General features: G+C 42.9%; 52 protein-coding genes (2 of these 52 running past the window's edge). 27 read left to right on the top strand and 25 right to left on the bottom strand.

What is annotated here, in order from left to right:
• From GPM24_RS04965 to GPM24_RS04955, 3 genes are all read left to right on the top strand, one after another.
• Positions 1-200: the final stretch of a DUF4270 family protein gene (locus tag GPM24_RS04965; RefSeq protein WP_158825618.1), read on the top strand. The gene continues 1,243 nt to the left of window position 1, outside the view; 200 of the gene's 1,443 nt are visible here — the last part of the coding sequence; its start codon lies beyond the left edge, outside the window; the stop codon is at positions 198-200.
• A gap of 125 nt (positions 201-325) precedes the next feature.
• Complete coding sequence (gene glmS / locus GPM24_RS04960) at positions 326-2,161, top strand: glutamine--fructose-6-phosphate transaminase (isomerizing) (RefSeq protein WP_158825617.1); 1,836 nt, start codon at positions 326-328, stop codon at positions 2,159-2,161.
• A 115-nt stretch (positions 2,162-2,276) separates the two neighbouring features.
• Positions 2,277-3,212 carry a hydrogen peroxide-inducible genes activator gene (locus GPM24_RS04955; RefSeq protein ID WP_158825616.1) on the top strand — a complete coding sequence of 312 codons (936 nt, stop codon included), beginning with the start codon at positions 2,277-2,279 and terminating at the stop codon, positions 3,210-3,212.
• A 140-nt stretch (positions 3,213-3,352) separates the two neighbouring features.
• Here the strand turns inward: GPM24_RS04955 and GPM24_RS04950 are convergent, their stop codons facing one another.
• Complete coding sequence (locus tag GPM24_RS04950; RefSeq protein ID WP_158825615.1) at positions 3,353-5,842, bottom strand: PIG-L family deacetylase; 2,490 nt, start codon at positions 5,840-5,842, stop codon at positions 3,353-3,355.
• Between the two features lie 189 nt (positions 5,843-6,031).
• Here GPM24_RS04950 and GPM24_RS04945 point away from each other — a divergent pair, with 189 nt between their 5' ends.
• From GPM24_RS04945 to GPM24_RS04930, 4 genes are read left to right on the top strand one after another with little or no spacing between them, the layout of a single operon-like run.
• Entirely contained in the window at positions 6,032-6,679 is a 648-nt protein-coding gene (locus GPM24_RS04945) for a TetR/AcrR family transcriptional regulator (RefSeq protein ID WP_158825614.1), read from the top strand.
• Positions 6,680-6,710: 31 nt separating this feature from the next.
• On the top strand, positions 6,711-8,045 hold the full coding sequence (locus GPM24_RS04940; RefSeq protein ID WP_158825613.1) for a TolC family protein: 1,335 nt from the start codon (positions 6,711-6,713) through the stop codon (positions 8,043-8,045).
• Positions 8,046-8,067: 22 nt separating this feature from the next.
• The gene (locus GPM24_RS04935; protein ID WP_158825612.1) at positions 8,068-9,132 is read left to right on the top strand and encodes an HlyD family secretion protein; all 1,065 of its coding nucleotides are present in this window, start codon (positions 8,068-8,070) and stop codon (positions 9,130-9,132) included.
• Positions 9,133-9,137: 5 nt separating this feature from the next.
• Complete coding sequence (locus GPM24_RS04930; RefSeq protein ID WP_158825611.1) at positions 9,138-10,685, top strand: DHA2 family efflux MFS transporter permease subunit; 1,548 nt, start codon at positions 9,138-9,140, stop codon at positions 10,683-10,685.
• Positions 10,686-10,929: 244 nt separating this feature from the next.
• Here the strand turns inward: GPM24_RS04930 and GPM24_RS04925 are convergent, their stop codons facing one another.
• Together GPM24_RS04925 and GPM24_RS04920 are read right to left on the bottom strand one after the other, a co-directional pair.
• A complete protein-coding gene (locus tag GPM24_RS04925) occupies positions 10,930-11,514 on the bottom strand; it encodes a carboxymuconolactone decarboxylase family protein (protein ID WP_158825610.1) in 585 nt (194 codons plus the stop codon).
• A gap of 73 nt (positions 11,515-11,587) precedes the next feature.
• A complete protein-coding gene (locus GPM24_RS04920; RefSeq protein ID WP_158825609.1) occupies positions 11,588-12,133 on the bottom strand; it encodes a peroxiredoxin in 546 nt (181 codons plus the stop codon).
• A 169-nt stretch (positions 12,134-12,302) separates the two neighbouring features.
• Between GPM24_RS04920 and GPM24_RS04915 the strand changes: the two genes are divergently transcribed.
• A complete protein-coding gene (locus tag GPM24_RS04915) occupies positions 12,303-12,812 on the top strand; it encodes a hypothetical protein (protein WP_158825608.1) in 510 nt (169 codons plus the stop codon).
• 98 nt (positions 12,813-12,910) lie between these two features.
• On the opposite strand, the gene GPM24_RS04910 is transcribed toward GPM24_RS04915, so the two are convergent.
• Together GPM24_RS04910 and GPM24_RS04905 are read right to left on the bottom strand one after the other, a co-directional pair.
• On the bottom strand, positions 12,911-13,363 hold the full coding sequence (locus GPM24_RS04910; RefSeq protein ID WP_158825607.1) for a MarR family winged helix-turn-helix transcriptional regulator: 453 nt from the start codon (positions 13,361-13,363) through the stop codon (positions 12,911-12,913).
• A gap of 27 nt (positions 13,364-13,390) precedes the next feature.
• On the bottom strand, positions 13,391-14,971 hold the full coding sequence (locus GPM24_RS04905) for a DHA2 family efflux MFS transporter permease subunit (RefSeq protein ID WP_158825606.1): 1,581 nt from the start codon (positions 14,969-14,971) through the stop codon (positions 13,391-13,393).
• A 145-nt stretch (positions 14,972-15,116) separates the two neighbouring features.
• Between GPM24_RS04905 and GPM24_RS04900 the strand changes: the two genes are divergently transcribed.
• The gene (locus GPM24_RS04900; RefSeq protein ID WP_158825605.1) at positions 15,117-15,596 is read left to right on the top strand and encodes a DUF4112 domain-containing protein; all 480 of its coding nucleotides are present in this window, start codon (positions 15,117-15,119) and stop codon (positions 15,594-15,596) included.
• Positions 15,597-15,795: 199 nt separating this feature from the next.
• Here GPM24_RS04900 and gltX read toward each other — a convergent pair whose 3' ends face one another.
• Positions 15,796-17,316, bottom strand: a complete 1,521-nt coding sequence (gene gltX / locus GPM24_RS04895; RefSeq protein WP_158825604.1) for a glutamate--tRNA ligase — start codon at positions 17,314-17,316, stop codon at positions 15,796-15,798.
• A 673-nt stretch (positions 17,317-17,989) separates the two neighbouring features.
• Here gltX and GPM24_RS04890 point away from each other — a divergent pair.
• The 3 genes from GPM24_RS04890 (at position 17,990) to GPM24_RS04880 (ending at position 21,027) form a co-directional block, all read left to right on the top strand.
• Entirely contained in the window at positions 17,990-18,853 is an 864-nt protein-coding gene (locus GPM24_RS04890) for a dienelactone hydrolase family protein (RefSeq protein ID WP_158825603.1), read from the top strand.
• Between the two features lie 61 nt (positions 18,854-18,914).
• Positions 18,915-19,913 (top strand): lysylphosphatidylglycerol synthase domain-containing protein, encoded by a 999-nt coding sequence (locus GPM24_RS04885; RefSeq protein ID WP_233268737.1) that lies wholly within the window; start codon positions 18,915-18,917, stop codon positions 19,911-19,913.
• Positions 19,897-21,027 (top strand): glycosyltransferase family 2 protein, encoded by a 1,131-nt coding sequence (locus GPM24_RS04880; RefSeq protein ID WP_158825602.1) that lies wholly within the window; start codon positions 19,897-19,899, stop codon positions 21,025-21,027. The genes GPM24_RS04885 and GPM24_RS04880 overlap by 17 nt, the downstream gene beginning before the upstream one ends.
• Before the next feature lie 80 nt (positions 21,028-21,107).
• Here GPM24_RS04880 and GPM24_RS04875 read toward each other — a convergent pair whose 3' ends face one another.
• Complete coding sequence (locus tag GPM24_RS04875; protein WP_158825601.1) at positions 21,108-23,525, bottom strand: prolyl oligopeptidase family serine peptidase; 2,418 nt, start codon at positions 23,523-23,525, stop codon at positions 21,108-21,110.
• An 88-nt stretch (positions 23,526-23,613) separates the two neighbouring features.
• On the opposite strand from GPM24_RS04875, the gene GPM24_RS04870 reads away from it, so the two are divergent.
• The 3 genes from GPM24_RS04870 (at position 23,614) to GPM24_RS04860 (ending at position 25,642) form a co-directional block, all read left to right on the top strand.
• Positions 23,614-24,135, top strand: a complete 522-nt coding sequence (locus tag GPM24_RS04870) for a GNAT family N-acetyltransferase (protein WP_158825600.1) — start codon at positions 23,614-23,616, stop codon at positions 24,133-24,135.
• A 41-nt stretch (positions 24,136-24,176) separates the two neighbouring features.
• The gene (locus GPM24_RS04865) at positions 24,177-24,797 is read left to right on the top strand and encodes an HAD family hydrolase (RefSeq protein WP_233268736.1); all 621 of its coding nucleotides are present in this window, start codon (positions 24,177-24,179) and stop codon (positions 24,795-24,797) included.
• Positions 24,798-24,949: 152 nt separating this feature from the next.
• On the top strand, positions 24,950-25,642 hold the full coding sequence (locus GPM24_RS04860; RefSeq protein WP_158825599.1) for an SIMPL domain-containing protein: 693 nt from the start codon (positions 24,950-24,952) through the stop codon (positions 25,640-25,642).
• 31 nt (positions 25,643-25,673) lie between these two features.
• Here GPM24_RS04860 and GPM24_RS04855 read toward each other — a convergent pair whose 3' ends face one another.
• Positions 25,674-26,132, bottom strand: a complete 459-nt coding sequence (locus tag GPM24_RS04855) for a DUF4920 domain-containing protein (protein ID WP_158825598.1) — start codon at positions 26,130-26,132, stop codon at positions 25,674-25,676.
• A 323-nt stretch (positions 26,133-26,455) separates the two neighbouring features.
• Here GPM24_RS04855 and GPM24_RS04850 point away from each other — a divergent pair, with 323 nt between their 5' ends.
• Positions 26,456-27,817, top strand: a complete 1,362-nt coding sequence (locus tag GPM24_RS04850; protein WP_158825597.1) for an NHL repeat-containing protein — start codon at positions 26,456-26,458, stop codon at positions 27,815-27,817.
• Between the two features lie 92 nt (positions 27,818-27,909).
• On the opposite strand, the gene radA is transcribed toward GPM24_RS04850, so the two are convergent.
• The 4 genes from radA to GPM24_RS04830 all read right to left on the bottom strand — a co-directional run bounded on the left by radA (position 27,910) and on the right by GPM24_RS04830 (position 32,505).
• Positions 27,910-29,355 carry a DNA repair protein RadA gene (gene radA / locus GPM24_RS04845; RefSeq protein WP_158825596.1) on the bottom strand — a complete coding sequence of 482 codons (1,446 nt, stop codon included), beginning with the start codon at positions 29,353-29,355 and terminating at the stop codon, positions 27,910-27,912.
• 157 nt (positions 29,356-29,512) lie between these two features.
• A complete protein-coding gene (locus GPM24_RS04840) occupies positions 29,513-31,063 on the bottom strand; it encodes an Rne/Rng family ribonuclease (protein WP_158825595.1) in 1,551 nt (516 codons plus the stop codon).
• A gap of 225 nt (positions 31,064-31,288) precedes the next feature.
• Positions 31,289-32,188, bottom strand: coding sequence for a tetratricopeptide repeat protein (locus tag GPM24_RS04835; protein WP_158825594.1), 900 nt, complete (start codon positions 32,186-32,188; stop codon positions 31,289-31,291).
• Positions 32,189-32,199: 11 nt separating this feature from the next.
• A complete protein-coding gene (locus GPM24_RS04830; protein WP_158825593.1) occupies positions 32,200-32,505 on the bottom strand; it encodes an HU family DNA-binding protein in 306 nt (101 codons plus the stop codon).
• 178 nt (positions 32,506-32,683) lie between these two features.
• Here GPM24_RS04830 and mutY point away from each other — a divergent pair, with 178 nt between their 5' ends.
• The gene (gene mutY, locus GPM24_RS04825) at positions 32,684-33,754 is read left to right on the top strand and encodes an A/G-specific adenine glycosylase (protein WP_158825592.1); all 1,071 of its coding nucleotides are present in this window, start codon (positions 32,684-32,686) and stop codon (positions 33,752-33,754) included.
• A gap of 3 nt (positions 33,755-33,757) precedes the next feature.
• Positions 33,758-34,189 (top strand): single-stranded DNA-binding protein, encoded by a 432-nt coding sequence (locus GPM24_RS04820; protein ID WP_233268735.1) that lies wholly within the window; start codon positions 33,758-33,760, stop codon positions 34,187-34,189.
• Between the two features lie 70 nt (positions 34,190-34,259).
• Here GPM24_RS04820 and GPM24_RS04815 read toward each other — a convergent pair whose 3' ends face one another.
• A complete protein-coding gene (locus GPM24_RS04815) occupies positions 34,260-36,449 on the bottom strand; it encodes a S9 family peptidase (RefSeq protein ID WP_158825591.1) in 2,190 nt (729 codons plus the stop codon).
• Between the two features lie 103 nt (positions 36,450-36,552).
• Here GPM24_RS04815 and GPM24_RS04810 point away from each other — a divergent pair, with 103 nt between their 5' ends.
• Positions 36,553-38,067: a serine hydrolase gene (locus GPM24_RS04810; protein ID WP_158825590.1), complete on the top strand. Its 1,515-nt coding sequence runs from the start codon at positions 36,553-36,555 to the stop codon at positions 38,065-38,067.
• A 194-nt stretch (positions 38,068-38,261) separates the two neighbouring features.
• Here GPM24_RS04810 and GPM24_RS04805 read toward each other — a convergent pair whose 3' ends face one another.
• From GPM24_RS04805 to GPM24_RS04775, 7 genes are all read right to left on the bottom strand, one after another.
• Positions 38,262-38,507, bottom strand: a complete 246-nt coding sequence (locus GPM24_RS04805) for a hypothetical protein (RefSeq protein WP_158825589.1) — start codon at positions 38,505-38,507, stop codon at positions 38,262-38,264.
• A 155-nt stretch (positions 38,508-38,662) separates the two neighbouring features.
• On the bottom strand, positions 38,663-39,037 hold the full coding sequence (locus GPM24_RS04800; RefSeq protein WP_158825588.1) for a hypothetical protein: 375 nt from the start codon (positions 39,035-39,037) through the stop codon (positions 38,663-38,665).
• A gap of 67 nt (positions 39,038-39,104) precedes the next feature.
• Entirely contained in the window at positions 39,105-39,500 is a 396-nt protein-coding gene (locus GPM24_RS04795) for an Imm44 family immunity protein (protein WP_158825587.1), read from the bottom strand.
• Positions 39,501-39,741: 241 nt separating this feature from the next.
• Positions 39,742-41,049 carry an amidohydrolase gene (locus GPM24_RS04790; RefSeq protein WP_158825586.1) on the bottom strand — a complete coding sequence of 436 codons (1,308 nt, stop codon included), beginning with the start codon at positions 41,047-41,049 and terminating at the stop codon, positions 39,742-39,744.
• 97 nt (positions 41,050-41,146) lie between these two features.
• The gene (locus GPM24_RS04785; protein ID WP_158825585.1) at positions 41,147-41,629 is read right to left on the bottom strand and encodes an FKBP-type peptidyl-prolyl cis-trans isomerase; all 483 of its coding nucleotides are present in this window, start codon (positions 41,627-41,629) and stop codon (positions 41,147-41,149) included.
• Positions 41,630-41,656: 27 nt separating this feature from the next.
• Entirely contained in the window at positions 41,657-43,402 is a 1,746-nt protein-coding gene (aspS, locus tag GPM24_RS04780) for an aspartate--tRNA ligase (RefSeq protein ID WP_158825584.1), read from the bottom strand.
• Between the two features lie 193 nt (positions 43,403-43,595).
• Positions 43,596-44,825, bottom strand: a complete 1,230-nt coding sequence (locus GPM24_RS04775; RefSeq protein ID WP_199269702.1) for a M16 family metallopeptidase — start codon at positions 44,823-44,825, stop codon at positions 43,596-43,598.
• A gap of 75 nt (positions 44,826-44,900) precedes the next feature.
• On the opposite strand from GPM24_RS04775, the gene hpt reads away from it, so the two are divergent.
• The gene (hpt, locus tag GPM24_RS04770; protein WP_158825582.1) at positions 44,901-45,449 is read left to right on the top strand and encodes a hypoxanthine phosphoribosyltransferase; all 549 of its coding nucleotides are present in this window, start codon (positions 44,901-44,903) and stop codon (positions 45,447-45,449) included.
• A 41-nt stretch (positions 45,450-45,490) separates the two neighbouring features.
• Positions 45,491-45,937, top strand: a complete 447-nt coding sequence (locus tag GPM24_RS04765; protein ID WP_158825581.1) for a hypothetical protein — start codon at positions 45,491-45,493, stop codon at positions 45,935-45,937.
• Between the two features lie 110 nt (positions 45,938-46,047).
• Here the strand turns inward: GPM24_RS04765 and mfd are convergent, their stop codons facing one another.
• Positions 46,048-49,401 (bottom strand): transcription-repair coupling factor, encoded by a 3,354-nt coding sequence (gene mfd, locus GPM24_RS04760; protein WP_158825580.1) that lies wholly within the window; start codon positions 49,399-49,401, stop codon positions 46,048-46,050.
• 227 nt (positions 49,402-49,628) lie between these two features.
• On the opposite strand from mfd, the gene GPM24_RS04755 reads away from it, so the two are divergent.
• The 6 genes from GPM24_RS04755 to GPM24_RS04730 all read left to right on the top strand — a co-directional run bounded on the left by GPM24_RS04755 (position 49,629) and on the right by GPM24_RS04730 (position 53,736).
• Positions 49,629-50,459: an SH3 domain-containing protein gene (locus GPM24_RS04755; RefSeq protein ID WP_158825579.1), complete on the top strand. Its 831-nt coding sequence runs from the start codon at positions 49,629-49,631 to the stop codon at positions 50,457-50,459.
• Between the two features lie 227 nt (positions 50,460-50,686).
• Positions 50,687-51,094 (top strand): DUF4199 domain-containing protein, encoded by a 408-nt coding sequence (locus GPM24_RS04750; protein ID WP_158825578.1) that lies wholly within the window; start codon positions 50,687-50,689, stop codon positions 51,092-51,094.
• Positions 51,095-51,273: 179 nt separating this feature from the next.
• A complete protein-coding gene (locus tag GPM24_RS04745) occupies positions 51,274-51,633 on the top strand; it encodes a TM2 domain-containing protein (RefSeq protein WP_158825577.1) in 360 nt (119 codons plus the stop codon).
• A gap of 96 nt (positions 51,634-51,729) precedes the next feature.
• A complete protein-coding gene (locus GPM24_RS22365; RefSeq protein WP_199269701.1) occupies positions 51,730-51,870 on the top strand; it encodes a DUF2905 domain-containing protein in 141 nt (46 codons plus the stop codon).
• 16 nt (positions 51,871-51,886) lie between these two features.
• A complete protein-coding gene (locus tag GPM24_RS04735) occupies positions 51,887-52,984 on the top strand; it encodes a Nif3-like dinuclear metal center hexameric protein (protein ID WP_158825576.1) in 1,098 nt (365 codons plus the stop codon).
• The gene (locus GPM24_RS04730; protein ID WP_158825575.1) at positions 52,984-53,736 is read left to right on the top strand and encodes a zinc ribbon domain-containing protein; all 753 of its coding nucleotides are present in this window, start codon (positions 52,984-52,986) and stop codon (positions 53,734-53,736) included. The genes GPM24_RS04735 and GPM24_RS04730 overlap by 1 nt, the downstream gene beginning before the upstream one ends.
• 176 nt (positions 53,737-53,912) lie before the next feature.
• Here the strand turns inward: GPM24_RS04730 and ruvC are convergent, their stop codons facing one another.
• The 4 genes in view from ruvC to GPM24_RS04710 are tightly spaced (at most 25 nt apart) and all read right to left on the bottom strand, a layout consistent with a single transcriptional unit that may run on beyond the window.
• Positions 53,913-54,509, bottom strand: a complete 597-nt coding sequence (ruvC, locus tag GPM24_RS04725) for a crossover junction endodeoxyribonuclease RuvC (protein WP_158825574.1) — start codon at positions 54,507-54,509, stop codon at positions 53,913-53,915.
• A 25-nt stretch (positions 54,510-54,534) separates the two neighbouring features.
• Positions 54,535-55,170: a leucyl/phenylalanyl-tRNA--protein transferase gene (gene aat, locus GPM24_RS04720; RefSeq protein WP_158825573.1), complete on the bottom strand. Its 636-nt coding sequence runs from the start codon at positions 55,168-55,170 to the stop codon at positions 54,535-54,537.
• Positions 55,171-55,186: 16 nt separating this feature from the next.
• A complete protein-coding gene (locus tag GPM24_RS04715; RefSeq protein WP_158825572.1) occupies positions 55,187-57,112 on the bottom strand; it encodes a DUF3857 domain-containing protein in 1,926 nt (641 codons plus the stop codon).
• Positions 57,113-57,131: 19 nt separating this feature from the next.
• A protein-coding gene (locus GPM24_RS04710) for a DUF3857 domain-containing protein (protein WP_158825571.1) crosses the window boundary here: on the bottom strand, positions 57,132-57,671 show its 3' portion. 1,434 nt of this gene lie beyond the right edge of the window; the window shows 540 of its 1,974 coding nt (coding positions 1,435-1,974); its start codon lies beyond the right edge, outside the window; the stop codon is at positions 57,132-57,134.

The following is a 57,671-nucleotide window of genomic DNA, read 5'->3' as shown; positions in this document are numbered from 1 at the left end:
GCTATATCCAGAGGTTGTTAGATAAAAAACTAACAGATTATGGTACCTACATAGCCCCGATAGATACAGCGTTTCTTGTGACCAGTCCTATACCAATAACGTCAACCATTGCTACAGCGGCGCGAACAATAGCTACAGGAAGCAAAGCTTCGTCAGCTAACCGCATTAAGCTCAACATTATTTATAATACCACTAAATAAAGTAAGAAAATCCCCGATAAGGGGATTTTTTTTGCACCATAATATTTGAATATATTAGCAGCCGTTTTGGAGTTTAAACCCGTTTTGCTCCATAACGTTATTGTTATTTCTTAAAAGATTATTATATGTGCGGAATTGTTGGCTATGTTGGGTACAGAGATGCTTATCCTATTGTGATAAAAGGATTGCATCGGTTAGAGTACCGGGGCTACGATAGTGCCGGTATTGCTTTACTGGATGAAGAGTTAAAAATATATAAAAAGGCAGGCAAGGTTAGCGATCTTGAAAGCCATGTTAAAGATATAGACATGGTGGGAAGCCTGGGTATGGGTCACACCCGGTGGGCTACCCATGGTGCACCAAGTGATCGCAATTCGCACCCGCACCAGTCGGGCAACCGTAAATTGAGTATCATTCACAACGGTATCATTGAAAATTATGCTGTATTAAAAGAAACGTTGCTGGCAAAAGGACACGTTTTTATGAGTGATACGGATACAGAAGTGTTAATTCACTTTGTGGAAGATATTCAGCAAGAAACTGGTCTGGACTTGCAAGATGCGGTACGTATTGCGCTGAATAAAGTAGTAGGTGCTTATGCCATCGTAATTATGAGTGCCGATGAGCCCGATTTGCTGATTGCTGCCCGTAAAGGTAGCCCCATGGTAATCGGCGTAGGGGAGGGTGAATACTTTGTGGCGTCGGATGCTACACCAATTGTGGAGTATACCAAAAACGTAATTTATCTTAACGATAACGAGATTGCTTACATCCGTCGTAATGATTTGCTCATCAAAAATATCGACAACACGGTACAAGCGCCATACATACAACGGTTAGAGTTGCAGCTTGAAATGCTGGAAAAAGGCGGCTTTGAACACTTTATGCTCAAAGAAATATATGAGCAGCCCCGATCTATTCATGATTGTATGCGCGGACGCATATACCCGCAAGAAGGTAAAGTGCAGTTAGGTGGTATTAAAGAATATACTGAAAAGCTTAAAAATATCGACCGTATTATTATTGTAGCTTGTGGTACATCATGGCATGCCGGATTGGTTGGCGAATACTTGATTGAAGAATATGCTCGCGTACCAGTAGAGGTAGAATATGCATCAGAATTTAGGTACCGTAATCCCATTATCAGCGAAAAAGATTTGGTGATAGCTATTTCCCAATCGGGCGAAACGGCCGATACGATGGCTGCGCTGGAATTGGCTAAAGAAAAAGGAGCTACCATATTTGGTGTATGTAATGTAGTAGGTGCTTCTATTCCGCGTTTAACACATGCCGGGGTTTATACGCATGCCGGTCCCGAAATTGGTGTAGCTTCAACCAAAGCTTTTACTGCTCAGGTAACCGTTTTAACATTAATTGCGTTTTATACTGCCCAGCAGCGCGGCACCATTACCCAAAGTAAGCTGGTCGAGTATTTAACCCAGTTGAACGATATACCGCAACTGGTAGAAAAAGCTTTAAAAGCAAATGATAGGATTGTTGAAATTGCAAGTGAGTTTAAAAATAGCAGTAACTGTTTGTTTTTAGGTCGTGGCAGTTCTTTCCCGGTAGCGTTAGAAGGTGCTTTAAAGCTTAAGGAAATATCATACATTCATGCTGAAGGTTACCCGGCGGCTGAAATGAAACATGGGCCTATTGCCTTAATTGACGAGAATATGCCGGTAGTAGTTATTGCTACCAAACATTCATCGTACGAGAAAGTAATCAGTAACATTCAGGAAGTAAAAGCCCGTGGCGGACACATTATTGCTATTGTAACCGAAGGTGATAATGATGTACGGGCCATGGCCGATTATGTTATAGAAATTCCCGAAACGGCTGAACCGTTTGTGCCTTTAGTGGCTACTATACCCTTGCAACTGTTGGCCTACCATACAGCCGTAATGCGCGGTTGTAACGTTGACCAGCCCCGTAATTTGGCCAAATCTGTTACGGTAGAATAAATAGATATCGACTAACAAAAAAGGAGCTTAATAAGCTCCTTTTTTGTTAGTTAAGATTTGATAGTGTATATAGTTTTTGCATATAGATTTTTATATTTGAATAAATCATTTCTATATGACCATTACACAACTGGAATATATTGTAGCTGTCGACACGTATAAAAGCTTTGTATTGGCTGCCGAAAAATGTTTTGTAACGCAGCCTACCTTAAGCATGCAAGTGCAAAAGCTGGAAGATATGCTGGGCGTTAAAATATTTGATCGCACCCGCCAGCCCATTGCTACTACCGAGGTTGGTACCGAAATTATAGCCCAGGCCCGCGTAATGCTTGCTGAGAGTTATAAGATTAAGGAGATTGTGACAGACCGGCAAAAAGAATTATCCGGCGAGTTGAAAATTGGAATTATCCCTACTATATCGCCTTATATATTGCCTAAAATAATTTCCCGCTTTGTGGAGAAGTACCCACTGGTAAAGCTATTGGTGTGGGAGCAAAACACAGAGCAAATTATCCAGCAGCTTAAAATAGGTACTATTGATTGCGGCATACTGTCTACCCCGTTGCATGAAAGTACCCTTACCGAGATACCTGTATTTTATGAAAACTTTGTGGCCTATGTATCTAAAACCAGTAAGCTATTTAAAAAGAAACAGATAGTTCCGGATGAAATAGATATTGAAGAGCTTTGGGTGCTTAACGAGGGGCACTGCATGCGCGAACAAGTATTGAATATTTGCCAGCGTCGCAAATCAACCAAGGGCTTTAAGCACTTTGAATACTATACAGGCAGTGTAGATACCCTTAAGCGTATGGTAGAACAAAATAACGGTGCTACTATATTACCTGAGCTAGCCCTGGCCGATTTAAGCGACAAACAGTTGGATAAAATACGTTACTTCAAATCGCCCGAACCTGCGCGCGAGGTGAGTATTGTGATACAGCGCAATTTTTTAAAACGCCGCATGATTGAGGCGCTCAAAAATGAAATTTTAGAATTTGTGCCCAAAAAGCTGAAAACTAAAAAGAAGAAAGAAGTGATTGATATATAAGGACTCCTTACACGCAAAAGGACTTCAAGAAAAAACAATGTCATCTCGAACGATAGTGAGAGATCTTTTGAAACTGATAAGTTAACCAATCGCTTTTAAAAGATTTCTCGTTGTCACTCGAAATGACATTGTTTTTTATACTAATCAGAAGCCTTTCCACCTGCAGAAGGTTGAATAGGGGTACTCAGTAAATTCACAAACAATCTAAAAGCTCCCGGCACGCCCGCAGGCAACTGCCTGAAAAATGCCAGTGAGGTATAGGTAAATCGGCCTTTACCATAATTTACCGTAATGAGTGAGCCTTTGTTTGATGATTCGTTTACATCATTCATCTCAAACAGAGTTTGATATTCGGGCGCAATATTACTTACAAAGTACAGGCCCCGCTCTTGTACCCAGCCTTCAAAATCGGCTTGGGTAATTTTGTTGGGATAATTTAAAAGCGGACTTTGCGGGTTGGTAACGGTTATTTTGGCGTGTTCATCAGTTACGCGCTCGTTTACTACGCGAAAAGGATAAGGCCCAATGTTAGGCACAACCAGTCCTGCAAAGTTGTTGTATTGTACTAATAAGTTACCCCCGTTTTTCACATAAGCCATCAACTTGGGCTGTTCATATGCCAGACGCTGATCCACATTATAAGCTCGTACGCCGGTAATGATAGCGTTGTAGGAAGATAAATCTGCATTCATGATTTCGTTCTCGGTTAGCATGTGCACTTCATAGCCTACCTGGCGTAAGGCTTCCGGCACTAAATCGCCGGCACCGGCAATGTAGCCTATCTTTTTACCGGTAGTTTTTAAGTCGATGTTTACCAGCTTGGTTTGCGCCGGTGGGAACAGTGTAATAGTAGGGATATGCTCGTACTTGATGTGATGAACGCCCAATGAGAAAGTTTGTTCGTTAGCCGTAACAACGGCCTCGGCAGTATTAACAGAGGAGCTGTTTCCTGCTGCGGGACTCGCTGTAAAGTCAGCCGTCCATTCGTCTCCCTTCTTTTTATCCGAAAAGGCTATGGCACTAGGGCTAATTTGCCAGCCAGCAACAGGCTTTAAGCTAATGCTGCCACTTGCGTTGGTAAAGCTTTTAAGTTTAATTTGGATAGTTTGCGGCTGCTTGGTGTTAAATACATATACCTTGTTATCAATATTGGCAGTAACTGGTGGCGCTATTTCAATAGGTTGATATACCTCGCCCCGAACAGGATCTACATACTTATATACCAAGCGGCGTTCAAAATGGAACGGCTTGCCCTCTATCGTAAACTCATAGGTTACTTTTAAAATATCCGGATTTTCGGGATTACCGGCTAGCTGGTCATTAGCCAATGTATAGGTGCCTATGCCGTGTGGAGCTGCCAACCAGTAAGGTTGTGTAATTTTATTGGCAAAAGCCTTATGGTCAAAACTTTGTACCTGATTAGCTGGAATTGTTTGTCCACCCAGGTTTTTGGTAACGTTTTGTATGCTGATGTTATTGATCTTCACCCTGTCATTGTAACGATTAATTACTTGTGAGCGAATGGTGATACTATCGCCCAGAGCATACGTAGGTTCTGACGCATAACTTTCAAACCACAGGCCCGCGCAGGCAGCAATCAAATCATCAATATCTTTAAGTTTTTGGTTGCGCCAGTAAACGTCTGTTACCTTTTCTATACGTCCGCGCAATTGTACCAAGGCAGGTACCGAACTTTCGGGATGCTCCTCATTAAAATTTTTGTTGATGATAGCTAGCGTATTCGCAATTTCTTCGCCGCCTTTTACACGTTTCCATGTAGTAGCAACGCCGTCCAGTAAATCGTTTTGCGGTGCCTCGCCCAAAATGGTTTTAAAATATTCCAACGCCTGCCCACGTTGCCTGGCCGAACCAAAGCCCTGCGATTTGTGGTTAGATCTGCTTTCGGCTGCCAGTTCGCCGTAACCTTTGCCCAGTGTTGGGTTGTAGCCGCCTACGTCAATTTTGAACTGATCGGGCGCTGTGGTATTGGCACTACCAAAGTTAAAGGTGTTCCATAGTAACCGTTTAGCTTGCCAGGGTTGGACATATTGTAATTGCTCAGGATAACGTTTAGGATCGGCCGCTGCAGTAAAGGCCTCTTGTGCTAAGATGGCCGATGAGGTATGATGTCCATGTCCTCCCTCGCCAGTGGTAGGGAAACGGCAAATCATCACATCGGGCTTAAACTGGCGGATTACCCAAACCATATCACCCAGAATTTTATCACGATCCCATATTTTCAGCGTTTCCTCCGGCCCTTTGGAAAAGCCAAAATCATTAGCCCTGCTAAAAAACTGTTCGGCACCATCTACTCGGCGTGCGGCAAGCAACTCTTGTGTGCGTACTAAGCCAAGCAGCTCGGCCTGCTCGCTACCAATCAGGTTTTGACCGCCATCACCACGGGTTAAGGCTAGGTAGCCAGTACGATAATGCTTTTCTTGTGCCAGATAAGCCAGTAAGCGGGTATTTTCATCATCAGGATGTGCGGCTACATAAAGCACACTGCCCAACGTGTTCAGTTTTTTGAAGCTTTGCTTGATGGTAGCAATGTCTGTAGCAGGGGCTGTTTGCGCCTGTGCATAAATTGAAAAAAGTTGTAAAACAACCAGTAATTTAAACAGCTTATTCATATTATAAATAGCGATACGCTAAAATTTTTGTTTAATGTACAAATATCAAAACAAAAGTATCATTCAAGTATTTATAAAATAGTTAATCATCCGATTAATAATTTAGTCTCTTCCGCTGCATATTACATAAATATTACAAAAACTTTATTTTTCAATCAATCGTTTGATTAACTTTGTGCACTGAAAGATATGGAGAAGGAAAAGACAGATAAAAAAGATCATATTCTGGATGTAGCCGAAAGAGTTTTTGCCGAACATGGCTTTGACGGCGCATCTACCCGCCTCATATCCAGCGAGGCAGGTGTGAATATGGCAATGCTGAACTATTATTTTGGCTCCAAAGAAGGTTTGCTAATAGCCATTTTCGAAAAAAGGACTACAGTTTTTCATGACCTGATTCAAAACATCGGTAGTGATGAAAATATGACCTCATGGGAAAAGGTAGAAAAATATGTGGACGCCTATGTTAACCGCATTTTCACGAACAACTGTTTCCAAAAAATGCTATATCAGGAATTGGCCATCAACCGTAAAGGCGAAGTAACTGACAAAATTACGCAGTTGATTATGCGTAACGTATCGGAGTTCAGAAAAATTTTACATGAAGGTATCGAGAAAGGCGACTTTAGGAATGATTTGGATACCGATTTGGCAATAGCTACCCTGTTTGGTACCAAAAACTTTTTGATGAATACGCCACACATATCATCGCTAATGCTGGGATATGATGTTTCAGAACAGACCAATATTGAAGAAAAGCTGAAACCAAGAATAAAGAATTATACCAAAAAATTATTTAAAGCCTATTTGGTAAATGACAATGACAACTCGAAGTAATAAAATCATCAACCTCTATCTATTAAAAAAGATGCTATTTAAACCGCTATGCGGAGCAGCCGCTATCATTCTGCTGCTTAACACTAGTGTAAAAGCACAAGACAAAACCTTAACTTTAAACGAGGCCATCACCCTAGGTTTGCAAAACAGCAAAACCTTAAAGCTATCGCAGTCGCGCATAGACAGGGCGGTGTCTGAGTATAATCAGGCTAAAGATCGTGCCTTGCCTACCGGCTCGGCCAGCTTTATGTACAGCCGGGCGCAAATACCTGCCAACCGGTTAGATTTAGGCCCCGAACAGTCATTCAGCTTACCTAAAAGTGCCAATGCCAACTTAGGTATTGTAAGCGCCGAGGAAGTACTTTATGGCGGCGGACGCTACCGCTATGCTAAGCAAACAACCGATTTGCTGGTCCAGGTAGCCCGCTTGGATGCTGATAAAGACAAAGACCAGATTGCGATTAACGTAGCCAACGCTTACTACAACTTATATAAGGTACTGCAAAGCAAAAAAGTGGTAGAGCAAAACTTAAAAGCTATCGATCAGCAGATACACCAGTCGCAACGCTTTTTTGAACAAGGCCTGGTTACCCGGAATGACGTGTTGCGTTTTCAATTACAACGCTCAAATGTAGAACTGAACGGCATTGATTTGGAGAGCAATAGAAAAGTAATTAACTACGATTTAATTGTACTGCTAGGTTTACCGGAAAGCACTCAAATTAATATTGACCAGGTAGATGAGGCGGAACGTCCTATCGCTCCATTGAGCACTTATATTGATTCTGCACTGATGACCCGTCAGGAAGTAAGACAACAGGACTTGCGCACTAAAGTGGCCGAAACTAACATCAAAAACATTCAGGCCGAAAGATTGCCTACTATTGCGGCTACTACTGGTTTATACTACGTGAATGCATCAGCCAACCCATTCCCTAATAGTGGCAAATACATTACGCCTATCACTTTCGGTGTATCAGCCGGATGGAATTTTGGTACTTTATGGACAAACAAAAATCGTGTAGCAGAAGCCCGTATCGAGCGTGAAGAAACCATCATCAATAAAGGTGTAATTACCGATAACATCAGAACCGAGGTTAACCAAAATTATCAGAGTTATGTAACCGCGCTAAACAAAATTAAGTTATTGCAAACCGCTATTGCGCAAGCTACTGAAAACAACAGGTTACAAGCCTCTCGTTATGCTAATGCCACAGCTACGGCTACCGAACGTGCTGATGCCGAAACATTGCTTTACCAAGCACAAACCAATCTGGAACTGGCCCGTGCTGATGCCGGATTAGCATACTACAACTTATTAAAAGCAACCGGAAAATTAACTGCAACCACTACCACCACTAAGTAATAACACACAACTCTATAACAAAATGGCACAGGAACAAGAAATACAACAACCTACAGAAAAGAAAAAACCGAACCGGGTGATTCCTATTATTTTAGGAATAATAGTTTTAGCCGGCGCTATTTTCGGTATTAAAGAATATATATACTCCAGCAAGCATGAGGATACTGATGATGCGCAAATTGATGCCGACATTAGTCCGGTAGTGGCCCGTGTAGGCGGTTATGTAGACAGCATTTTCTTTGAAGATAATCAGCACGTTAACAAAGGCCAGGTACTGGTTAAAATTGATGACCGCGATTATCAGGTAAGAGTAGAGCAGGCAAAAGCTGCACAACAAGGTGCTGGTGCCAGCATTGGCGTAGGCGAATCGCAAATTTATAGCACCGCCGCTAATGCAGCCAGCAGCCGCGCGCAGGTAACTGCAACTGGTGCACGTTTAGAAAAAGCACAACGCGATTATCAGCGTTATGCTAACCTGATTAAAGACGGTTCTATCACCCAGCAACAATTTGATCAGGCTAAATCTGATTTAGAAGTAGCTCAGGCTAATTACCGTGCCGCTCAGGATCAATACAAAGCTGCACAGCAACAAGTAGGTACTACCCGTAATCAGTTAAAAGTAACTAACACAGGTGTTAGCCAGCGCCAGGCTGATGTTGATTTTGCCAATCTGCAATTATCATACACTACCATTACTGCACCAGCAAGCGGTACTACTTCTAAAAAGAATGTGCAGTTAGGCCAGTTGGTACAAGCTGGTCAAACTTTGTTCTCTATCGTTAACGATAACAGTATCTACATTACCGCTAACTTTAAAGAAACGCAGTTGGATAATATCCGCAACGGACAAAAAGTAGATATCGAAGTAGATGCTTATCCAGACATGAAACTGGAAGGTACTGTTTACAACTTCTCTCCGGCTACCGGTGCTAAATTCTCATTGTTACCTCCGGATAATGCTACCGGTAACTTTGTGAAAGTAGTACAACGTGTACCTGTTAAAATTAAAATTAACGCCGGTAAAGAAACTTTAGCCAGACTGCGTGCAGGTATGAGCGTAAACGTTTCTGTTACCACTAAAGACTAATTTAAATGGCCGAAGTAGGATTTAAAAAGTGGATTATTACCATTACGGTAATTACAGCTTCGTTACTGGAGCTGATTGATACCACCATTGTTAACGTATCCTTGCCAACCATACAAGGTAACCTGGGTGCCACGTTAGAAGACGTGGCCTGGATTACCACCGGCTACGCTGTAGCTAACGTAATTATTCTGCCTATGTCGGGTTGGCTGGGTAGCTTTTTTGGGCGTAAAAATTACTTTTTAGCCTCTATTATTATTTTTACCATTGCCTCATTTTTATGTGGTAACGCGCATACCTTGACCGAGCTGGTATTGTTCCGTATTGTACAGGGTATGGCTGGTGGTGGTTTGATATCTACCTCACAAGCCATTTTGCTAGAAACCTGGCCGCGTGAGCAGGTGGGTACTGCAACGGCATTGTTTGGTTTGGGTGCGGTAGTGGGGCCAACTGTGGGCCCAACTATTGGCGGTTACCTTACCGACCACGCCTCATGGCCTTGGATTTTTTATGTAAACATTCCAGTGGGTATTCTGGCAGCCATATTTACTTATATGTTTGTGCGCGAAACGCCTAAAACCGGTCAAGGCCGGCCTATCGACTGGTGGGGTATTGCCCTGCTGGCTATAGCGGTAGGTAGCTTGCAAACTATTCTGGAAAAAGGTGAGTCGGAAGACTGGTTTGCTACACCTTACATTACCGTATTAACGATTACAGCTGTAATTGGTGTACTATTGTTTATCTGGCGTGAACTAAGTATTGATTTCCCGATTGTGAATTTCAGTATTATGCGGCACCGAAGCTTTTCAATAGGTATGTTTACCTCTTTTATATTAGGCTTTGGTTTGTATGGTTCGGTATTCGTATTCCCGATATTTTGCCAAAGCTTGCTGGGCTTTTCGGCACAGCAAACAGGAGAGCTATTGTTTCCCGGCGGTTTGTTTACCATTGCCATGATGCCGTTTATTGGTAAGATGCTTAATAAAGGTATACCAGCCCAGTTTATGGCTACCATTGGTATGTTTTTATTCTTTGTGTTTACCCACATGCTGTCTAACTCTACATTAGCAACCGGCCGCGAAGATTTCTTTTGGCCGCTGGCTATTCGTGGTATAGGTATGGCACTGTTATTCGTACCGTTAACTACATTGGCTATTGCTGATTTAAAAGGAGCGGAAGTTGGTCAGGGTACAGGTTTAAACAACATGATGCGCCAATTGGGCGGTTCATTCGGTATTGCGGCGCTTACTACAATCATCCACATCCGTCAAGGTGTACACCGTAACAACCTGCTGATAAATGTTAACCAGTACAACTCATATTTCAACCAGCGTTTACAGGGTATGATTGCCAATTTTATGGCACATGGCCGTACTATGCTTGATGCTACCAAGATGGCCTATGGTGCTATTGAAGGTACTATTACCAAGCAATCGTTACTGTTAACGTACGATGATGCTTATTGGTTAACCGGCTTGGTTATGCTGTTTTCGATACCGTTGCTGTATTTGCAACCGTTCCGTAAAAACTTGAAACCGGCTGCTGATGCACACTAAAATATAAAAGCCGTTCTAGAGTCAGCAGAACGGCTTCAAGTAAAATTAACAATTAAAATACATTGATACTTCCGGCTTTATTTTAATTTATCAGATGAAAAGTAACGGCCAAAAGCGTGTTTAATCTTAGCTATAAAGCTAATGTTGTTTAATTTAAAAAACAAATATTTTAGTGTATATCAATAAAAAAGGCGAATATCTGTTAAGGATATCCGCCTTTTTTTGTTACAATCTATGGTCTTAATTAAAAAATTACCTTACCAGTAGCAGTAACCAATGATGCAATACGTACTGCGTCAAAAATACGCTCTTCGGTAGTGCCTAATTTAATTAATGAATCTTCGTGAGCATTTACACACATTTCGCAACCATTAACGGCCGACACGGCTAAACTCATCAATTCAAAAAACTCCTTGCCGGTAACCGGTTTCATCATCAGTTGCATGCGGATACGAGCCGGAATTTGCGTATACTTTTCTTTTTGCGTAAAGTGACGGAAACGATAAAATATATTGTTAGATGCCAGTAATGAAGCACAACCAGCAGCTTCGCCTATTTCGGCTGCTGTAGCGCCTTGCTGTTCGGCGTACTGCGTAAAGTATTTAGTTAAGGGTGTGTTATTGTTGTTGATAGCTGTAGTTAAACCCAATAAAGCGCACTCCTTAGTGCTTAAATGCTCTGAAGTAAGGGTGCTGCTCAGGTTCAATTTCAAATCGCGCAGATAGCGCGATTCACCTTTTTCCAGCAGCGTTAAACTTTCGGTACGGTAAGCGGTATCAACAGATACGCTTTGTAACAACTCTTGTATAATTTCGGTGCTTTCGCTCATGATTTGTTAAATTAAAAGTAAAATAAAAGTCCCTGCAGGTTTTTCTACAGGGACTTGTTTATATGTTAGATAATTAAACAGTTAAAGTTTCCTGACCTTTTTCCCAGTTGCAAGGGCAAAGCTCGTCAGTTTGTAAACCGTCCAGTACACGTAAAACTTCTTTAACGTTACGGCCTACGTTCAGGTCGTTAACACATACCCAACGTACAACGCCTTGTGGGTCGATGATGAAAGTAGCACGGTAAGCAATTTTTTCAGTTGGCTCTAAAATGCCCAGGTCTTCGGCTAATGATTTTGAAGTATCAGCCAGCATAGGGAATTTTAAGTCACGTAAATCATCATGGCTTTTTCTCCAGGCAGCATGAACAAATTCAGAATCGGTAGAAGCACCAATTAAACGAGCATCACGATCACGGAATTCGCCATAATTTTTGTTGAACTCAGCAATTTCGGTAGGGCAAACAAAAGTAAAGTCTTTTGGCCACCAGAACATTACAGTCCATACGTTATCGTCGTTTACCAAGTAATCAGAGGTGATGTCTTCAAACTCTTTTCCTTTTTCAATGCTTACTACAGCTTTCTTACTAAACTGAGGAAATTGTTGACCAACTGTTATCATAATGTATCTTTTGTTGAATTTTTCACAAATATAGTGAACAGTAAACAATATTGTTATTGAAAGATGTAATAACCCATAGATTTCCTCTATAGTTTTATGAAGTCATTATAGATGATATTAGTAAAATCTAACAGTGATGTTTTTTGTTGTGTAGGAATATTCAAATTACATGAACAAAGCCGATTTTGACGCCCTTAAACAGCAATATAAGCCTAACCCGGTAAACCTGCTTTTTGTTGCCGATGGTTTGCCGATAGGACCTAAATATTTTTATCTCAAAAATTCTAATCTATACAAAGCTATTAAAGCAGCTTTTGTGCAGGTATTTGGCGAATTTGACAGCGACGACGGCTTCCTTGCTTTTTTCAAAGAGATGGGTTGCTATATCGACAACATCAGCGACAAACCCGTTAAGGATCTGCCACCAGCGCAGCAACGGGCGTTACGCAATGAAGGTGTCCCCGCATTGGCAGAACGCCTTACACAAATGGCGCCTCGAGCTATCATCATTTCTTTAAAAGTAATTGAAAAACCGGTACGTGAAGCTATTCAGCAATCAGGCATTGATTCTGTTGAACAGGTAGTGGTTACACCATTTCCTGTAAAAAGTCTTACCAATGTCAACAACTGCATTAATGGTATAACGGCAGTTTTACGGTCAATGGATTGGGCTATATAATTATAGAGCGAGCTATTTGGAACATTAATTAAACGGATAAAAATTATGTTTTTATAAGACAGCAGCTTTATTAAACCTTTAGCCTCAATAGCTTAATTTTACTGTTGGGGTTTAAGATTTTGAATCATCTGATTTATCAACAACAAACTGTTCTGCAAGTCGGTTTCGCTTACGTTGCTGATGGCTTGTGCATATACTTCCTGCGCCCAGGGATACAGCTTGTTCCGCAAGGTGATGCCTTCTTCTGTCAGGTAAATTAACTTATTACGTCGGTCTTTTTCATCCTCTGTACGCTTAACCAGATTGCGCTTAACCAAATTGTCTATCAGGTACGTCATGCTCGATTTATCACGCAGGGTTTGATCGGCAATTTCTTGCTGTATGATGCCGTCCTCTTTCCAAAGACATGCCATCACCTCCAACATCTCGAAAGATAAGTTGAGCTGATGCTCTTTTATTTTCTGCTGTATATGTTGCCGTACATGGTTCTTGAAATCGGCCAGACTGCGACCTAATTCAAGTGCCAAATCGGCTTTGGTTGTTGTTGCCATCGTAACAAATTTAAGTATCTATCGTCATTAATGAGCAGCGTCGGCCATATTCATCTTGTTTTTGGCGCGTTTTACAAATATGAGCACTATGGGCACACATACTAAAAACATAACGCCTACCCATAAAAACACGTCCATGTATGATAAAAGCGTGGCCTGCTTATTTACTGAGCCATCCAGTGCAGCGTAAGCCATTTGCTGTGCGGTATGGCTATCAACTCCTCTGGTTTTAAAACCGGCAGCCATTTGCGAAACGCGCTGCTGCACGTTCAAATCGTTTACATTCAAGTGTGACACCAAATTACTACGATGGCTCTGCGTTTGACGCGACACAAAGGTAGAAATTAAAGCCACCCCAAATGAACCGCCCAGCTGCCGCATCATGCCCGAAAAGGCTGCGCCTTGTCCAATTTCTTTTCCCTTTAAAGTAGATAAAGACATGGTGCTTACCGGTACCGACAATAGGCCCAATCCGAAGCCCCTGATAATCAAAGGCCAAAAGAAGTCGCCACTGCTTGTATGTGGTGTGATAATAGTGTATGACATGTAGCTGTAAATAAAGAAAACTACCATCCCCACCGCAATGAGGTATTTTTGCGGAACGCCTTTTTGAATAAGTATAGCAACCACAGGCATCATCACGGCCACAAATAGCGTGCTGGGGAGTTGCAGCATACCCGACTGCTGGGCTGTCCACCCGAGCAGTGATTGCGTATACAACGGAATTACAAAAGTAGATCCGAACAGACCGAAACCCATAATAAACGACAACAGAACCCCGATACGCAGGTTACCATTTTTAAGTACCCTAAGCTCAACAATAGGATACTGATACTCCAGTTCGCGCCAAATAAATATTAGAATACCTAAAACTGCTGATATGGTAAGGATAATGATGATTTCACTGCTAAACCAGTCTTCTTCCTGCCCTTTTTCCAGCACGTATTGCAAGGAAGATATACCTACGGTAAGTAAGCCGATACCCCACCAGTCTACCTGACTTATAGGTCGTTTTTCTTCGTACTGTGGGCTGCGTACATATTGCAATGTCAGCAAAGTAGCTATAATACCTACCGGAATATTAATGTAAAAAATGAACGGCCAAGAAAAATTATCTACAATGTATCCACCCAATGGGGGGCCAAGGGTAGGGCCTACAATTACGCCAAGGGTATAAATGGCCTGCGCCATGGCTCGCTTTTCGGCTGGCCAGCTTTCGGTAATAATGGTTTGCGAGGTTACCAGTAGTGCTCCACCGCCCATACCTTGTATAAAGCGGAATACAACCAGCTCCCAGATATTGGTAGCATTACCACATAAAAACGAACAGACTGTAAAAATGATAACTGAGGCCGCAAAGTAATTGCGCCGGCCAAACTGCTGGGATAGCCAGCTGGTCATGGGCACAATAATTACGTTAGCTAGCGAGTAAGCTGTAATTACCCAGCTGATCTCATTCAGCGTAGCGCCAAGGTTGCCACGCATGTCATTCAAGGCCACGTTTACTATTGTGGTATCTATAATTTCGAGTAAGGCACAAAACACAGCGGTTATAGTAACAATAATCCGCCTGGGGCCATATTCTACTAATGAATTTGCAGGTTGCATATAATAACTGAAAGTACAAAGTTAAATATACAACAGTTGGATTTCAAACTATATTTTAATTTTTGTTTAATTCTTGATTTGAAGATAACCTTACGACTAGCAAACCATGCGAATAGTTAACCGTTGCTATCTATAAAAGTTAGCAATGGCGTCAAAAAATCAACAACCCGTTATCTTAACCGGTCGCCTGAAATGGGTGGAGCGTATTGCCTATTTACTGGACAGCCAGTTTAAGGTTCCGGGTACTAATTTTCGGTTCGGATTAGATCCGCTCATGAATTTGCTGCCAGTTGCGGGTGATATCTCTGGATTTGTTGTAGCGGCTTCGTTAATTTGGGTAATGGCCAAACAAGGCGTTAGCCGTAAGGTGCTTATCTTGATGGCACTTAATGTGGGCATAGATACTATTATAGGCGGTATACCAATTATCGGACAAATATTTGACTTTTATTTTAAAGCCAACGACCGCAACATCAGGTTGCTGAAAGAACATTACACAGAAGGCCGCCACCAAGGCAGCGGTACAGGTGTATTGATAATGGTGATGATTGTACTGGTCTTACTGTTTGCCGCAGTAATATATTCAAGCATTAAATTGATTGAATGGATAGGGCACCAGTTTTAAGCCTGTGAACCCTCGCCGGCAGGGAGTGCTTTCAAATATTATATAAACAAAAATGTCATTTCGACGAAGGAGAAATCTTTTAAAAGCGACTGGTTAACCTATCAGTTCCAAAAGATCTCTCACTGTCGTTCGAGATGACATCTCTTATTTTAAGTCCTTCTTATAGAAGTAGTCCTTCTTATAGAAGTGTTGGGTAGGCCTATGCTGTAAACGCCGCTAGTGCCTTTTTTACCCGTGCAATAGTTTCTTCCTTGCCAAGCATTACGGCAATATCAAACACATGCGGACCAAACTTGCCGCCTACCAGCATCACGCGGAAGGGTAGCATAGCATCGCCTATCTTAAAGCCTTTTTCGGTTAATAGGGCTTTAAAGCTGGTTTCCAGTTCTGCGGCATCCCAGTTTTGCGTTTCCTGGAGCTGAGTAACAAAGGTATGGAACAGTTCGGTTTTGGCGTCTGTCCATTTCGGCTTTACAGCATTCAAATCGTAATTCTCTGGTTGAGCGAAGAAGTAACTGGCCTGATCATAAAAATCGGTCAGTAGTACGCACCGGTCTTTTACCAAATCAATTACTTTTAGTAGAGAGGCATCGTCTGAAACTGTGATGCCCTTGGCAGTAAATATCGCTTTAACATAATCCTGTAAATCTTCAGCACTGCTGCGTTTAATCCATTCGGCGTTGAACCATTTGGCTTTCTCAAAATCAAACTTAGCACCGGCCTTGCTTACGCGATCCATCGAAAACTTTTGCGACAGTTCTTCCAGTGTAAATATTTCCTGATCAGTACCATCATTCCAGCCCAGTACAGCTAACAGGTTCACAAAAGCCTCGGGCAAAAAGCCCAGCTCGCGGAAGCCTGGCGTAAGTTCGCCGGTTTTGGCGTCGGTCCAGTTCATTGCATATACGGGGAAGCCCAAACGGCTACCATCACGTTTGCTTAGCTTGCCGTGACCATCCGGTTTTAATATCAGCGGTAAATGTGCCCATTGTGGCATATTGGCTTTCCAGCCTAAATATTCCCACAACAGCAAGTGCACCGGGGCAGATGGCAGCCACTCTTCGCCACGAAAGGCGTGGGTAATTTGCATCAGGTAATCATCAACCACCACAGCCAAATGGTACGTAGGCATACCGTCGGCTTTCAGCAATACTTTATCGTCAACCGTGTTGGTTTCAAAAGTTACATCGCCACGTATCATGTCATTAAAATGCACCGTTTCATCTTCCGGCATTTTGATACGGATTACGTGTGGTGTACCGGCATTCAGCAGTTGCTCCACCTCGTGCTCGGGCAACGCCAATGAATTGCGCAAGCCATCGCGGTAAGCCATGCCATATTGGAAGTTGGGAATGTCTTTGCGTTGCTGCTCCAGTTCTTCGGGCGTATCAAAGGCATAATAAGCGTGGCCCTGGCGAACCAATTTTTCGGCATACTCACGGTATAAGGCCTTGCGTTCGCTTTGGCGGTAAGGCGCAAACGGGCCACCCACCACCGGACTTTCATCCGGGTTAAGACCGCACCATTTTAGACAGTTAATAATATATTCTTCGGCACCCTCTACGTAGCGGTTCTGATCGGTATCCTCAATACGCAGCACAAAAGTACCGTTATGCTTTTTGGCAAACAGGTAGTTAAATAATACGGTACGTACACCGCCCAGGTGCAAACCACCCGTAGGGCTCGGCGCAAAACGCACTCTTACTTTATTGTCAGACATGTGGGCAAAGATAAGGATTGAGTGCTGAATTGGGTAAAGTATAAGGAGTTATGACGGGAGTTTGATTTTGATTAAGCTTCTTTGTTTTGTGCTGTGTATTACTATCGTGCCCTGTTAGGATACGTAAAGTAGTTGAACCACCGCCTGTGGAAGTTACTTTTTCTTTTACCGGAAAAGAAAAAGTAACCAAAAAGAAACCTCTCGGCCGCACCTTCTTTCTACTTTGGGTTGTACCAGTACTTAAGTCAGCAGCTACCGAAAGAAGCTGAATGCCGATTTTTTTTGCGGTATTGTTCTGACAGTGCTTTTGTTGAATAAGGATAGAGAAAGAAAATAAAAAGAAGCGCAAAGGCCCGCTATCGCGCCCGGGCCAGCGCTGGGTGATGTGGGCAGACAGGGGATCGCGAGAGCTAGGCCTTTTTGGATACTTTTGTGGCTATGACAAAAGTATCTAGCCCCTGCGGCAATGAGCAGACGAAGTAAGTTAAATGCCACAACAAGATGTTACACTTACAGCACAAATCAAACAACAATAGCACAACCCAAGTCATCGCAAATAAATAGTAAACTTACTTCAATACCCAACACAATCTCGCAATCAACGTATAACAAAACTTCTAATAAAACATTCTGTATAATTGCATGTTTTTTACCCATTCGCATCTCACTCATCATGAAAAAACATTTACTGCTTCTATTGCTGGCGGTGTGCTGCCTTTCGGTATTCGGGCAGAGCAAAATGGCTTGCTGCCATAATACAAGTAGCAAAGTAACGCCTACTGCTACACAACGCTTTGCTATGCTGGCGTCTAACAACAGTTTCCGGATGGCCCACTTAAACCCCGTTAAAATGCACTTTCAAAGTAGCATTGGTAAGGTGGTGAATTACAAAACCAGTGATGGCCTTACGGCAAATGCTTACGAGTTGAAAGCAAAGAAGCCAACCAATAACTATTTGATTGTTATACACGAATGGTATGGCCTGAATGATTTCATCAAAAAAGAATCGGAAAAACTATACAACGATTTAGGCAACGTAAACGTACTGGCGCTTGACTTATACGATGGCAAAGTGGCCGATAACCGTCAGGATGCCGGTAAGTATATGCAAGCGGTAAAAGAAAGCCGCGCACAAAGCATCATCAAAGGCGCGTTGGCCTACGCCGGACCAAAAGCGCACATTGCCACTCTAGGCTGGTGCTTTGGTGGCGGTTGGAGTTTGCAAAGCGCCCTGATGGCTGGCAAGCAGAATGTAGCCTGTGTAATGTACTATGGCATGCCCGAGCAAAATGTGGATCGCCTGAAAACATTAAATGCTGATGTGCTGGGTAACTTTGCCAACAAAGACCAGTTTATCAACACTAAAATTGTAGCGCAATTTAAAGAAAATATGGATAAAGCGGGTAAAAAGCTATACCTGCACCAATACGATGCTGACCATGGCTTTGCCAACCCCAGCAATCCGATTTATAACAGTGAGGCAACCAAGGATGCCTATGCACATACTTTAGTTTATTTAAAAGCACGACTTAAATAACTGTTTAATTATTAACATAAATTTAACGGGGCAGGCTAAAGCTTGCCCTTTTTAGATAATATTGCAAAATATATCAGTTGTACATACTTTGACAGGTTCGGCCAAAAAAATCATATCGTGGTTAATAAAAGCAGTCATTATTATACTGGCGTTTACTTTTATCTACCGCAGGCTGAGTAATAACCAGGAGCTGGCCCAGTTTCAGGAGCTTATATTCAGGGTAAGCCGGGTAAAAGCTATTGTGGTATTAACCCTGGTAGTGTTGTTGATGTTGCTTAACTGGTTGCTGGAAGCCATGAAATGGCGTTATCTCACCCAAAAGTGGTCGCCCATTACACTGTGGCAAGCCATCGAGTCGGTTTTCTGCGGACTGACACTGGCCATTTTTACCCCTAACCGTTTTGGCGAATATGGTGGCCGGGTAATGTTTTTGCCGCCACGGCGGCGCATACATGGGGTGTTTGCTATGGCGGTAGGGTCGTTTGGGCAAAATGTAGTTACTTCTGTATCGGGCGCAAGTGCCTTATTGTGGTTCATTTATTACTTTTTAAATGTTAACCAGTGGTTGTACATTGGCCTGCTCACTACCGGTGCTGGTTTTATGCTGCTGATGCTCATATTTTATTTTAATGTGCGTTGGCTGGTTTACTTGCTTAACAGTGTGCCATTTCTGAAAAAGTATCACCGCTTTTTTGATGTGATGAAGCGCTACCGGTTTAAAGAGTTGGTGCATATTATGGGGTATTGTGTGGCGCGCTTTGCTACGTTCTCGTTTCAGTATTATCTGATTATCCACCTGCTGTTGCCGCAAATACCCATGGTGCAAATGATGCTGCTAGTGTTTGTGTTCTTTTTTATTCAATCGGCATTGCCCACTATTGATGTGGTGGATGTAGGTGTGCGTAGCTTAACGGCCGATACGCTGTTTGCCTACATCACCAACCAGCATATTGTGGTCATTGCCGCCGTGTCGCTCATCTGGTTCACCAACCTGATTGTGCCGGCTATATTAGGTTCTGTTTTTGTATTAAAAGTGAAGTTCTTTGATAACAACGTATAGTTTTATAGCACTGCTGCTAACCGGCTTATATGTGCTGGTTTTAATTTATCTGATAAAAGGGTGGGCGGCTTTACGACGCCCCAAGCTTGTGCCTGCCCACTTGAGCACCAAAGTTACCCTGCTGATAGCCGCCCGTAACGAGGAAGAAAACATTCGCCAAACTATTGATGATATTTTGGCGCAAGATTTTCCAAAACACTTGCTGGAAGTAATTATTGTAGACGATCACTCTACCGACAGTACGGCTGATATCATTCGCAGCTATGCGTCACAAGGCATCAAGCTGTTGCAAATGAATGAAACGCAAAAGCTGAATTCTTATAAAAAGAAAGCCATTGCCGAAGCGATCAAGCTTTCCACCGGCGATTTGATAGTGGCCACCGATGCGGATTGCCACATGGGGCCGCGTTGGTTATCAACCGTGGTAGGTTTTTATGAAACAGAACATCCGGTGATGATCTCCTCGCCGGTAACTTATTTTAAAGAGCAATCTTTATTTGAGCTTTTGCAAACTTTAGAGTTTTCATATCTGATAGGTATCGGCGCTTCGTTTATTGGCAACAAACGGGCATCTACCTGTAACGGCGCTAACTTGGCTTACCGCAAGGATGTGTTTTATGAAGTAGGAGGGTTCAAAGGAATTGATGATTTGGCTTCGGGCGATGATGAACTACTACTGCAAAAAGTAGCCGAGCGTTATCCCGGCCGCATTGGGTTTTTAAAACATCGGGATGCTATAGTTTACACCACGGCCAAACCCAATTTGACAGAGTTTTTGCAACAACGCCGCCGCTGGGCATCCAAGTCAACTAAGTATAAGGATAAAAAAGTAGTGGCCCTGGCGGTATGCATCTGGCTGTTCAACCTTTCCCTGTTGGTTGATGTGGTGGCCGGCTTTTTTAACCCGCAGTTTTTTCAACTGTTTGCTACGCAGATGCTGTTTAAATACCTTTTTGAGGCTGCGTTTCTGCTACCTATCATGGGCTTTTTCAAGCGCGTGAATTTGGTTGGGCTGCTCATCATTTTGTCGCCCATTCACGTACTCTATTTTGTGTATGTCGGATTGATTGGCAATACCCGCAAGTACGCCTGGAAGGGCAGGGTGGTACGGTAAAGTTAAAAAGGTTTGACTAATAAAAAAAGGTAGTTGTTAATACAACTACCTTTTTTTATTAGCGCTCAATTATCTCAGTGTTATTTCTTCAGCGTCTCTTCAAACAGCTTATAAATACGCTTATACTCATCCGTCCAGCTGCTGGGTTGTACAAAGCCGTGGTCTTCTACCGGGTATGAGGCCAGTTCCCAGTTTTCTTTGTGCAGTTCAATCAACTTTTGCGTTAGGCGGATGATGTCCTGGTAGTTTACATTTACATCTACCATGCCATGGCACATCAGCAGACGGCCTTTTAGTCCGTTGGCAAAATTAATGGGTGAGCTTTGCTGGTAGGCTTTCTCATCATTATAAGGCTCGTTCAAAATGTTGGCAGTATAGCCGTGGTTGTAATGTGCCCAGTCAGTTACCGAACGTAAACCTGCTCCAGCAGCAAATACATCAGGTTGGGTAAACAAGCCCATTAGTGTCATGAATCCGCCGTAGGAGCCACCATATATGCCTACATGTTTAGGGTTCACACCGTATTTCTCTACCAAATATTTTACGCCGTCTACCTGGTCGTCCAAGTCCTTGCCGCCCATATGGCGGTAAATGCCGGTGCGCCAGTTGCGGCCATAGCCAGCGCTGCCGGTATAGTCTATATCAATAACCGTGTAACCATTATCTGCCAGCAGGTTGTGGAACATGTATTCATGAAAGTAGGAGCTCCACCAGTAATGTACGTTTTGCAAATACCCGGCACCATGTACAAATACCACAGCAGGTTTAGCAGGATCGGATATCTTAGGAGTATATACTCGAGCATAAACATTGCTGCCATAGCGATTCTTAAAAGTTACCATCTCAGGCTCACGCCATGGGTACGAGTTAAACTCGGCGGTGATAGAGTGGGTGACTTGCATGGCTTTAGCGCCCGGCTTATTAGGTTGAATATATAGTTCCCAAGGTTTGTTGGAATATGAATAACGAATAGCCAGCCATTTCTCATCAGGAGAAAGTTCTACCTCATTGCCACCCTTCATACTGGTAAGCTTTACAGGTGTACCACCAGTTACGGGCAAGCGGTAAAAATGCGATATACCCGGATGCTCTATGTTGCCGGTAAAGTAAAACTTCTTTTTATCGTTGGATAGTTGTAGGTTGCTTACCTCCCAGTTACCGTTGGTCAATTGCTTTTTGTTGCCAGTCATCACATCAACCACATAAATGTGCGAGTAACCAGTGGCTTCGCTTTGGAAGTAGAAATGCGTATTATCTACCCAACCCACATTGCCGCCCGAAAAGCTACCGCCAATACCGGGGCCACCAATCCAGGCCTCGTCGCGCTGACGGTCTAGTAGGCTCATCTGGCCAGTTAATGGGTTCAGCTTCATAATCCAACGGTCTTTATTATCCTGCGCGGTTACAACTGCTACGGCGTTTTTGCTATCATCACTCCAGTAAGGGCCTTGTACAATCACTTTGCGGTCGTCGTTAGTTTTGGTGCGGGCTTCTTGTTGCTTCGGATAGTCTTTTATATAATCGGGCATATCTTTAATACCCGGAATGTTAGCTGTAGCAATAGTATAAACCGTGTCGCGTTGGCGATCAAACACGTAAGATTGTGAAGTAGCTTGAGGTGCGCCTACTTTAGTGCGGTTAGGTATGTCTTCGGTAAAGCCTGATGCTGTTACATAGTTGGGCACCTGAGTGATTTTAGCGCCGTCGGGTGACTTAATTAAACGATAGGTAATATACCGGTTATCAGGACTAAGCTGTACAAAGCTTAATGATTGGTCGCCAATGGCAATTTCTTTCAGGCGTTTTGGCTGTAAAGCTTTGCGCTCGGCCGCATTAAACTTTTCGTCGCTTGCTTTCTCGCGTATTACTTCAAACAAGTCTGTTTGTTCTTTACGAAGCCACTGTTCTTGCTGGTTTCCCCCGGTGTTTTGTGTGCTGCCTGCACTTTGGCGGTTACTGCTGCGTCCAGAAGCTACCGGCATACCTGAACCGGCTGGCATACGGGTAAAGTTGGTAAGCTGAGTAACGCCGCTTCCGTTAAGGCGGATGCTGTACAGGTTCTCATTCCGCATAAACACAACTTGTGTTTCATTGCTGTTGAAAGCCGGATTACTTTCGCGCTCTACCGTACTGGTCAGCTGTGTTACTTTGCCCGATTTAATGTCTGACATGAATAAATCACCGTTTAGTTCAAACAGCTTAACCGTATGCTTTTGATTCCAAACACCGTTACCTGATATGGCTTTGCGCTCTGCAACGCTCACTTTTTGCGGTTTGGCATTGCTGGTTGTAATAGCATATAGCGCCGCATGTTCGGCATTTTCGGGGTTCCAGTTAAAATATACCTTTTTGCCATCATCGCTCCATTGTATGTTGTCGGGCGAGGTGCCCATCCATTTTGGATCGCTCATTATTTTTTCAATGGTAAGCTTTTCGAGCTTCTGGGCGGAAGCTACTACAGTGGCAGATAATAAAAACAGGGTAAAAATTTTTTTCATGAAAGTGCGCATAAGTAACCGCTTTAAATATACTTCATTTTTAAAAGTGGCTGATATTCGTTTATTTTAACTTCATAATTGTTACATCATGGAAATTAATGGAACTGGATTTGTTTTGCGGGGATGGTACCTGGAAGATGCGATATCTTTACAACAACATGCCAACAACCCTAATGTAACCGCCTGTGTGCTTGATCGTTTTCCGAATCCTTACACGCTTAATGATGCGGTAATATGGGTAAACAGCAAGCAAAACCAAAACCCGATGGTCAATTTTGCTATTGCTGTTGATAACAAGGTAGTAGGGGGGATTGGGCTGGATTTCCGGACAGACGTATATCGTAAAACACCTTTAATAGGTTACTGGCTTGGCGAGGATTACTGGGGTCGGGGTATTATGCCCGAAGCTGTAAAACTGGTTACGCAATATGCTTTTAACGAGTTAGACATTATTTGTATACTGGCCTTTGTACTGAGCAAAAATCCAAAATCAATGCGGGTGCTGGAAAAGGCTGGATATACCAAGCAAGGAATCATAAAACAATCGGTTATTAAGGCCGACGAAATTTATGATGAGCATGTTTATGGTATCAATAAACCGGCATTGTAATTTTTTGCTGTGTTAAGTGTACAATAGGCTACTTTTGCGGCATGATGGATGCGATAAATCAACAAAAATATGATGCGCTGGTAAAAATCAGTCAGGATAATTTTCAGGCTTTTTTATACGATTGCGACGGTACCCTGGCCGATAATATGCAGGCGCACAAAGATACTTACATACGGGTAGCTGCCGAACAGGGCGTAGCTATCGAGGGAGATATTATTGACGAACTGGCCGGCTGGCCTATTGTTAAAGTGGTCGAGCAAATTAATCACCGGTACCAAACCACTTTTGATCCTGAAGAGTTTAACGCCCAAAAATACAAGTTGTATTATAACGAATATATTGAGCGGACCCAGCCTATTGATTATGTGGTAAATCATTTAAAAAACCATGCGGGGCAGGTTAAAATTGGGGTAGTATCGGGCGGTAGCCGCGAAGCTATCGAGAAAACGCTTAAAGTGTTAGGTATCGATCATTTGGTAGAAGTGCTGGTTTGTGCCGGCGAAACAGAACACGGTAAACCTTACCCCGACCCTTTTTTGAAAGCGGCACAAGCGTTAGGCGTAGCACCCGAGCATTGCCTGGTGTTTGAAGATGGTGATGCCGGTATTCAGGCAGCCGAAGCAGCCGGTATGCGCTGGGTTCGGATTGATAAGCTGATTTGATACAGAGCCAGGAGCCAAGAAACAAGATCCAAGCATAAGCAACTGTAAACACACGTGACTAAACTATTTCGGACAATCATTGTCAGATAGTTTAAACCGCCTGTTACACTTTACTGGTTTGTAACGTTAGTACGGGTATAAATAACAGAAATATGAAAAAACTATTGATGCTTGCTGCACTACTTACTTTTACTTTTGCAGCCTTTGCCCAAACTGTAGATCTGCGCCGAAAAATTGAAGTAACCGGCAGTGCCGATCAGGAAGTTACACCCGACATTTTATATGTATCTATCTCGCTGAAAGAATATATGAATGGCAAAAACAAAGTAGACATCAGCACACTGGAACGCCAGTTACAAAAAGCGGTAACCGAAGCTGGTATACCTAAAGATGATTTTACCATCAACAACATTTCTTCTTACAACTACGTAATCGAGAAAAAGAAGAATCCCGATTTTTTGGCGAGTAAACAATACCGTATTAAATTGCACGATTTGAACAGTATTAACATCATCCTGAGCAAGGTGGACGATAAAGGTATACAAGCTACCAATATCGACAGCTACGAATATTCTAAAATGAGCGAACTGCGCCGCGATTTAAAAATCAAAGCCTTACAGGCTGCCCGCGAAAAGGCCACCTATCTGTTAAGCAGCATTGGCGAAAAGTTGGGCGGTGCAATTGAAATTCAAGATATTGACAACGAGCCGGTTGTTCAGCCTATGTACCGTAACATGACCTTTAAGGCAGGTGCTATGGCCGAGGATGCCGCACAATCTGATATCGACTTTAAAAAAATAAAACTCAATTACCAAGTAAGGGCAGTGTTTGAAATTGCCAAATAATATAAAAAAGGCGCCTGTCAAGGCGCCTTTTTTATTTGTTGACCATCAGTCCTTCCACTTCAAACAGAATAGGCTGTTTATTTCCGGGCCGACTTACGTTGCGAGACTTATCGCCCGCTTCACGTTGCGAATCAAAAGCATTAAACTGCTTGGATGCTTTGCCTGATATCACTACTTCGCGGCCTTTCAAATCTTTAGGCAGATTGATGCTGGCCTGTCTGAAACGTGCTTTAATCACTTCGCTTTTGCCTGCCTTCATAGTAAACCAACCACCTTTAGATTGAGTTACTTCAACCACCGTACCTACAATAGCTGCTGATGTGCGGGCACGGTTGCCCATATAAGTTCTTAATTGCGCAGCCGGAACCAAGCTGGTGGTAGATGGCCTGGAACCGAATACCACGCCATGGGGCAGGGGCGTATGTTTTTGTGCATATGTGTTTACAGTTAATATAAGTAACAGTAACCAACTCAAACCAAATTTATTCATTATCAATTTACTTTTTCGCTTTAACAACAATGTTAGGCAGGGTTGGTTTCGGTGCGGTAAGTGTAAGGGTGCGTTTATAAAACACCGTTTTTAAATGCTATAGTGCTAGTTAGCTCAACCATCGTTTGTGTTTAACAAAGTTTAACAATTATCCTGAAGCATCACATTCAAAATGTTGCTTACTTCGCACAGCGGTCACAAAATGCCGTTTTGAGCATATTTTTTATGCATAAGGTACAAGGCACTTGATGTTACAATTGCCGATGATTTACCGTACTGTCAAATACGTTTTGCTCTGCTTAATTAAACTTTTATTAAATCATATGAAAAAATACTACGCCGTAACTGCTGGTTTATTAACGTATTTCGGGTTTGCTTTGATAAGCTGTAACAAAGACAATAATGAAAAGGTAACACCAACGATTGAAACCAACAATGTGATAGCTTATGTAACTGCAACAACAGCACAAGCCGGTGGTGTTGTTACAGAGCTAGGTAGCTCGGTACCTACAGTAAGTGGTGTGTGCTGGAGTTCCACCAACCAAAACCCAACCGTTACTGATTCGCATACCAGCGATGAAACAAATGTATATGTATTTGCAGCTAATATAACCGGGCTAACCGCTAATACCACTTATTATGTACGAGCTTACACACAAAGTAATGCCGGTGTTGCGTACGGTGATGTACTTACATTTACCACCAGCAACACTAGTGCCGATACTACAGCAACCGTAAGCACTTTTGCCGGCAATGGTAGCGAAGGCTTTGTTAACGGAACAGGTGACAACGCCAGCTTTTATCAGCCACAAGGCGTAGCTGCCGATGCACAGGGAAATTTATATGTAGCAGATGCGTTTAACCATGTGATCCGTAAAGTTACACCGGCAGGTGTGGTAAGCACTTTTGCAGGCAGTGGTACGCTGGGCTTTGCGGCGGGTTCGGCTACTCAAGCTCAATTTCATAGCCCGATGGGTATTGTCGTTGACGCAGCTGGTAATGTATATGTGTCTGACGAGGGCGATAACGCCATTTTTAAAATTACCCAAACAGGTACAGTAAGCATTTTGGCCGGTAACGGAACCGCCGGCTACGCAAATGGCGAAGGCAGTGTGGCACAATTTAACGCCCCACAAGGTATTGCGGTTGATGCATCTGGTAATGTGTATGTGGCCGATAAAAACAATAACGTCATTCGTAAAATTACATCTACAGGGGTAGTTAGCTTATTTGCAGGTATTGGTACGGCTAACTTTGTGAACGGCGATGCAGCTACCGTTGCCAAGTTCAACCAGCCAACCGGTGTAGCGGTTGATGCAACAGGCGTTGTATACGTGGCAGACCAAGGCAATCATGCCATTCGTAAAATAAGCGGCGGTACGGTAAGTACTTTTGCCGGTAACAATACTTTAAACACTTTAATTAATAATCCCAGTAATATAGCTATTGATAGTCAAGGCAACATGTTTATTACCGATCAAAGCGGCCGCATTTTAGAGATATCTAAACAATACATTTTGTACACCCTTGCCGGTAAAGCTAATACGAATGGTTTTGCAGATGGCACAGACGGGGCTGCACAATTCAATGTACCAAAAGGTATTGCTGTCGATCTATCAGGCAAAATTTATGTGGCTGATACGCAGAATAATCGTATCCGTAGAATTAGCATTGCTATAAAATAAGACTTAACAAACAAAAAAGAGCCGGTATGATTACCGGCTCTTTTCTTTACTTAATGCTTTTAATAAAAGCTCCGTATCTAAATCTGCTTTGCTTATCCAAATAACAAGCTAAACACTTCCTCAATACGGCTCACCGCTTTGATTTCAATATCATAATGCGATAAGTCAAGTTGCTGTTTATCTTTTTTACCTGAAGGCAGATTGTATTTAGAAATGAATATCTGTTCAAAACCCAACTTTTGTGCTTCAGCAATACGCTGCTCAACGCGGTTTACCGCTCTGATTTCGCCCGAGAGCCCTAGCTCTCCAGCAAAGCAGGTTTTAGACGGGATAGGGATGTCTTCGTGCGAAGAGATAATGGCTGCTGCCAGGCCCAGGTCAATAGCCGGATCTTCTACTTTTATACCACCGGTAATATTCAAGAAAACATCCTGATTGCCTAAGCGGAAACCACAACGCTTTTCGAGCACGGCCAGTAGCATATTCATGCGGCGGGTATCAAAACCAGTGGCCGAACGTTGTGGCGTGCCGTAGGCCGAGGTGCTTACCAATGCCTGCGTTTCAATCAGCATAGGCCGCATGCCTTCCAGCGTAGCACTGATAGTAATACCGCTCAGGCTTTCATCGCGTTGCGACAATAATATTTCCGAAGGGTTAGAAACCTCGCGCAAACCCGCGCCCAGCATCTCATAAATGCCCAGTTCGGATGCTGAACCAAAGCGGTTTTTGATAGCGCGCAAAATGCGGTATACATGGTGTCTGTCGCCTTCAAATTGCAATACGGTATCTACCATATGCTCCAGTATTTTAGGTCCGGCAATCATGCCATCTTTGGTGATATGCCCGATCAGAAATACTGGTGTAGAGCTTTCTTTGGCAAAACGCAGCAGTTCGGCCGTACATTCGCGTACCTGCGATACACTGCCCGGTGTGGATTCGATGTGTGCTGAATACAGCGTTTGTATTGAATCCACAATCACCAAATCGGGCTGCAATTGCTCAATCTGTTTAAAAATGTTTTGGGTAGAGGTTTCGGTTAGGATAAAGCAACCTGTTCCGTTAGCGCCTTCAGATCCTCCTTTAGGGGGCTGAGGAGCGGCAATGCGTTCGGCCCGCATTTTAATTTGCCGGTCGCTTTCCTCGCCCGATACATACAGCACTTTTGCTGCCGGCATACTTAGGGCCAGTTGTAGCATCAGGGTAGATTTACCAATACCCGGCTCGCCGCCAATAAGCACTAGTGAGCCAGCTACAATGCCGCCGCCCAACACACGATTTAGTTCTTTATCAGGTGTAAGGATGCGGTGCTCTTCTGAAAAGCTGATATCGGCCACCTGAATGGCTTTGTTGGCGCGTTGAAGCGAGGTAGAACCCTTGCTGCCGTCGGTACTTTTCCAATTTGGAATAGCCGCATTGGGTTTTTCAACAACCTCTTCTACAAACGTATTCCACTGCCCGCAAGACGGACATTTGCCCAGCCACTTTGGCGATTCGTAACCGCAGCTCTGGCAAAAATATGATGATTTTGTTTTAGACAATTTTAATGTATTTGAATGCTTGAACATGGATGTTCAATGCAACTTACTTTATGTAAAGATATGAAATTTTGCTAATAAAGTTAGTGAAATGCATTGGGTGTAAAACAAAAAAGGCTCCTAAAATAGGAGCCCTTTTTGCTTGCTATAACCTGTGGGGTTACAGTTTAATTTCTTCGTCCTTGGCATTCATGAAACGGAATTCCGTTAACTGGTACGATGACATGCCTTTTACTTTAATCCATTGCCCGTATTTAAAATACCATTTTATTTGGCGGCTTATCAAGCCTTTTCTAATGTAAGCTTCCAAATAAGGATGTACGCAAAGCGTAATGTGCTTTTCATTCTGCTCAACCAGGATATAGTTAAAATTATTTTCTATATCATCCAGCAGCAAAATGCTCGACCTAATGGTGCCTGTACCATGGCAGGTTGGGCAAACCTCGCTGGTTACAATGTTCATTTCGGGGCGTACGCGCTGGCGGGTAATTTGCACCAAGCCAAATTTGCTAGGCGGTAAAATAGTATGCTTAGCGCGGTCGTGTGCCATTTCATCACGCAAAAAGTCAAACAAATCCTTACGGTTTTGTGGCTTGTGCATATCAATAAAATCTACCACCACAATGCCACCCATATCGCGCAGGCGCAACTGGCGGGCAATTTCGCGGGCAGCTTCTTTATTTACCTGCAGGGCGTTCTCTTCCTGGTTTTCTTTGTTGGCCGTACGGTTACCGCTGTTTACGTCAATAACGTGCAGGGCCTCTGTATGCTCAATTACCAGATAAGCGCCACCGGCTAGGTTTACGGTTTTACCGAAAGCCGATTTAATCTGTTTTTCAACGCCGTAATGCTCAAAAATCGGGTCGCGATGTTTGTGCAAACGAACGATGCTTTCCAGATCGGGTGATATTTCGTGCACATAAGAGCGAACTTCTTCATAAATAGAATTGTCGTTCACGTAAATGTGCTGAAAATCGGGGTTTAAAATATCGCGCAACAAAGTTGAAGTGCGATCAATTTCACCCAGTACTTTTTTTGAAGGTTCGGTTGATGGCAAACGAGTCATGAAAGATTCCCACTTGGCAATTAAATCAAGCAGGTCTTTTTGCATTTCGGTTACCCCTTTACCTTCAGATACCGTACGTATAATAACGCCGAAGTGCTCGGGCTTAATGCCTTCAACAATCTTTCGTAAGCGTGTACGTTCGGTATTGCTCTTTATCTTTTTAGATATAGAGATGGTTTCAGAAAAAGGCACTAGTACCACGTAGCGCCCGGCAATGGATAGGTCAGAACTTAGCCTTGGACCTTTAGTTGATATCGGCTCCTTGGCAATTTGTACAGGTATCAGCTGATTTTTAGTTAATATCTCGGATATTTTACCCGATTTATTAATGTCAGCTTCAAGCTTTAGTTTATCCAGCAGTTTTGACTGGTAACTGCCGCCCTTTACCTGTTTGGTTAACTTGAGCAGGCTTTGTACCTGTGGCCCCAAGTCAAGATAATGCAAAAATGCATCCTTCTCGTAGCCTACATCAATAAAAGCAGCATTTAGTCCGGGCATTATTTTTTTAACGCGGCCCAGGTAAATATCTCCAACGGTATAATTATTGGATACTGTCTCTTTATGAAGTTCTACGAGTTGTTTATCCTGCAACAGGGCAATAGTTGCCCCGTTAGGGGATGAATCGATAATTAATTCTTTTACCAACTGCTACTCCATTTCTTCAAGGCGGCAAAGCGCCGCCACATTAGATGTAAAACAAAATAAAAATTTGCCTGCCGTAACCCGGCAGGCAAACATAAGGGGCTACAAAAGCCGCTTATTTCTTTTTATGTCTGTTTTTTCTTAAACGTTTTTTACGTTTGTGGGTAGCCATTTTATGTCTTTTACGTTTTTTACCGCTTGGCATAATAAATAAATTTTAAAGGTGATTTAATTTTTTAATTCTCTTATAAAGTCGTCGATGCGTTTACCGAATGCCGGATCATCTGCCATCAGTTCCTTACATTGTTGATAAGCTGCAATAGCTTCTTGTTTTCTGCCCAGTTGCTTATAGCTTTCTGCTAAATAGAAGTAAGGCTCCAATTTGGAGTTCTTCGTGTCTTGGGCAATCATTTTAGTAAAGCGGTCGGCCGCTTTTTGATACTGGCCCGATTTCATGGCAAACTGTCCCAAATTTAAATTGGCGTTCCAGTTGTTCGGGTCTTTGGTTACTACATCCAGCAGCAAGGTAATACCCTGCATAGGCGAGCCGCCTTCAGGGTCGGTCATACCTAGGCTGGTTTGGTTTACATAAGCAATACCCAAACCGGTTTGTGCTTCTAAGCTTTTAGCATCTAACGCTCGTGCCTCTTTAAAGGCTTGTATAGCATTAGTTACGTATGCCGGTTGTACGGCAGTATCGGTGCTGGTTTTAAAAGCTTCATTGAAACGGTTACCAGCGTTAAGCCATGTGTTGAACTGCTTATTGTTTTGGGCTACAGCCTGGTAGTAAAATGCGGCTGGTGCAGGCTGGTGCACGGCATCCCATTCTTTAGCCAGTTGTTCCTGTAGTTTTATCTTATCAGCAGCTGAAGCTTGGCTTAACTGCGTTTCTAAACTGTTAATAGTACCTGAAAGTTGCGGACCGATAGCCGCTTTAGCCGACTGTGACACCATCGTTACATCAACCTTAACAGTTGAAGACGGACGACCCATTTGGCCTGCTGTTGCAGCTTCTTGTCCGCCGGTGTGCCCACCATCAGGCTTTATCAGGCCTTTAACGGGCAATGAATACAAATAGCCCATCACTGCCACTACGGCTACTACTGTAACTATTTGTTTTTTATTCATCTGATTTTAAATTAGGCTTTTTTTGCTTTTTCTGATTTATTGCCTGATTTTACCTTTTCAACAAAGGTTTTAGCTGGCTTAAAGCTAGGTACAAAGTGCTCGGGAATAATAATAGCGGTATTTTTAGAAATGTTACGAGCTGTTTTCTTAGCTCTTTTCTTTACAACAAAGCTACCGAAACCTCTTACATAAACGTTCTCGCCACCCACCATTGAGTTTTTAACTACTTTAAAAAACGCCTCAACAGTTTCCTGAACGTCAACTTTTTCTATCCCTGTTTTAGTTGAGATTTCAGCTATAATTTCCGCCTTAGTCATGTCTCTTTTTCCTTGTTTATTTTATGTAAATACTTAACTGTTTTGGGGTTGCAAAAGTATAGGTTTATACGGAGATATTGAAATAAAAGATAGTTTTTTTTGAGATACGGCTTGGATAACCTTAAACATGACATATAGTTAACTGTTAGCAGGCGCCTGTTTATTAAATTTGTTAGTTATGAATTTTGCTTCTGAACTGGTAAAATGGTACCATGAAAATAAGCGCGATTTGCCCTGGCGCCATACTACCGATCCCTATATTATCTGGCTTTCTGAAATTATTTTACAGCAAACGCGGGTAGAACAGGGCTTGCCTTACTTTAATCGATTCTTGGAAAAATACCCTAGTGTAACCGATTTTGCCAATGCCAGCGAAGATGATATTTTGAAACTTTGGCAAGGGTTGGGATACTACTCCCGTGGGCGTAACATGCTCAAAACAGCGCAGTTAGTAGAAGAACAGTTTACTGGCCGGTTCCCAACCGCTTATGAGGATTTAATAAAACTAAAAGGTATAGGCGAATATACGGCTGCAGCTATATCGTCCTTTTCGGCCAATGAAGCAAGGGCCGTGGTGGATGGTAACGTATATAGGGTACTGGCCCGTTACTTTGGCATTGATGAGCCTATTAACAGTCCCAAAGGTAAAAAGCAATTTCAGCAGTTGGCAGACGAGGTATTGAACAAAGATGAACCTGCTTTACATAACCAAGCTATGATGGAGTTTGGGGCAATGCTGTGTAAACCTAAAAACCCAGCATGCGGTATTTGCCCCGTACGGTTGGGCTGCGAGGCGTTTAAAACCAATGCCATTAACTATTTGCCGGTGAAGTTGAAAACGGTTAAAATAAAAGAGCGGTTTTTTAACTATTTTTTGCTGACAGATGGCGAGCGTATACTAATGAACAAGCGTACGAGTAACGATATTTGGACTAACCTATATGATTTACCCATGGTAGAAACGCCAATGCTTTTGCCTGCGGATGAGGTTACGGCACTGCCCGATGTGCAGGAATACTTTGGAAATGACGTTCAAATTAAAGAAATTTTTGGTTTACAAAAGTTTGCGCTGACGCATCAGCGGCTAACTGTAAGGTTTATACACATTGAAAATAAGACAATTAAGCTGCACGAAAACTGGTTTTATACTCACATAGAAAATTTAAAAAAGTTAGCGCTTCCTAAAATCATTTTTATATTTTTAACTAATTTTTTTAAATTTAAATACAATTCTCTATTTTCTAACTAAATCATGTCTGGAATAAACAAAGTAATTCTGGTTGGCCACCTGGGGAAAGACCCGGAGGTAAGGCACCTGGAAGGCGGCGTTTCGGTAGCCAGCTTTCCACTAGCCACATCGGAGAGCTTTAATAAAGATGGCCGCAAAATTGAACAAACCGAGTGGCATAACATCGTCATGTGGCGTGGTTTGGCCGATGTAGCTGCCAAATACCTGCAAAAAGGTAAACTGGTGTATATTGAAGGTAAAATACGTACCCGCTCATTTGAAGATAAAGGTGGTATCAAAAAATATACTACCGAGATAGTGGCCGAAAATTTTACTATCCTAGGCCGCAAAAGCGATTTTGAAAACAATGAAACGCAAAAATATGCTGCAAAAGCAGATGTTGCAGCTGATAGCGGATATGACCGCATGACAGATGCGGATGATTTGCCGTTTTAAGAATATTTACCAGTTATTGCCCTAAACAAAAAGCCCTTCTGCAATCAGAAGGGCTTTTTGTTTTAAACTACTATCTCGCTCCCGGCGGGCAATGCTCGCGTAGATACTGGGTATACAGTGTACGTAAGTGCTGACTAGTGCCTTCGCCTTCGGATATGCTGTGCGTACGGTTAGGGTACGACATCAGCTGAAATTGCTTGTTGTATTTCACCAACTGGTTAATCAGCTGCTCGGCGTTGTTGTAGTGTACGTTATCATCGCCAGTGCCATGAATGTACAACAGGTTGCCGCGCAAGTTTTTGGCGTGGGTAATGGGTGAGCCTTTGATAAAGTACGAACGTCCTTCTTCATCCGTAGGTACGCCCATGTAGCGCTCCTGGTAAATGTTATCGTAAGTTAGCTGGTTGCCTACTGCTGCAATGGCAATGCCGGTTTTGTAAATATCAGGATATTGGAACAACAGGTTTAGAGTAGACGAACCGCCACCGCTCCAGCCCCAAACTGCTACGCGCGAGGTATCAATAAACGCATTTTTGGCAAATAGTGCTTTAGCGGCCATGGCCTGGTCGCGCACGTTGAGTACGCCAATATTGCGGTAGATAGCTTTGCGCCACTCACGGCCTTTAGGCACTGGTGCGCCGCGGTTATCCATGGATACGTAGATGTAACCATCCTCAGCCATATCGCCACTATATAAAAAGTTACGACCAGCGCCCCAGGTGTCGGCAGCGGTTTGTGAAGCCGGTTCGCCGTAAACGTAAAATACAATAGGGTATTTTTTGCTTGGGTCAAAGTTGGCTGGTTTCATCATCCAGCCGTCCATTTTTATACCATCAGCCGTAGTCACCGTAAAAAATTCCGGACCCTTTTTAGCCTGCGCTGCATCAACCTTAATTTTGGTAGGCTGGCCATCCAGCGGTTTATGGTCGAGCAGGCTAACCTGCTCACGTGCATAAGGCGTAAAGCTATTGTTAAATGTATGAATAGCTACCAATCCGTTTGGCGAAATATCATAATCATGTGTGCCAGGTTCATCAGCAGGCGTAACGCGCTGCGGTGCCGAGCCGGTTAATTTTACACGGTATAAATAGCGTTGTGCCGCATTATCAGGCGAAGCAATAATGTACATATAACCATGTGCTTCGTCAATACGCTCCAGGCTTACCACATCATAGTTGCCAGGAGTAAGCAAAGTTGCTTTGCCAAAACGGTCAACACTATAGGCATGGCGCCAGCCGTCTTTCTCGGTCAGCCAGATAAACTTTTTACCCTTCTCAACCCAATCCCAGCCGGTAGGTTCAGCTTTGGCATCAATCCAAGCTTTATCCTGCTCTTGATAAATGACACGCGATGCATTGCTGGATATGTTGCAGATGAAAATTTTGCTTTCGGTTTGGGCACGGTTCAGTTGCTGTAAAATCAATTCGTTGCTGTTATCAGCCCATTCCATTCGTGGGATATAGTGTTGTACCGCATCACCCGGAATGTTAGCCGTAATGGTTTTGCCATCGGTTACATTTACCACTTTTAACTTGCATGAACTCGGATCAGTACCGGCTACCGGATATTCTACCGGAACGTTGTAAGAATAAGTCGAATCTGTAGTATTCAGCATCAAATAATTGCGGATATTGCTGGCATCAATTTGCCAGTAAGCAATATTGCGGCTATCTGGCGACCAGCGGAAGCCATCACGACAGTCAAACTCTTCTTCATAAGCCCAGTCGAACGTGCCGTTAATTAAGCGGTTGGTGCCATCAGTAGTTAAAGCACGGACAGAACCGCCGGCTAAATCTTCCACATAAATGTTATGCTCGCTTACGTAAGCCGCTTTGGTACCGTCGGGCGATATTTTGGCAAACATTAATGACGATACCGGGCGGTCTTTACCAATTTGGCTCAGCGTTTTGGTGTTTAAATCGTAAACCCAGTAATCGCCACGGGTATCATAACGCCATACGCGCTTGGTGTTGGTGTTGATCAGGATTTTCTGACGATCATCCGAAAACGAAAAGCGCCTTACACTGATGGGGCTGTGGCCTGACGGTGTAAGTGCCGCACGGTTTACCAATACGGTTGGGGTGCCGGGGTTGCGGATGTCCATCTCCACAATGTCGCCGTTGTTGGTGGTATAAAAATGATAGCCGTCTTTAGCCCATTGCAGGCCGCCGCCGCGCTGTGCCTGCGCTACGTACTTGCCTGACATTAGGGCCATTAAAAATAAAGCTGTAAAAACCGATCTGTAAAATCTGCTGTTCATATAAGCACTTAATAATTTAATGGATTATGTAATGTTGTATAATGCTGTTGAAAAAATTGCGTTAAATTAATATTTTAATACGATTATCGCGTTTGCCTTTTCTATGAAAAAAATATACTTGTTTGCTGTATGGTGCTGTTTAACCGCATCTGTAAATGCGCAGAACATCAACCGGAACCGCTTTTTTACTGATAGTTTAGATAATTACATCACCCGGTCGTTAACTAACTGGCGGGTGCCCGGCGCATCTGTTTGTATTGTAAAAGATGGCCGCATTGTTTTGCGTAAGGGGTACGGAATAAAAGAGTTGGGCGTAAATGCCAAGGCCGACGAGAATACCCTTTTTATGATTGGCAGCAATTCAAAAGCTTTTACGGCAACCGCACTGGCTACGCTGCAAGCCGAACGTAAGCTATCGCTGGATGATAAGGTGACCAAATACCTGCCCGATTTTAAACTGGAAAATAAAGGGGCAACCGATATGGCAACCCTACGCGATTTACTGTGCCACCGCATAGGATTCGAAACCTTCCAGGCCGATTTTACTTTTTACAACAGCAACCTTACCCGGCAAGAGATCATCGAAAAAATGAGCCGTGTAAAAGCAGTATACCCGTTCCGCAGCAAATGGGGATACACCAATTCGGCCTATGTAACGGCCGGCGAGGTAATGCAAAAGGTGACCAACAAGCCTTGGGAAGCTTATATCAAAGAAACGCTTTTAGCACCGCTGGGTATGAACAGCACGGCTTTGATGGCTAAAGATTTGAATATATCTTTTAATAAATCAGCTGCACATACTATGAGCGATGGCCGTTTAATAGCCATACCTTACGCCCAGCTGGACAACATGGCACCAGCCGGCGGTATCAGCTCTTGTGCTACCGATATGGCTAAATGGGTAATGGCATTGCTGGATCATGGCAAAGTAGGCAACCGTCAGGTTATTCCGCAGGCAGCCATTAACGTCACTCGGCAGCCGCAGGATTTGATGGGCGAAGATGAAGACGGTGGCTTTATGGCTTACGGGCTCGGCTGGATTTTGCAGGGTTATAAAGGTCACCGCGTGGTAATGCATACAGGCGGCGTAAGCGGCTTTGTATCGTCGGTAACACTGGTACCCGATTTGAATTTAGGTATCGTTATCATGACCAATACCGACCAAAATGATCTGATCAGCACACTGAACCTGGATATTGTTGACGCTTACCTAAAACAACCTTTCCGCAGCCATAGCGATGCGGCATTGGCTGAATTTAAAAACAGCATGTTGCAGGAGCAAAAAGCCGATAAGGCCCGTCGCGATTCAGTAGTGCTAAACCCTCGTCCGGCACTGGCCTTAAACGATTATACCGGCAAGTACACTAACGATTTATACGGCACGATGACTATCGCCCCAGGTGAAAATAACACTTTAGAAGCCCGCTTTGAGCATCACCCTAAAATGTTTGCCCGCTTGCAGCCGCTTGGCGGCAACCGCTTTTACGTAACCTTTTCAGACCCGGTGTTTGGTAAGGCTGTGTTCCCGTTCATCGTACAAAACAATAAGGTGGTTGGTGTGCATGTAAAAGTGGCCGACTTTATTGAATACACGCCTTACGAATTTAGGAAAAGGTAAATAGTAAGAGGATACTGTATTGGTGTTTGATGAAAAGACAAGTTTGTATTTGAAAAGGCAAACTAAAAATTAGACAAACAGTATAATGCAAGCAATATAGTTAGGCCTATTCTAATGAATAGGTTATATGTAACACCAATTCAAAGAATGATATAGTTTAAACAGGAAGCAAAATAAAGACGAAGACGCTGCAATTATTGCAGTTCTTCGTCGGGCAGGTGGTCATCATCTTCCGGATCGGGCTCGCCCAAGTCATCGTTCACGCGTACTTCGCGCAGATCGTTCTCGTCTTCCAAAAAATCATCAAAGTCCTCATCGTCATCACCAGCATCCTCTTCGTCGGGGTATGGACCGGCGGCAACAGTTCGGGTACGCATAGTATGCGCCCTTCTCATTAAAATGTCCTGCCATTCGGTGGCTTGTTGTACAGTAAGTAGCATAATTGGTGCGTTTTGTTTTTAATGAACAGCAGGGTTTTAAAAAATGTTTACGCGGAGTTGATAAAAGGTGTAGGGCAATAGCTTTTGTTGTTTACAGCAGACTGAGGTACTCACCCATACCAGTATTAAGGCAAGGTATCGTACAAATATCTAATTTAATTTTCTCCGCATAAGCTATGAAAGTTTAAACGTTTTCTTTTACCATTTTTAGAAACTACAATATAAAACAATGTCTTTTTAATTTTATATAATGAATCACCAATTTGAATAGATTGATAAAAATTCGGAAACTGAATATCACTTGTGAAATATCTATATGGCATTCTATCATCTCCAGAAAGCACAATTTTTGGAAAATTATGATTTCCTGAGTCAATTAGCTTTTCCTTTACTTTTGCGCTAAACTCCTCTGCAAACAACTCATCCTTTTCCCTACAGCCTAGATTCTTATTATTGAAATAAGGGAAAACAAAGAAAAATAATAGTATACCTAAAAATAAAATTAATAATCCGAATGTCTGACGTATCATAATTAAAAGAAGCTTTATGTATTCAAGTGCTTCATACTGGTGCAAGTACTTAATGAGGAAGCAATCATTATAACCAGTTTACTCCTTGTAGCCACTGCTCCAAGTCATTCTTAAACCTAGCTAAATTAAAGTCTTCAAACTTATACTTTGCTATAACGGGAGCGATTTCCACTATAAGCCGTTGAGCAATTATCTTCTCTCGCTCGGTCTGAGTAACTTGTATAAATTGATCTAAATCTAACATGATATCTAAATAAATTTTCTTCTCTTTTTTAGAATGTCTGATGCGCTGTCTGAAATTATGTTCCGGATTTCTGCAAATAAAGACTACAGTTATTCCTTCGAGCGAACTACCGTAGTATTTTTCTTCAAAAAAGCGTCTGTATTCAAAATCTGAAAGTGTGCTAAGTACTTGTGATATTTTGGATTCCCAATTAGCATCACTTAGAAGGTTAAATCGCATAACTGTTTTATCATTTTATTTCTTGTTCTTCTAAATTTAGACCCCGATTTAGCACAAACCTTAATGTTATGTTTGTATGGAGACTGACTTGTGCTTTTAACGAAACTCTAGCTCCAATAAGTTTCCATACTGGTGCAAGTATGTTGGACTGGGTATAGTAATGGTCACTTGTGCTTTAAGCACATTAGCGGCAGAACTACTTTAACTGCCACCATTATTGTAAAACAATCTTTCAAACCTCTTACTTCCCCTTCCCCGCCATATAATCCAACGTTAAATCGCATAAAGCTTTCACGCCCAAACTAAAGCCGCTTTCGTCAATATAAAAATCGGGCGTATGGTGAGCGGCGGTTTTGGATACGTCGGCCCCCTTAGGCATGCCGCCTAAAAAGAAAAACAAACCGGGTACTTTTTCCTGGTAAAAGCTAAAATCTTCGGCGCCTGTTACGGCAGGCTTTTCGGCCACGTTACGGGCACCGGCGGCGGCTTGCAGGGTAGGCAGCATTTTGGCCGTTAGGGCCGGGTCGTTATAAGTAACCGGGTAGCGTACACTGAAAGGTATTTTCACCTCGGCAGTGGCACCGGCAGCTTCGGCTGTTTTAGTAGCAATTTGTTTAACACGCTCAATCAGTAACTTTTCATCTTCACGGCTTAGCGCGCGCAGGGTGCCCATCATTTCCACCTTTTCGGGGATGATATTAGAGCGGTTTCCGCCATTAATGGAACCGATGGTTACCACAGCCGCATTTTCGGTAACGTTCAAATTGCGACTTACAATGGTTTGCAAGGCGTTAATAATTTGGGCCGATACCACAATAGGGTCAATGCTCATCCAAGGATAAGCACCGTGCGACTGCTTGCCTTTTACCACAATTTGCATATCGTTCACCGCTGCCATGGTACCACCTGGGCGATAGGTGATTTTACCTACCTCGGTTTGGGCATTGATGTGCAGGCCGAATACCACATCTACCTTTGGGTTTTGCAGTACGCCTTCTTTCACCATCAGCTCGGCACCACCTTCTTCACCAAACGGCGGACCTTCCTCCGCTGGTTGAAAGATGAATTTTACGGTACCGTGCAAGTCGTTTTTCATGCCTGATAAAACTTCGGCCACACCCATCAGAATAGACATGTGCGTATCGTGCCCGCAGGCATGCATTACGCCTACTTCGGTACCGTTGAACGTGGTTTTTACTTTAGAGGCAAACGGTAGGTTTACCCGCTCTACTACTGGCAGTCCGTCCATATCGGCACGCAACGCTACCACCGGGCCGGGCTTGCCGCCTTTAAGGATACCTACCACACCAGTTTTAGCTACACCAGTTTTTACGTCGATGCCCAATGACCGCAAGTGCTTGGCGATGATGTCGGCCGTGCGTGTTTCATGGTTGCCTAATTCAGGGTGTTCATGGAAGTCACGGCGCCAGGCTACCAGTTTTGGTTGCAGTGCATCCGCTTTTTGAGATACTTTGGCTTTTAGCGCTTCGGTTTGTGCAAAGGCCGAACCGGTGCTTAACAACAGCGCTAATAAGTAAACTTTTTTCATATCAGGGATTTGGCCTTTAAGATAGTAAAAACGGGCAGACATATAAATACAAAAGGGGCTTTTAGGCCCCTTTTGTATTTATATGCGTAAAGTTTATTTACTGTATAGATAGCATATCTACAACAAACACCAAAACTGAATTAGCCGGTACACCTGCACCTGGTGATCTGTTGCCGTAGCCCAATGCTGACGGAATGAGCAGCAGAATGCGGCCGTTTTTGTTAATATGGGTTAATCCTATTTTCCAACCTTCAATAATGTTGGCATTAGCATTTAAGCTCGTTGTAAAATTACCGCTATCAAACTGGCTCCCGTCAAGCAACTTACCGGTGTAGTTTACATTTACGGTAGAATTGCTGGTGGCATTAGCGCCGGTTCCGGGCGTCATTACTTGGTAATACAAGCCAGACGCATCCTTTACAGGCGTTAAATTATTGGCTTTGATGTAAGCCTGAATTTTAGCGTCATCCTCGGCTGCCTGTTTGGCTGCATCAAACGGTTCAACCTTTTCGGTGTTGCTTTTGGTACAGGCAGATAGCCCTAAAATAATTGCGCTAAGCAGAATTAACAGTTTTTTCATGTTATAAGTATTTACCACCGCTACGTGTTAAACAGTAGTTTTGATACTTAACTCCTGCAATTGTGCATCGGCAATGGTAGATGGCGCATCAATCATCACATCGCGGCCCGAGTTATTTTTTGGGAAGGCAATCACGTCTCGGATAGAATCCAGTCCGGCAAATATTGAACACAATCGATCAAAGCCCAAGGCAATGCCACCATGCGGCGGTGCGCCGTATTCAAAGGCATCCATCAAAAAGCCGAATTGTTTTTGCGCTTCTTCAGGACTAAAGCCCAGATGTTTAAACATTAAGGACTGCAGAGCACGGTCGTAAATACGGATAGATCCGCCGCCCACTTCAATACCGTTAATCACCATGTCGTAAGCGTTGGCGCGTACGGCTCCGGGATTAGTATCCAGCATAGCAATATCCTCGGGTTTAGGCGAGGTGAACGGGTGGTGCATGGCATGCCAGCGGCCGCTTTCTTCATCAAACTCTAACAGCGGGAAATCTAACACCCACAGTGGTGCAAACACATCCTTGCTGCGCAGGCCCAGGCGCGAGCCCATTTCCAAACGCAGTTCGTTCAGTTGTTTGCGTACTTTATCGGTTTGACCGGCCAGTACCAGCACCAGGTCGCCCGGCTTGGTATTAAACGCGGCCGACCATTTTTGCAGTTCTTCTTCGTTATAGAATTTATCTACTGATGATTTTAATGAACCATCATCATTATGGCGCATGTAAATCAGGCCGGTAGCGCCAATTTGTGGGCGTTTCAGCCACTCAGTCAGTTCGTCCAGTTGTTTGCGGGTGTATGATGCAGCGCCTTTGGCGTTGATGCCAACTACCAGTTCTGCGTTATCAAACACGCCAAAGTTTTTGCCTTTTACAATATCGTTCAGCTCTACAAACTGCATCCCGAAACGGATATCCGGTTTGTCGGAACCGTACAGGCGCATGGCATCAGCATACTGCATACGTGGGAAGGTACCTAAGTCAATACCTTTAACGGTGTTGAATAGGTGACGGGCCATCCCTTCAAAAATGTTTAAGATATCTTCCTGTTCAATGAACGACATTTCACAGTCTATCTGCGTAAATTCAGGCTGGCGGTCGGCACGCAAATCTTCATCGCGAAAGCATTTAACAATCTGGAAATAACGGTCAAAACCGCTTACCATCAGCAATTGTTTAAACGTTTGCGGCGATTGCGGCAAAGCATAAAACTCGCCCTGGTTCATACGGCTGGGCACCACAAAGTCGCGTGCACCTTCGGGGGTTGATTTAATCAGCACCGGGGTTTCTACCTCGATAAAGTTCAATCCGTCTAAATATTTACGAATTTCCTGCGCTATTTTGTGGCGCAGCATCAGGTTTTGGCGCAACGGGTTACGGCGTAAATCCAGGTAGCGGTATTTAGCGCGCAACTCTTCGCCGCCGTCGGTTTCGTCTTCTATTAAAAAAGGTGGAATTTTAGCTTCGTTCAGCACATCCAACGCTTCTACAGCAATTTCAATATCACCTGTAGGTATTTTAGAGTTTTTACTGGTGCGTTCTAACACTTTGCCGGTTACCTTAACTACAAACTCGCGGCCCAAGCTGCGGGCGGTTTCGCGCAGTGTCGCATCTGTATCTGTGTTTAACACTAATTGGGTTAAGCCATAGCGGTCGCGTACGTCAATAAAAGTAGTGCCGCCCAAATCGCGCGATTTTTGTACCCAACCGCACAAAGTTACGGTTTGGCCTAAATGGCTCATGTTTAATTCGCCACAAGTATGTGTTCTAAGCATAGTACCAGTTTGTTATAAAGTTTGCAAAAGTAATTATAATTGAATTATCGTGAAATTCAATTTAAACGGAGTAAGTAATGTTTAATTTAAAAGTAAGTGTCATTGCGAGGAGTGCTAACGGCGTGGCAATCCCGTCGCTTACTTAATAAACGCGACGAGATTGCCACGCTATCGCTCGCAATGACAAGACATTTTACTCCTTCGGCTCAAAAATCAGCGTAGCCCAATTATTAGGGTCAAAAATCTCATTGCTGATTTCCAGTAGCTCTTCGGCTGTTACAGCGTTCATCTTATCGAACACATCCTGTAAGCTATCAATGGAGTTAAAATCAATCAGGCTTTTGGCCATCGAGATAATCAGGCTTAACCGGTTTTCTTCGGCCAAGGCGATCTGGCCAATAAACTTCTGTTTAGCCTGTTGCAGTTGTAATGAGCCTAGTTTGTTATCACGTAGCTTTTTCAGCTCTTTATGAACCAAACGCAGTGCTTTGTCAGATTTTTCGGCATCAGTGCCAAAGTAAACTGAAAATATGCCGGTATCAGTAAGCGGTGTATAGCCCGACTCGATGGTGTACGCAATGCCATGCTTTTCGCGGATTTCGAGGTTTAGTCTACTACTCATGCCCATTCCACCCAGCAAATTGTTAAGTAGCAATAAGCCGTTTTTATATTTGTGCGATGATGGATAGGCCAAGCTACCTAGTACGCAATGCACCTGCGAAATAGGTTTTTCAATTACCGTATACTCGCTGATAAGTTTGCCGGGTTGCTGCCTGTTTTTGGCGGATGTATTTGCCGGAATAGCACCCAGATATTTTTCAACCAGTTTAATCAGCTTGTTAAAATCGTAATCGCCAATTACGGCAAATACCATTTGGTGGGTGTTGTAGGTATCTGCTAAAAATTGATTGATATCTGTTCGGCTCAGTTGGTTAACCGACTCTTCGGTGCCCAGTATGTTGTTGCCCAGAGGATGTCCTTTAAACAGAATGCCTTCAAAGTCGTCCTGAATAGCTTCTTCAGGCTGATCCTGGTACGAAGCAATTTCATCCAATATCACACTGCGCTCTTTGGTTAGTTCTTCTTCCGGAAAAGTGGAGTGAAAGATAATATCCTCAAATAAATCCAGCGTGCGCTCCAGATGCTGCTTCAAAAGTGAGGCATGTATGCAGGTATATTCTTTGGTGGTGTAAGCGTTTAAATCGGCGCCTACCAGTTCCAGCCGGTTCAGGATTTGGCTGGTGTTTCGGCGTTCGGTTTGCTTAAACAGCAGGTGTTCTATAAAGTGGGCCAAACCGTCTTTTTGCGGCTGTTCATCGCGCGCGCCGGCATTGATAACAAAGCAGGTGTGGGTGATGGTAGAGGCAGCATATTTATATAAAAGGCGGATGCCGTTAGAAAGCGTATGAACCTGATAATCTATCATGAGCGTGCAAAGATACGGTTATTTGTACCGATATATTTGCGGTTATAATTTCTGTTTTGTGTAATATTGTGTATGAGAATAGACGACCTGGAATTTGAACCGCTTATTGAGCAGGAGACTATTGCCGAACGCATTAACCTACTGTCTGTAGAACTGAATGCTGACTATGCCGGTAAAACGCCGATTTTTATTGGTGTATTAAACGGGAGCTTTCTGTTTGTAGCCGATTTGATTAAACAGATCACTATTCCCTGCGAAGTTACTTTTACCAAGCTGGCCTCATACTTTGGCGGCACGTCCACCAGTCGTAAAATACGGGAGGATATTGACCTGAGCGTCGACATCAGCGGTCGGCATGTTATTATTGTAGAAGATATTGTGGATACAGGTAACACACTGGCCTACCTTATCGAAAAGCTGAAACTAAGCAACCCTGCGTCGATCACTGCATGTTCCATGCTACTTAAACCCGGCAAGCTCGAAACGTCTATTGAAGAACTGCGCTACGTGGGCTTTGAGATTGAAAACGAGTTTGTAGTAGGTTATGGGTTGGATTATAAAGAGCTGGGACGAAATTTGAAAGATATTTATCGGTTGACAAGTACTACAGGTGAGGTGTAAATGCGTTTTTATGGCTGTTTTATGTTATTAGCTATATTAAGATGAAATATATTAAGCTCGCAGCTATTACATGTATCATATCCCTTTTTTCTTGTTCTTCGTTAAAAAAAGAGTATTCAATACAAGCTTCCAGTGGCGTGCCAGTTATTAGCTTTTGTGATTTGCCAAACTATCAAAATAAACAAGTTTATCTGAAGTTTGCTTACAGCGGTATGGAAGAGTATTGGGCAATTTATCCTATAAATCCTGATTTATGTGCAAGAGAATTAAAGGTAGAGTTAGATTTTGAAGAAGAAAAACTGCCTTCAAAAATTGGAAAAGCCTTTGCTAAAGTTCACAGACATTACTGGAATTCTTATTTGATAATTGAAGCAATAGGCATATATGAAACAGGAAAAAAGGGTGGCTATGGACATCTTGGATCGAACAATTCTAGGTTCCTTGTTCAAAAAATAAAAAAGATAAGCTTAGCAAAAAAATCGAAATAACTACCTGCTGTTAATTTGTCTATTAAAAAAAGACGCTTGCATGGATGTACTTGTTATACACTACCCACATAAGCGCCTTTTAAAATAAAAAGTGATATTAAGTATAAAGCTTACGCCGGTACTCCAATCCCAACCTCACTCAATATATCTACCGCTTCTTCAATACTCCGAACACCTTCAATACTAATACGCAGGCTATTCTTAACCTCTTTCATATTTACCCGACGCGGGTTGTTTTTGACAAAGTTGAGCACCTGCATAAACTCCTGCGATTCAAAATATCTGGACTGCTGGTTGGCCAGAAAATAGCCGCGCAATACATTTTTTTTCAGTGATATTTTCTCGAAGCCGATAGCCTTACCCATCCATTGCAGGCGGATGGTATTCAGCAAGTCGTTCACCTGTGGTGGCACGGGTCCAAAGCGGTCGGCTAGTTGCTTTTCAAAGGCTTGCAGCTGGGTTTCGTTTTCCAGTTTAGATACCTCAGTGTACAGGTTATAACGCTCCGTAAGGTTGGTTACATACTCGTCGGGGATGAGGATCTCCATATCCGTATCAATCTGCGTGAAGCTGATGAACGGACGTGGTTTTTCATCCTGGAATACCTCCTTGAATTCTTCGTCTTTCAGTTCCTGAATAGCTTCATCCAGTATCTTATGGTACATTTCAAAGCCGATCTCGGCAATAAAGCCACTTTGTTCGGCACCCAGCAGGTTTCCGCTGCCGCGGATGTCTAAGTCGCGCATGGCCACGTTAAAGCCGCTGCCTAAGTCGGAAAATTCTTCAATAGCACTCAAACGCTTACGCGCTTCAGAAGTAAGGGTTGACAATGGCGGACTCAGCAAGTAACAAAATGCCTTTTTGTTGCTACGGCCTACCCGTCCACGCATCTGGTGCAAATCGCTCAAACCAAACATGTGCGCATGGTTGATGATGATGGTATTGGCATTCGGTATATCCAAACCGGCCTCGATAATAGTAGTGGCAATCAGCACGTCATATTCGTGGTTTACAAACTTGAGCATTACGTCTTCCAGATCATCACCTTCCAACTGACCGTGGGCTATACCGATACGGGCCTTCGGTACTAGTTTCCGAATCATGCCGCCCAGTTGTGGTAGGTCGGCTACGCGGTTATGGATAAAAAATATCTGCCCACCACGGTCAATTTCGTATTCAACCGCTTCCTTAATCAGTTTATCGTTAAACACATGCAGTTCGGTTACTACCGGCTGGCGGTTAGGTGGCGGGGTGGAAATAATAGACAAATCGCGCGCACCCATCAGCGAGAAGTGTAGCGTACGTGGGATAGGCGTTGCCGTAAGCGTCATGGTATCTACGTTGGCACGCATGGCTTTCAGCTTTTCTTTGGTAGCTACGCCAAATTTCTGCTCCTCATCAATAATCATCAGGCCCAGGTCTTTAAACTTTACGTCTTTGCTTACCAGGCGGTGGGTGCCAATAATGATATCCAGTTTGCCTTCGGCCAGTTTGGCCAAGCTGTCTTTAATTTGCTTGTTGGTTTTAAAGCGATTGATAAAATCAATGTTACAAGGAAAACCTTTCAGCCGGTCCGAGAAGGTTTTGAAGTGCTGCGCGGCCAAAATAGTAGTAGGCACCAACACGGCTACCTGCTTGCTATCGGCTACGGCTTTAAAGGCAGCACGGATGGCTACTTCAGTTTTGCCGAAACCTACGTCGCCACAAATCAGTCGGTCCATCGGGTGCGGCGATTCCATGTCGCGTTTAAAATCGGCCGTTGCTTTTTCCTGGTCGGGCGTGTCCTCGTATATAAAGGACGCCTCCAGTTCGGTTTGTAAATAACTATCGGGCGAGAAGGCATTGCCGTGTTGGGCCTTACGCACGGCGTAAAGCTTAATCAGGTCACGGGCGATGTCTTTAACTTTTTTTTTTGTAGTTTTTTTTAACCGCTCCCAAGTATCGGTGCCCAACTTATTCATCCGGGGCACGGCGCCTTCTTTACCGCTAAATTTAGATATACGGTTTAGCGAGTTGATATTTACATAAAGCAAATCGTTATCAGCATAAATCAGGCGTATCATTTCCTGTATTTTGCCGTTCACCTCTACCTTTTCCAGGCCGGCGTATTTGCCAATACCGTGGTCAATGTGGGTAACGTAGTCGCCAGGTTTTAATTCACGCAATTCTTTCAGGGTAATGGCCTGCGTGCGCTGGTAACCTTTACGTAGTTTGTATTTGTAGTAACGGTCAAATATCTGGTGGTCGGTATAGCAGGCCAGGTGTTGCTCGCGATCAATAAAACCTTCGCGAATGGATACATTAACCGGCGTAAATTTTACCGTTTTATCCAGGTCATCAAAAATGGCATATAGCCGTTCTACCTGTTTGGCGTTGTCGGTAAAGATGAGGTTTTCAATTTTATCGGTCTCGTTGTTTTTAATATTGTGTATCAGCAGCTGAAAGTCTTTATTGAACGATGGCTGCGGACGAATGTCAAAGTTAAGCGTATGCTGCGCATCGTAAAAAAATTGTTTGCCAAATTCTACCACTGCAAAATCGTGCAGCTGGTCGGCAATCATTTTTTCATCGGTAAAAGCATATTTGGGGTCAATCCAATCAGGATTCTGGGTTTTCTCATCGGCGGATAGGGCTTTCCACAATTGAGTGGCCTTTTTGTAACCGTCTTTTATAATGTCCAGCGTAAATTGTACATCCTTAATCCATACCTGTGTATCGGCTTCAATATATTCCAATAATGAAATATTATTTTCGGTTAAAAACTTGGATTGTACGTTGGGCACAATGGTGATGGTTTTAACTTGTTCAACCGACAATTGGCTTTCAATTTCGAACGTGCGGATCGATTCAATAAAGTCGCCAAAAAATTCTACCCGGTAAGGCAAATCGTGCGAGAACGAGAAAATGTCCACAATACCACCACGTACCGAAAACTGGCCAGGCTCGTACACAAAATCAACCCTTTCAAAATCGTACTCAATCAAAAACTCGTTGATAAAGTCGATACTTAGTTTGCTGTTTACGCTGATATCCAAGGTGTTTTTTTCGAGCGATGAACGATCAATCACCTTTTCGGCAATAGCCTCTGGGTAGGTAACAATCAGTTGGCCGTACTCGCTGGAATGGTTCAGTTCGTTAAGAACCTCAGCGCGGGCCAGTACGTTACTGCTGTCGGGCTGGGTAAATTCAAACGGTTTGCGGTAAGAGGATGGGAACAGCAAAATTTCCTTGCCGGTCAGGTTTTCCAGATCGGCCTGAAAATAGGCGGCCTCCTCGCGGTCGGGCAAAATGAACAGCTGGTGCTTGTGCTGTAAAAAGTACAAGGCTACCGCAATAGTGGCATCGCTCGAACCAACCAACCCACGCAGCTGAACCCGCGGATTTTTAGAGCTGTTGAGCGCTTTAGCCAGCGCCGTAACCCGCTCATCTGTTTTATATTTTTCTAAAATTTCTCGAATATTCAAAACATGCAAAGATAAGCAAAAAAGATGCCTTAATGTGTGTAAGTAGAGTCAAGAACTGAGAGTCGCAATGCAAGGAGGATAAAGCAATGGAATATTGCGGGCGAAAATTAAAAGAGTATGAATTTTAAGTTTCTATTCATGTAAAAAAATCTTATTTTCAATTAAACGAAATGATTTAAAATAAATCAAACGCATAAGGCACTGGCGAGGCTTGTAAAAGTTTGGTTATGAAAGATTTCTACTACATTTTGGGTTTGGATATAAATTGTACCGCTGTAGAGATTGGCTTGGCGTATAGAAAGCTTTCTGAAAAGTTCAGGCCCGACCTGAATCACCACGATTTGTATTTTGAAAATCGTTATCGCGAAATAAATGAAGCGTTTGATGTGCTAAGCGACCCGGTTCGGCGCAGTAAATACAATGCCGAATTAAAAGCGTTCGAGGTCAATAAAGCTAAGCCGGTTAAAAAGAAGGGCTTTATGGCCAAAACGCAATGGGTGGATGTGGTATTTACCCTGGTGCTAATAGCTATAACGGTTATCTTTGGCAGGTATGTACTGCAATCTGTTACGGCATCCAAAGCTAAAAAAGTATTACCGCAAGTAACAATAGCAGCAGTTCCGGTGCAAACGGTAAAGCATTACCAAAAGAAGAAAAAGTTTAAAGCTACGTATGTTGCTCATGTACAAAAAGCTGGTGTGAACGCAAAGGCAGCTGTTGTATCTGTTCCAGAACCAACTCGTGTTATAGGGCCTCAGCCTGTTCGGGCAATAGCGGTGGTTGACCATACCAGTAACAAGCCTGTTATTAAAAAATCTATTGAGCAAAACGAGGATGACTTACCAACCAATCCCGGCTATTTATTTACAGCCTATTTAAAAGCGAATGAAACCGGCGTAATCAACTTGCGCGAATATGATAGCTTTAGGGCTGATATTATTAGGGTGCTGCCTAATAATACAAAAGTTTATGTGCTCGAGAAAGCGGGTAATTACTGCAAAGTGGCTTATGAAGGTACTGTAGGTTATGTACCTAAATGGACAATAGGCGCTCAGTAACTATCAAGATATTTTTGTTCTAATATTCAGGTTTGGCTTTTGATAAATGGGGCGAGCTTTTAAGCGTTGTTAACCTTGTCGTTTCGGTAGTTTTAACAACCAGCCAGGTTGCATACTTAAAATAGCGATGGCAAAAAGAACCATAAACAAGCAAACAAACTACTGCTTTAAATCCTTTTACTGCATATCAAGATACTGAAACTAATTTTAACCAAACTGATATTATCATGAAAAATGCAGTAGCATCTGGATTAATTATAGGAATTTTAAGCGGACTATGGCTATTTATCATGCGCTGGGCTGGCTATACCATGGTTGGCGACCAGGTTTCGCCTATTGAATATATTTCTATTCTGATACCCGTCATCGGTGTGTTTTTTGGCCTTAAAAGTTATCGCGACCATGATATGAACGGTAGTTTGAGCTTTTTGGGCGGAATTGTACAAAGCCTCAAAATATTATTTATCGGCGGTGTTATTGCTGTTTTTGCCGGTATCATTTACATTAATTATGTAGAAGCGTCTCATAACATAAGCGATTTTTCGGGCCGTTTATTTGGTGCCTTGCTTATTGGTGTAATCTCGGCATTTGGGGCAACATTGCTGTTAATGACACATACCAATAAAATAGATTAAAATAAGCTGATAAACGTAAAAAAGCGGATAGCAGCTACATTCATTGTTAGCAGCTATCCGCTTTTTTGTATTTATAGTGCATTCATCAAAATATTTTAATTGAATCTGTAATATTTATATCAATCAGCGTCTAAGTCTTTAAACAAATATTTACTTTTAGTAAACTTAAACTTATAAGCATGGACGCTAACTTTTATACCATGTTTTCGGGCATCACCCCCGAAGAAATGGCTTTTTTGCAACAGGCCACCGTTGGACTAACCGAAAATCAGCAACGCAATTTTATTAGCATTTATGGCGGCAAGCGCCGCACACCACAAGATATTTTGCTGTTTACCCTTTTAGGTTTTGTAGGCGTGGCCGGCGTGCAGCGGTTTTTAGTAGGGCAAGTTGGTATGGGTATTATTTACCTGCTTACCGGTGGCTTTTGCGGTATCGGAACTGTTGTCGATATCATTAATCATAAAAGCATAGCTACTGATTATAACCGCGATATGGCTTATGAAACCTTACAAATGGTGAAAATGGGGGGGGGCTAAAAGCTTACATATGGGGAGTGATACCGGAAAAGTGCTGATAATTATTGGTGGTTTGGTGTTGTTGGTTGGAGTAGCGATTTTTTTTTTAGCGATAAGCTGCACTGGATTGGCCATTTACCCGGTGATATACGCATAGAGCGTGAAAGCTTTCGGTTTTACTTCCCTATTACCACGCTTATTTTGTTGAATGTAATCATTTTTATTGTTCTTCGGATTTGGCGTTACCTGAATGGCTGACTAACTTGCCGCTGTTATGAAACTTGTAGAACTAACCGCTTACCTGGAAAGCATAGCGCCGCTAAGCTACCAGGAAGATTACGATAACTCGGGCCTCATTGTGGGTAACGGCAATCAGGAAATTACTCAGGGCCTAATCTCGTTAGATTGTACCGAAGCTGTGGTGGATGAAGCAATCCGCACTGGTTGTCAAATCGTTATCTCTCATCATCCCATAGTATTTAAAGGACTTAAAAAGTTCAATGGCAAAACATATGTGGAGCGGGTGGTTGAGAAAGCCATCCGGCATAATATTGCCTTGTATGCCATTCATACCAACCTGGATAATGTAATGGACGGCGTAAACGCTCGTATCTGCCAAACGCTGGAGTTGAAAAACTCACGCATATTATCTGCTAAATCAGGCATCCTTAAAAAACTGGTTACCTACGCACCTGTAAGCCACGCCGAAGCGGTGCGAAATGCCTTGTTTAAAGCAGGTGCCGGGCATATTGGCAATTATAGCGAATGCAGCTTTAATGCTGAGGGTAAAGGTACTTTTAAGGGAGAAGAAGGAACTGATCCTTATGTAGGCGAGGTAGGCCATCGCCATACCGAAAGTGAAGTGCGCATCGAAACCATTTATCCTGCCTATCTGGAAAGCAAAATACTAATGGGCCTGTTTTTATCTCACCCGTACGAGGAAGTGGCTTATGACCTGTATATGCTTACCAATCAGCACCAAGAGGTAGGTTCGGGCATGGTAGGTGAGCTGGAAACACCTTTGTCTGAAACCGACTTTTTGCGGCATTTGAAAGAAAAGATGAATGCAGCAGTAGTGCGCCATACGGCATTAACCGGAAAAATGGTAAAAAAAGTAGCCGTGTGCGGAGGTTCGGGGGGCTTTTTGCTAAAACAGGCCATAGCTGCCGGAGCCGATGTTTTTGTAACGGCTGATTATAAATACCATGAATTTTTTGACGCCGAAGGAAAGATAGTGATTGCCGACATCGGACATTTTGAAAGTGAGCAATTTACACAGCATTTATTGTATGAAATAATACAGAAAAAATTTAGTAACTTTGCGGTCCGTTTAACAGAAATTAATACAAACCCCATAAAATATTTTATTTGATGGAACAAACCGTAGAACAAAAGCTGAAAGCTTTATATGAGCTACAAACTATCCACACCAAAATTGACAGAATACGCCAGGTAAGAGGTGAGCTGCCTATGGAAGTAGCCGACCTGGAAGATGATGTTGCTGGTCTGGAAACCCGCATCCAGAAAATCAAAAGTGAGCTGGATGACTTAGAGGATGATATTGTAACCCGCAAAAACCTGATCAAAGAAGCTCAGGCTAATATTAAAAGATACGAAGCGCAACTTAACGATGTGAAAAACAATCGTGAGTATGATGCTATCTCCAAAGAAATTGAAATTCAAGGTCTGGATATTCAGGTAAGTGAGAAAAAAATTCGTGAGTACGGTTTTGAAATCACTTCTAAAACTCAGATTTACGAAAAAGCTTTAGCCGATTTAGAAGGTCGACAAAAAGATTTGGATGCTAAAAAAGCAGAGCTGGGCACTATCACCGCCGAAACTGAAAAAGAAGAAAATGAGCTTAACGCACAGGTTGGAACTGCCAAAAATAACATTGAAGAGCGTTTATTAACAGCTTATACCCGTTTGCGCAACAATGCTAAAAACGGTTTGGCTGTAGTAACCATCCAACGCGATTCTTGTTCTGGTTGCTTCAACCAAATTCCACCTCAACGCCAGGCTGATATCCGCCAGCGCAAAAAAGTAATCGTTTGTGAGCATTGCGGCCGTATTTTGGTTGACGAGCAAATGGCTTTAGAAGTTGAGCAAGAGCAACACGTATAATTATTAACATTACCAGATATTGAAAAGGCGCTTATTTAAGCGCCTTTTTTGTTGGGTTGTTTTGCTATTTAAGCGTGCTGTTTTTGATGTAATAATTTGAATTTGAAAATTTTTCAATTCTATTGATGTGATGTGCCAAAGCACAAGCGATAAACAAAGCAAAATGATATTAATAGTTACAAAGGCTTTTTAATTTTCAACGGCGACGCTACCCGCTTCGTATTCTCTTTTACAAACGATTCCCAACCCGAATAGGTAATCTTACTGCCACGACCTGTAGTGATTTTTTGAAAGCTGTGACATACAGCAACAGCCAATCCATCGGTAGCATCTAAAAACTCAGGGATTTCCTGAAAATTGAGCAAGCGTTGCAGCATGCCGGCCACCTGTTCTTTGGTGGCATTACCGTTGCCGGTGATAGACTGTTTTATTTTACGGGGCGAATACTCGTTTACCGGAATATTACGCGACAGGGCAGCTGCAATAGCTGTGCCTTGTGCCCGGCCCAACTTAAGCATTACCTGTATATTTTTGCCGTAAAACGGAGCTTCAATAGCCAAACAATCGGGGTGGTAATTGTCAATCAGGGCTACCGTTTTTTCGAATATGCGCTGCAGCTTTAACATATGGTCATCGCCGCCTGGAATTTTTACCACACCCAGGCTAATGAGTTCAATTTTACTGCCGGTTTCTTTAATTAAGCCATAACCCATCACCGCTGTTCCCGGGTCGATGCCCAGAATTATCCTTTCCTTTTTTGGCTGAAGTTCCATATCGGTTACAAAGGTACGCTTTTCATCAGCTTTTATTTTGTAGGACGTGCATATAAGCCTCACGACTGATAAAGTGGGCTCCCATACTTTCCAGGTGTTCGGTGTGTACCTGGCAATCAATCAAGTCATATAACCCAGACTGGCATATGGTAATTAGCGCTGCTTTAGAAGCGTTACTAGCGCGGCTAAACATGCTTTCGCCGCAAAACACGCGGCCTATTTGTACGCCATACAAGCCGCCTACCAGTTCATCTTGCTGCCATACTTCATAAGAATAGGCGTGGCCTTGCTGATGTAATGTGATGTAAGCTTGTTTCATGTCTTCAGTAATCCAAGTACCATCCTGCCCCTCACGTGGTACAGCGGAGCATGCCTCAATAACATCGGCAAAGTTTTGATTAACTGTAACCCTGAATTTTCCCGATCGCAGCACCTGCCTCATGCTTTTGGCAGTGCGTACTTCGTTCGGAAGCAGCACAAAGCGCTCATGTGGCGAGTACCACAAAATAGGCGTTTCGTCACTATACCACGGAAATATTCCGTGACTGTAAGCCAATAGCAACCGCTGGGGCGATAGGTCGCCACCTACAGCCAAAAGCCCGTCTGGTTCGGCCAGATCGGGCTTTGGAAATATCAAACGTTCGTCAAGTTGAAATATCATATCCGGCAAGGCAAAATTAAGCCTTGCGATGGATAATTAGCTTTTTACTTTGCGCTTTGCTGATGTTATCCATATACTGCTGCATCTCTGCATATTTTGCAGCCGGAATTACATGCTGGTTAAGATTAAATTTAACAGTACTGATAACGGCATTTTTAGCTGCATCATACTTATAATTGGCCTCATAGCCACCATAGGTGAATTTTAAACTTACGTTGGCCGGTAAAGACTCTACTTCAAAACCTGCAGGTAAATCAATAGTGGTTACGCAAGTTTTTTGCATGGGATGTTCAAAGTAGTAATCGCCAGTGCGTTTGTTTACCGATGATAATGTTGCACTCCACAGGTCAAATATCCGCGGGCGATAAAATCGCTTGTTGCCGGCTGCCACATCGCAAAAAGTATCATATTCTAAATCCAAGTCAACTTCTTTTACACCTGCACTATCAGCAGCATCTTTAAAATTAAAAGCCGACGGTTGCTTAATATGATAATTTCTAAGCAGATACTCTTTTCGCTTATCTTGATTAATGGTTGGAAACCTACGAACAAAAACGTCACGGTAACCTCCGGTGCTTAAAATTTTTACTTGTGCTTTAGCTCCACCGTCAGCATCCAGTACAATGTGTACATTGCTGGTAAATTGATTATCTGCTGCTGTGCTTTTAGGCGTATTTACTAGTTTGCCCCCATTTTCTGTAATTAGCAATGCATTCCGGTTTTCGGTAAAACTGCCTAATTTGCCAAAAGGATTTGTGTTGCTGGTACACTCCAACCAAGTGGTGTCACCTTTAAATGGCACGCAAAGAATCATATGATCAAACGGGCTTCCCGGAAAATCGACATCGGCAGGCTCTTCGTTTGCTCCAGACCTAATTAATGCATGATATGAGGGAATATCTACAGCCTTCAATAAAGCATACATATAGTTAGTAAGTGCTTTACAATCGCCATACTTTTTTTGATCAACAAACATTGCAGGAAAAGGCTTAAAACCACCTATACCTAGTTGTATACCTACATAATGCATACTTTGCTGCATGTAATTATATAGGAAACTAGCTTTTTCTTTATCTGATTTCAAGCCTGCAACCATTTGCCTGACTTCTTCAGCGCGCTGAGGACTTAGTGTGCAAACGTCGGCGTTAAGTGCCTGTTGCCATTTTCCAAAGCTCTGCCATGAGCTCAAATCGCCCGATATACCGTCATACTCAAAAGAATTGGCAGCAAATTCTATTTTAGGAACAACTCGCCATGCCGGCACATCTTCTTCTGGTACAGTTGCTTTAAGATTTTGAACCTGCCACAGGTAAACATCATTCTTGCCATCACTTTGTTTTAAAGCCTTTATCGAAGTGTTCTTATTTTTATATCTAAAGCCTAATGTCGGGTTTATGGTAATTTTATAACTGGCGTTTTGTACAGCTACTTCCGGCATTTGTATAGTCCAGCTGTTTAAATCCAAATAGCTGTTGGAGCTTAAGTCGGCAATTTGCTCTATGGTAATTGGATAACTGGCTACATTATGTTGCAGGGCTTTTAAACGATCGTCAGATACCATTGTGCCATCATCTGTAGCTGATTGGTCATAGGCGTCGCTTTTGCTATATTTTTTTATGAGTTTGCCGTCAGCATTATATACCAGCATATGCATGGTATTGATAGTGTTATACTTGTTATAACCCACTACCATTTGTGCGTAACGTTCTGCTTTCTCGTTTAAAATAGTATTAATGGTGTGAATCCTAATAGTCATTCGCCCGGGTGCTGATACAGCGGTTTCTAGCGTTTCATATCTTACCACCATATTCGCATCCTGCTTTAGCGAATCGGGAATAGTACTGGCTACATACAGATCCTTTGGAATATTTTTATCCTGGCACTGTGCAGCAGTATAGCCCAGCACCAATAGAGCTACGCTACAAAAAATCTTATTAAACATGTTTGTTAGTTGGAAAGAATTACGACTTTTTTAAAACTACCTGCTCATTCAGTAATTCATGCATTTTTTTGTAGAAGGCATGTAAATCGCTGTAATCTTCTTTAAAGAAGAGTACTTTTTTGTAATCAATACTATATCGGATGGCAATAACCCCATCTTGCTCGGCCACAATTCTTTTGAAAGTAATGCTGTTGTCGGGCATCACAATACTCAAGCTTTTAGGCAATGCATCAGATTTGTAACCAGCAGGTATTTTATATAAACCGTTAATGTTGTACTGGTTAAGATAACCAAAATCTATATCGCTATTCCGGTTTTCGCTCAAAAAAGGATTGCTATGCAACGAGGTAAACAGGTTAGGATTAAAATAAATATAATCTTTATCCGAACCGGTAAGTTCCAGGTTAAAATTCATGCTTTGTGTAAGCGGCAATGAATCTAAATCCATATTAGCCAGTTTAAGCGAATTGATGCTTAGGCTGTTGTTGTCTTCGCGCAAGTAATCGATGTATTTCTTTTCTCCATCGGTTTTATAATGTTCAATAGCATTATGGCGATT

The organism is Mucilaginibacter lacusdianchii (assembly GCF_009770985.1).
GTDB lineage: Bacteria > Bacteroidota > Bacteroidia > Sphingobacteriales > Sphingobacteriaceae > Mucilaginibacter > Mucilaginibacter lacusdianchii.
The sequence above is the reverse complement of the archived record's forward strand: the minus strand, read 5'-3'. Positions and strand labels throughout refer to the sequence as shown.

Excerpts from the sequence above, each read along its gene's own strand:
- aspS (WP_158825584.1), bottom strand. The coding sequence starts at position 43,402 with ATGCTTAGAACACATACTTGTGGCGAATTAAACATGAGCCATTTAGGC.
- GPM24_RS04820 (WP_233268735.1), top strand. The coding sequence starts at position 33,758 with ATGTCTGGAATAAACAAAGTAATTCTGGTTGGCCACCTGGGGAAAGAC.
- GPM24_RS04855 (WP_158825598.1), bottom strand. The coding sequence starts at position 26,132 with ATGAATAAATTTGGTTTGAGTTGGTTACTGTTACTTATATTAACTGTA.
- GPM24_RS04940 (WP_158825613.1), top strand. The coding sequence starts at position 6,711 with ATGCTATTTAAACCGCTATGCGGAGCAGCCGCTATCATTCTGCTGCTT.
- GPM24_RS04810 (WP_158825590.1), top strand. The coding sequence starts at position 36,553 with ATGAAAAAAATATACTTGTTTGCTGTATGGTGCTGTTTAACCGCATCT.
- mutY (WP_158825592.1), top strand. The coding sequence starts at position 32,684 with ATGAATTTTGCTTCTGAACTGGTAAAATGGTACCATGAAAATAAGCGC.
- GPM24_RS04875 (WP_158825601.1), bottom strand. The coding sequence starts at position 23,525 with ATGAAAAAAATTTTTACCCTGTTTTTATTATCTGCCACTGTAGTAGCT.
- GPM24_RS04795 (WP_158825587.1), bottom strand. The coding sequence starts at position 39,500 with ATGCGATTTAACCTTCTAAGTGATGCTAATTGGGAATCCAAAATATCA.
- GPM24_RS04920 (WP_158825609.1), bottom strand. The coding sequence starts at position 12,133 with ATGATAACAGTTGGTCAACAATTTCCTCAGTTTAGTAAGAAAGCTGTA.
- GPM24_RS04745 (WP_158825577.1), top strand. The coding sequence starts at position 51,274 with ATGGACGCTAACTTTTATACCATGTTTTCGGGCATCACCCCCGAAGAA.
- GPM24_RS04730 (WP_158825575.1), top strand. The coding sequence starts at position 52,984 with ATGGAACAAACCGTAGAACAAAAGCTGAAAGCTTTATATGAGCTACAA.
- GPM24_RS04955 (WP_158825616.1), top strand. The coding sequence starts at position 2,277 with ATGACCATTACACAACTGGAATATATTGTAGCTGTCGACACGTATAAA.
- GPM24_RS04715 (WP_158825572.1), bottom strand. The coding sequence starts at position 57,112 with ATGTTTAATAAGATTTTTTGTAGCGTAGCTCTATTGGTGCTGGGCTAT.
- GPM24_RS04890 (WP_158825603.1), top strand. The coding sequence starts at position 17,990 with ATGAAAAAACATTTACTGCTTCTATTGCTGGCGGTGTGCTGCCTTTCG.
- gltX (WP_158825604.1), bottom strand. The coding sequence starts at position 17,316 with ATGTCTGACAATAAAGTAAGAGTGCGTTTTGCGCCGAGCCCTACGGGT.
- GPM24_RS04930 (WP_158825611.1), top strand. The coding sequence starts at position 9,138 with ATGGCCGAAGTAGGATTTAAAAAGTGGATTATTACCATTACGGTAATT.
- GPM24_RS04910 (WP_158825607.1), bottom strand. The coding sequence starts at position 13,363 with ATGGCAACAACAACCAAAGCCGATTTGGCACTTGAATTAGGTCGCAGT.
- aat (WP_158825573.1), bottom strand. The coding sequence starts at position 55,170 with ATGATATTTCAACTTGACGAACGTTTGATATTTCCAAAGCCCGATCTG.
- GPM24_RS04865 (WP_233268736.1), top strand. The coding sequence starts at position 24,177 with ATGATGGATGCGATAAATCAACAAAAATATGATGCGCTGGTAAAAATC.
- GPM24_RS04935 (WP_158825612.1), top strand. The coding sequence starts at position 8,068 with ATGGCACAGGAACAAGAAATACAACAACCTACAGAAAAGAAAAAACCG.
- GPM24_RS04790 (WP_158825586.1), bottom strand. The coding sequence starts at position 41,049 with ATGAAAAAAGTTTACTTATTAGCGCTGTTGTTAAGCACCGGTTCGGCC.
- GPM24_RS04805 (WP_158825589.1), bottom strand. The coding sequence starts at position 38,507 with ATGCTACTTACTGTACAACAAGCCACCGAATGGCAGGACATTTTAATG.
- GPM24_RS04765 (WP_158825581.1), top strand. The coding sequence starts at position 45,491 with ATGAAATATATTAAGCTCGCAGCTATTACATGTATCATATCCCTTTTT.
- GPM24_RS04735 (WP_158825576.1), top strand. The coding sequence starts at position 51,887 with ATGAAACTTGTAGAACTAACCGCTTACCTGGAAAGCATAGCGCCGCTA.
- GPM24_RS04925 (WP_158825610.1), bottom strand. The coding sequence starts at position 11,514 with ATGAGCGAAAGCACCGAAATTATACAAGAGTTGTTACAAAGCGTATCT.
- glmS (WP_158825617.1), top strand. The coding sequence starts at position 326 with ATGTGCGGAATTGTTGGCTATGTTGGGTACAGAGATGCTTATCCTATT.
- GPM24_RS04830 (WP_158825593.1), bottom strand. The coding sequence starts at position 32,505 with ATGACTAAGGCGGAAATTATAGCTGAAATCTCAACTAAAACAGGGATA.
- GPM24_RS04870 (WP_158825600.1), top strand. The coding sequence starts at position 23,614 with ATGGAAATTAATGGAACTGGATTTGTTTTGCGGGGATGGTACCTGGAA.
- GPM24_RS04915 (WP_158825608.1), top strand. The coding sequence starts at position 12,303 with ATGAACAAAGCCGATTTTGACGCCCTTAAACAGCAATATAAGCCTAAC.
- GPM24_RS04815 (WP_158825591.1), bottom strand. The coding sequence starts at position 36,449 with ATGAACAGCAGATTTTACAGATCGGTTTTTACAGCTTTATTTTTAATG.
- GPM24_RS04945 (WP_158825614.1), top strand. The coding sequence starts at position 6,032 with ATGGAGAAGGAAAAGACAGATAAAAAAGATCATATTCTGGATGTAGCC.
- GPM24_RS04850 (WP_158825597.1), top strand. The coding sequence starts at position 26,456 with ATGAAAAAATACTACGCCGTAACTGCTGGTTTATTAACGTATTTCGGG.
- GPM24_RS04860 (WP_158825599.1), top strand. The coding sequence starts at position 24,950 with ATGAAAAAACTATTGATGCTTGCTGCACTACTTACTTTTACTTTTGCA.
- GPM24_RS04900 (WP_158825605.1), top strand. The coding sequence starts at position 15,117 with ATGGCGTCAAAAAATCAACAACCCGTTATCTTAACCGGTCGCCTGAAA.
- hpt (WP_158825582.1), top strand. The coding sequence starts at position 44,901 with ATGAGAATAGACGACCTGGAATTTGAACCGCTTATTGAGCAGGAGACT.
- GPM24_RS04800 (WP_158825588.1), bottom strand. The coding sequence starts at position 39,037 with ATGATACGTCAGACATTCGGATTATTAATTTTATTTTTAGGTATACTA.
- GPM24_RS04905 (WP_158825606.1), bottom strand. The coding sequence starts at position 14,971 with ATGCAACCTGCAAATTCATTAGTAGAATATGGCCCCAGGCGGATTATT.
- GPM24_RS04950 (WP_158825615.1), bottom strand. The coding sequence starts at position 5,842 with ATGAATAAGCTGTTTAAATTACTGGTTGTTTTACAACTTTTTTCAATT.
- GPM24_RS04785 (WP_158825585.1), bottom strand. The coding sequence starts at position 41,629 with ATGAAAAAACTGTTAATTCTGCTTAGCGCAATTATTTTAGGGCTATCT.
- GPM24_RS04835 (WP_158825594.1), bottom strand. The coding sequence starts at position 32,188 with ATGAATAAAAAACAAATAGTTACAGTAGTAGCCGTAGTGGCAGTGATG.
- ruvC (WP_158825574.1), bottom strand. The coding sequence starts at position 54,509 with ATGGAACTTCAGCCAAAAAAGGAAAGGATAATTCTGGGCATCGACCCG.
- GPM24_RS04750 (WP_158825578.1), top strand. The coding sequence starts at position 50,687 with ATGAAAAATGCAGTAGCATCTGGATTAATTATAGGAATTTTAAGCGGA.
- GPM24_RS04755 (WP_158825579.1), top strand. The coding sequence starts at position 49,629 with ATGAAAGATTTCTACTACATTTTGGGTTTGGATATAAATTGTACCGCT.